43 protein-coding genes and 5 pseudogenes (2 of these 48 only partly in view) are annotated in these 57,671 nt (G+C 70.8%); 20 read left to right on the top strand and 28 right to left on the bottom strand.

What is annotated here, in order from left to right; genetic code table 11:
- A protein-coding gene (locus OG519_RS33860) for a hypothetical protein (RefSeq protein WP_405592298.1) crosses the window boundary here: on the bottom strand, positions 1-106 show its 5' portion. Its footprint begins 35 nt before the window's first position; 106 of the gene's 141 nt are visible here — the first part of the coding sequence; its start codon is at positions 104-106; its stop codon lies beyond the left edge, outside the window.
- A gap of 128 nt (positions 107-234) precedes the next feature.
- Between OG519_RS33860 and OG519_RS33855 the strand changes: the two genes are divergently transcribed.
- Positions 235-390 carry a hypothetical protein gene (locus OG519_RS33855; RefSeq protein WP_405592296.1) on the top strand — a complete coding sequence of 52 codons (156 nt, stop codon included), beginning with the start codon at positions 235-237 and terminating at the stop codon, positions 388-390.
- Between the two features lie 34 nt (positions 391-424).
- Here OG519_RS33855 and OG519_RS33850 read toward each other — a convergent pair whose 3' ends face one another.
- The 6 genes from OG519_RS33850 to OG519_RS33825 all read right to left on the bottom strand — a co-directional run bounded on the left by OG519_RS33850 (position 425) and on the right by OG519_RS33825 (position 4,107).
- Positions 425-913, bottom strand: a complete 489-nt coding sequence (locus tag OG519_RS33850; RefSeq protein WP_405592294.1) for a GNAT family N-acetyltransferase — start codon at positions 911-913, stop codon at positions 425-427.
- 156 nt (positions 914-1,069) lie between these two features.
- Positions 1,070-1,348 (bottom strand): hypothetical protein, encoded by a 279-nt coding sequence (locus OG519_RS33845; RefSeq protein WP_405592292.1) that lies wholly within the window; start codon positions 1,346-1,348, stop codon positions 1,070-1,072.
- A 26-nt stretch (positions 1,349-1,374) separates the two neighbouring features.
- Positions 1,375-2,667 carry a hypothetical protein gene (locus tag OG519_RS33840; protein ID WP_405592290.1) on the bottom strand — a complete coding sequence of 431 codons (1,293 nt, stop codon included), beginning with the start codon at positions 2,665-2,667 and terminating at the stop codon, positions 1,375-1,377.
- 2 nt (positions 2,668-2,669) lie between these two features.
- The gene (locus OG519_RS33835) at positions 2,670-3,005 is read right to left on the bottom strand and encodes a helix-turn-helix domain-containing protein (protein WP_405592288.1); all 336 of its coding nucleotides are present in this window, start codon (positions 3,003-3,005) and stop codon (positions 2,670-2,672) included.
- On the bottom strand, positions 3,002-3,343 hold the full coding sequence (locus OG519_RS33830; protein ID WP_405592286.1) for a tyrosine-type recombinase/integrase: 342 nt from the start codon (positions 3,341-3,343) through the stop codon (positions 3,002-3,004). The genes OG519_RS33835 and OG519_RS33830 overlap by 4 nt, the downstream gene beginning before the upstream one ends.
- On the bottom strand, positions 3,250-4,107 hold the full coding sequence (locus OG519_RS33825) for a site-specific integrase (protein WP_405592285.1): 858 nt from the start codon (positions 4,105-4,107) through the stop codon (positions 3,250-3,252). The genes OG519_RS33830 and OG519_RS33825 overlap by 94 nt, the downstream gene beginning before the upstream one ends.
- 295 nt (positions 4,108-4,402) lie before the next feature.
- Between OG519_RS33825 and OG519_RS33820 the strand changes: the two genes are divergently transcribed.
- Positions 4,403-4,777, top strand: coding sequence for a hypothetical protein (locus OG519_RS33820; protein ID WP_405592283.1), 375 nt, complete (start codon positions 4,403-4,405; stop codon positions 4,775-4,777).
- Between the two features lie 36 nt (positions 4,778-4,813).
- On the opposite strand, the gene OG519_RS33815 is transcribed toward OG519_RS33820, so the two are convergent.
- Positions 4,814-6,271: an NF041680 family putative transposase gene (locus tag OG519_RS33815; RefSeq protein WP_405592281.1), complete on the bottom strand. Its 1,458-nt coding sequence runs from the start codon at positions 6,269-6,271 to the stop codon at positions 4,814-4,816.
- A 928-nt stretch (positions 6,272-7,199) separates the two neighbouring features.
- Between OG519_RS33815 and OG519_RS33810 the strand changes: the two genes are divergently transcribed.
- From OG519_RS33810 to OG519_RS33800, 3 genes are all read left to right on the top strand, one after another.
- On the top strand, positions 7,200-7,802 hold the full coding sequence (locus OG519_RS33810; RefSeq protein WP_405592279.1) for a helix-turn-helix domain-containing protein: 603 nt from the start codon (positions 7,200-7,202) through the stop codon (positions 7,800-7,802).
- Positions 7,803-8,514: 712 nt separating this feature from the next.
- Positions 8,515-9,045: a hypothetical protein gene (locus tag OG519_RS33805; RefSeq protein ID WP_405592277.1), complete on the top strand. Its 531-nt coding sequence runs from the start codon at positions 8,515-8,517 to the stop codon at positions 9,043-9,045.
- Positions 9,046-9,230: 185 nt separating this feature from the next.
- Positions 9,231-10,250, top strand: a complete 1,020-nt coding sequence (locus OG519_RS33800) for a transcriptional regulator (RefSeq protein ID WP_405592275.1) — start codon at positions 9,231-9,233, stop codon at positions 10,248-10,250.
- Positions 10,251-10,685: 435 nt separating this feature from the next.
- On the opposite strand, the gene OG519_RS33795 is transcribed toward OG519_RS33800, so the two are convergent.
- Positions 10,686-12,269, bottom strand: coding sequence for an IS1182 family transposase (locus OG519_RS33795; RefSeq protein WP_405593185.1), 1,584 nt, complete (start codon positions 12,267-12,269; stop codon positions 10,686-10,688).
- Between the two features lie 159 nt (positions 12,270-12,428).
- Between OG519_RS33795 and OG519_RS33790 the strand changes: the two genes are divergently transcribed.
- The 4 genes and pseudogenes from OG519_RS33790 (at position 12,429) to OG519_RS33775 (ending at position 17,230) form a co-directional block, all read left to right on the top strand.
- Positions 12,429-12,944 (top strand): class I SAM-dependent methyltransferase, encoded by a 516-nt coding sequence (locus OG519_RS33790; RefSeq protein ID WP_405592273.1) that lies wholly within the window; start codon positions 12,429-12,431, stop codon positions 12,942-12,944.
- Positions 12,945-13,069: 125 nt separating this feature from the next.
- Positions 13,070-13,936 (top strand): annotated as a pseudogene (locus OG519_RS33785) (transposase); the annotation flags it as partial.
- A 196-nt stretch (positions 13,937-14,132) separates the two neighbouring features.
- Positions 14,133-15,563 carry a transposase gene (locus OG519_RS33780; RefSeq protein ID WP_405592271.1) on the top strand — a complete coding sequence of 477 codons (1,431 nt, stop codon included), beginning with the start codon at positions 14,133-14,135 and terminating at the stop codon, positions 15,561-15,563.
- 611 nt (positions 15,564-16,174) lie between these two features.
- Entirely contained in the window at positions 16,175-17,230 is a 1,056-nt protein-coding gene (locus tag OG519_RS33775) for a TerC family protein (protein WP_405592269.1), read from the top strand.
- A gap of 416 nt (positions 17,231-17,646) precedes the next feature.
- On the opposite strand, the pseudogene OG519_RS33770 reads toward OG519_RS33775, so the two are convergent.
- The 7 genes and pseudogenes from OG519_RS33770 to OG519_RS33740 form a co-directional block, all read right to left on the bottom strand.
- A pseudogene (locus OG519_RS33770) lies at positions 17,647-18,015 on the bottom strand (DUF4394 domain-containing protein); the annotation flags it as partial.
- Between the two features lie 410 nt (positions 18,016-18,425).
- On the bottom strand, positions 18,426-18,722 hold the full coding sequence (locus tag OG519_RS33765) for a hypothetical protein (protein WP_405592267.1): 297 nt from the start codon (positions 18,720-18,722) through the stop codon (positions 18,426-18,428).
- Positions 18,719-18,910, bottom strand: a complete 192-nt coding sequence (locus OG519_RS33760) for a toxin-antitoxin system HicB family antitoxin (RefSeq protein WP_405592265.1) — start codon at positions 18,908-18,910, stop codon at positions 18,719-18,721. Before OG519_RS33760 ends, OG519_RS33765 begins: the two co-directional genes overlap by 4 nt.
- Before the next feature lie 270 nt (positions 18,911-19,180).
- Positions 19,181-19,486 carry a DUF6042 family protein gene (locus tag OG519_RS33755; RefSeq protein ID WP_405592263.1) on the bottom strand — a complete coding sequence of 102 codons (306 nt, stop codon included), beginning with the start codon at positions 19,484-19,486 and terminating at the stop codon, positions 19,181-19,183.
- 37 nt (positions 19,487-19,523) lie between these two features.
- Positions 19,524-19,733, bottom strand: a pseudogene (locus OG519_RS33750) (integrase core domain-containing protein); the annotation flags it as partial.
- A 16-nt stretch (positions 19,734-19,749) separates the two neighbouring features.
- Positions 19,750-20,820, bottom strand: a complete 1,071-nt coding sequence (locus OG519_RS33745; RefSeq protein WP_405592261.1) for an IS110 family transposase — start codon at positions 20,818-20,820, stop codon at positions 19,750-19,752.
- 258 nt (positions 20,821-21,078) lie between these two features.
- A pseudogene (locus tag OG519_RS33740) lies at positions 21,079-22,073 on the bottom strand (IS3 family transposase); the annotation flags it as partial.
- A 508-nt stretch (positions 22,074-22,581) separates the two neighbouring features.
- Between OG519_RS33740 and OG519_RS33735 the strand changes: the two are divergent.
- The 3 genes from OG519_RS33735 to OG519_RS33725 all read left to right on the top strand — a co-directional run bounded on the left by OG519_RS33735 (position 22,582) and on the right by OG519_RS33725 (position 29,102).
- Positions 22,582-24,756 carry a cellulose binding domain-containing protein gene (locus OG519_RS33735; RefSeq protein WP_405592259.1) on the top strand — a complete coding sequence of 725 codons (2,175 nt, stop codon included), beginning with the start codon at positions 22,582-22,584 and terminating at the stop codon, positions 24,754-24,756.
- 111 nt (positions 24,757-24,867) lie between these two features.
- Positions 24,868-27,480, top strand: coding sequence for a glycoside hydrolase family 9 protein (locus tag OG519_RS33730; protein ID WP_405592257.1), 2,613 nt, complete (start codon positions 24,868-24,870; stop codon positions 27,478-27,480).
- 236 nt (positions 27,481-27,716) lie between these two features.
- Positions 27,717-29,102, top strand: a complete 1,386-nt coding sequence (locus tag OG519_RS33725) for a cellulose binding domain-containing protein (RefSeq protein WP_405592255.1) — start codon at positions 27,717-27,719, stop codon at positions 29,100-29,102.
- Between the two features lie 258 nt (positions 29,103-29,360).
- Here the strand turns inward: OG519_RS33725 and OG519_RS33720 are convergent.
- From OG519_RS33720 to OG519_RS33710, 3 genes and pseudogenes are all read right to left on the bottom strand, one after another.
- Positions 29,361-29,537 (bottom strand): annotated as a pseudogene (locus OG519_RS33720) (cellulose-binding protein); the annotation flags it as partial.
- Positions 29,538-29,893: 356 nt separating this feature from the next.
- Positions 29,894-31,279, bottom strand: a complete 1,386-nt coding sequence (locus OG519_RS33715; protein ID WP_405592253.1) for an MFS transporter — start codon at positions 31,277-31,279, stop codon at positions 29,894-29,896.
- The gene (locus OG519_RS33710) at positions 31,198-31,773 is read right to left on the bottom strand and encodes a helix-turn-helix domain-containing protein (RefSeq protein ID WP_405592251.1); all 576 of its coding nucleotides are present in this window, start codon (positions 31,771-31,773) and stop codon (positions 31,198-31,200) included. Before OG519_RS33710 ends, OG519_RS33715 begins: the two co-directional genes overlap by 82 nt.
- Before the next feature lie 338 nt (positions 31,774-32,111).
- Between OG519_RS33710 and OG519_RS33705 the strand changes: the two genes are divergently transcribed.
- On the top strand, positions 32,112-33,200 hold the full coding sequence (locus tag OG519_RS33705) for a hypothetical protein (RefSeq protein ID WP_405592249.1): 1,089 nt from the start codon (positions 32,112-32,114) through the stop codon (positions 33,198-33,200).
- 343 nt (positions 33,201-33,543) lie between these two features.
- On the opposite strand, the gene tpg is transcribed toward OG519_RS33705, so the two are convergent.
- Both tpg and tap read right to left on the bottom strand, forming a co-directional pair.
- The gene (tpg, locus tag OG519_RS33700) at positions 33,544-34,101 is read right to left on the bottom strand and encodes a telomere-protecting terminal protein Tpg (RefSeq protein ID WP_405592247.1); all 558 of its coding nucleotides are present in this window, start codon (positions 34,099-34,101) and stop codon (positions 33,544-33,546) included.
- A 9-nt stretch (positions 34,102-34,110) separates the two neighbouring features.
- A complete protein-coding gene (gene tap / locus OG519_RS33695) occupies positions 34,111-36,369 on the bottom strand; it encodes a telomere-associated protein Tap (RefSeq protein WP_405592245.1) in 2,259 nt (752 codons plus the stop codon).
- Positions 36,370-36,765: 396 nt separating this feature from the next.
- Between tap and OG519_RS33690 the strand changes: the two genes are divergently transcribed.
- A complete protein-coding gene (locus tag OG519_RS33690; protein ID WP_405592243.1) occupies positions 36,766-37,110 on the top strand; it encodes a cupin domain-containing protein in 345 nt (114 codons plus the stop codon).
- On the opposite strand, the gene OG519_RS33685 is transcribed toward OG519_RS33690, so the two are convergent.
- Positions 37,020-37,550, bottom strand: coding sequence for a hypothetical protein (locus OG519_RS33685; protein WP_405592241.1), 531 nt, complete (start codon positions 37,548-37,550; stop codon positions 37,020-37,022). The two genes, OG519_RS33690 and OG519_RS33685, sit on opposite strands and share 91 nt — an antisense overlap.
- A 213-nt stretch (positions 37,551-37,763) precedes the next feature.
- Between OG519_RS33685 and OG519_RS33680 the strand changes: the two genes are divergently transcribed.
- Complete coding sequence (locus OG519_RS33680; RefSeq protein ID WP_405592239.1) at positions 37,764-38,912, top strand: hypothetical protein; 1,149 nt, start codon at positions 37,764-37,766, stop codon at positions 38,910-38,912.
- 69 nt (positions 38,913-38,981) lie between these two features.
- On the opposite strand, the gene OG519_RS33675 is transcribed toward OG519_RS33680, so the two are convergent.
- Complete coding sequence (locus OG519_RS33675; protein WP_405592237.1) at positions 38,982-39,812, bottom strand: hypothetical protein; 831 nt, start codon at positions 39,810-39,812, stop codon at positions 38,982-38,984.
- 477 nt (positions 39,813-40,289) lie between these two features.
- Between OG519_RS33675 and OG519_RS33670 the strand changes: the two genes are divergently transcribed.
- The 4 genes from OG519_RS33670 to OG519_RS33655 all read left to right on the top strand — a co-directional run bounded on the left by OG519_RS33670 (position 40,290) and on the right by OG519_RS33655 (position 43,523).
- Positions 40,290-40,556, top strand: a complete 267-nt coding sequence (locus OG519_RS33670) for a DUF6400 family protein (protein ID WP_405593183.1) — start codon at positions 40,290-40,292, stop codon at positions 40,554-40,556.
- The gene (locus OG519_RS33665) at positions 40,540-40,785 is read left to right on the top strand and encodes a hypothetical protein (RefSeq protein ID WP_405592235.1); all 246 of its coding nucleotides are present in this window, start codon (positions 40,540-40,542) and stop codon (positions 40,783-40,785) included. Before OG519_RS33670 ends, OG519_RS33665 begins: the two co-directional genes overlap by 17 nt.
- Positions 40,704-41,546, top strand: a complete 843-nt coding sequence (locus OG519_RS33660) for an IPT/TIG domain-containing protein (RefSeq protein ID WP_405592233.1) — start codon at positions 40,704-40,706, stop codon at positions 41,544-41,546. The genes OG519_RS33665 and OG519_RS33660 overlap by 82 nt, the downstream gene beginning before the upstream one ends.
- Before the next feature lie 1,125 nt (positions 41,547-42,671).
- On the top strand, positions 42,672-43,523 hold the full coding sequence (locus OG519_RS33655) for an IPT/TIG domain-containing protein (protein ID WP_405592231.1): 852 nt from the start codon (positions 42,672-42,674) through the stop codon (positions 43,521-43,523).
- 470 nt (positions 43,524-43,993) lie between these two features.
- Here OG519_RS33655 and OG519_RS33650 read toward each other — a convergent pair whose 3' ends face one another.
- The 5 genes from OG519_RS33650 to OG519_RS33630 form a co-directional block, all read right to left on the bottom strand.
- Positions 43,994-44,347, bottom strand: a complete 354-nt coding sequence (locus OG519_RS33650; RefSeq protein WP_405592229.1) for a VOC family protein — start codon at positions 44,345-44,347, stop codon at positions 43,994-43,996.
- Positions 44,348-44,504: 157 nt separating this feature from the next.
- Entirely contained in the window at positions 44,505-51,620 is a 7,116-nt protein-coding gene (locus tag OG519_RS33645) for an SDR family NAD(P)-dependent oxidoreductase (protein WP_405593181.1), read from the bottom strand.
- A gap of 288 nt (positions 51,621-51,908) precedes the next feature.
- A complete protein-coding gene (locus OG519_RS33640) occupies positions 51,909-53,216 on the bottom strand; it encodes a beta-ketoacyl synthase N-terminal-like domain-containing protein (protein WP_405592227.1) in 1,308 nt (435 codons plus the stop codon).
- A gap of 135 nt (positions 53,217-53,351) precedes the next feature.
- Positions 53,352-53,561 (bottom strand): DUF5988 family protein, encoded by a 210-nt coding sequence (locus tag OG519_RS33635; protein ID WP_405592225.1) that lies wholly within the window; start codon positions 53,559-53,561, stop codon positions 53,352-53,354.
- A gap of 979 nt (positions 53,562-54,540) precedes the next feature.
- Positions 54,541-55,041 carry an ATP-binding protein gene (locus tag OG519_RS33630; protein WP_405577247.1) on the bottom strand — a complete coding sequence of 167 codons (501 nt, stop codon included), beginning with the start codon at positions 55,039-55,041 and terminating at the stop codon, positions 54,541-54,543.
- Between the two features lie 1,824 nt (positions 55,042-56,865).
- On the opposite strand from OG519_RS33630, the gene OG519_RS33625 reads away from it, so the two are divergent.
- A protein-coding gene (locus OG519_RS33625; RefSeq protein WP_405592223.1) for a S8 family peptidase crosses the window boundary here: on the top strand, positions 56,866-57,671 show its start. Its footprint extends 1,822 nt past the window's final position; the window shows 806 of its 2,628 coding nt (coding positions 1-806); it begins with the start codon at positions 56,866-56,868; the stop codon falls past the right edge of the window.

Raw genomic sequence — 57,671 nt, 5'->3', positions numbered from 1 at the left:
GCAGCAGAGTCAGCGCGTCGTCGTTGTCGGCGTCGGTGAACGCGTGGACCGCCCCCAGGACCGAGATCCCGATCCGCTTCGCCGTGGCCAGGTCGCCGCCGGCCAAGGCCGCCTGCTCAGGAAAGTGAGGCGGGCCTGCGGGTCGGCATTGAGCTCCGCAAGGCGCCGGCCCATGCCGTCGCCACCAGTCCCGGCGGTGATGCCGAAAGCGGCGAGCAGGATCCGCTGGAGCGTGTGCTTCCCGTACGCGGCCAGCAGCTCCGGCAGCGGCCGCTCCCCCGCGCCGCCCGCCAGCACAGCCAGCGCGGCGTCGTCGTTCCCGACGACGGCCTCAAGCGCGGCCAGGGCTCACAGATGCTCGTCATCGGCCAGCTCGATGTCGATTGCTGAGGCAGTCCCACCCGGCTCCGAGGTTCAGAGGCATTCAGAGCGGGCGGTACATGACGTGCAGCCCGACATAGCCGGCTGTGGGATGCCGGAAGCCCTCCGGCAATGTGCCCAGTACCTCGAAGCCGAGCGACCGGTAGAGCTTCACCGCATGGACGTTCGTCTCTACAACCGCGTTGAACTGCATCGCGCGGTAGCCCGCTGCACGCGCCCAGTCCACTGTGTACTCGCACAGCGCGCGCCCCACGCCCTGCCCCGCGTGCACCGGGTCCACCATGTAACTGGCGCTCGCGATATGCGACCCCTTGCCCATGTGGTTGCGATTCATCTTTGCGGTCCCCACGACCGCCCCTGAGTCGTCCACTGCGACGACCGTACGGTTCGGAGCCGACAGTACCCACCAGTCGCGACCTTGGTCTTCATCAAGATCCGTCGGATAGGTGAAGGTCTCACCTGCGGCGACGATCGTATGAAAGAAGGGCCAGATCGCGGGCCAATCCTCCGTGCTGGCTTCCCTGATCAACATGCGGACAGGATGCCGTACGCCTGCGATACCCCCAACGCCTTTTCCACCCGAAGCACACCCGAGATGCCGAGGCTGCCTGCCATACTGATGGCATCGCGTATTGAGCCGTCGTGAGTTGGCCGGGTTCAGGCGGTGTTGGCGGGCTTGGTGAGCCAGTCAGTTGCTCGTGAGATCGACCCAGATCCAGGGCGCGTGGGCCCATCGGCGTACTTCGCCGACAACCAGCTCGATGGTGGTTCCCACCGCCGGGAGACTGTGGGCCAGTTCGCGTACTCCCGGCTCTCTGCCGCGACGGATGACGTCCAGCGACGCGCCGACCGGCTCGTATCCATTGATCGTCGCGATGAAGCCCCAGGGCTGGTGGCTGGTGATCGTTGCTTGGACGAGTTCGCCAGTGTGGAGTTCGCTGAGCGGCCGTTCGAGTTCATCGGGCATGGGGGTGTTCCCTTCTGTTGGTGGCATCACTTCGTCTGTCGGTCGGGTTGGCGTCGGTGGGAGGCGTAGGTTGCCCAGCGGGCTCCGGCCTGGATGGCGTGGTCCTCGGCGCATTCGGCTGTGTAGCCCAGCGCCTGGGCGGCGACGGCGGGCGGCATCTCCTGGACCAGGGCTCGGATCGCGGCGAGCCGGGTGCCGAGCAGGTGGATGCCGTTTTTGGCCAGCTGGTTCATCAGGTAAGTGGAGTGAATGTGCTGCCCAGGGCGGTTACCGGGGAAGAGCCACGGACTCACCCGGTTGGCTGTGATGTTGCGAGGGCCGCGGTTCTCGGCGTGATCGCGGAGTACTTGTCCGAAGGGCTCGGGGACCGGGACCGGGCCGTGGGGTCCGAGGGTGATGCGGACTTCGTCGCTGCTGAGGTCGAGGTCGTCCATGGTGAGCGCGGCGATGCGGGTCAGGGGCTGGGCGAACAGTGCCAGGAGGAGGGCTGCCGCGCGGTCGCGGAGGAACGTGTTGGCGTGAGGGTCGAGGAGGCCGCGCAGGAGCTGTAGCCGCTGTTCCTGGGTGATGGTGTCGCGTGGCGTGCGCTGGTGATACGGAAGCCGCAGGTGGCGGGCCATGCTGCCGTTCTTGCCGGCCCAGACGATGAACGCTCGGCTGTCTTGGCGGCTGCTGTTCCCGGTGGTGATCCAGGCGTCGAGCTGGGCCTGGGTGCACGTAGGTGGGGTGGCGCCGTGCTCGCGCAGCCAGGCCAGGAAGATGCATGCTGAGTTGATCTCGCGTCGGTGGCGGGCGGTCAGCCCCGGGGCGAGCGGTTCGCGGGCCGCGCGTTGACGGAGTTGGCGCAGGCTGTGCCAGGTGGCGAAGCGCCGGACGAGTTGCAGGTCCTCGTCCAGTTGGATGGTGTCGAGGGTGCGGCGGAGCCAGTTCTCGAAGAGGACGAGGTAGCGGTCCCGGTGTTCGAGAATCGGGTGCTGGACGAGCAGGTCGCGCAGGTGCATGACGGACTGCGGCGACGGGTGGTCATCGAAGGTCTCGTGCTTGAGGGGGAGTCGGCCGGTGGCCAGACCGGCCAGCAGCGGGGCGATGTGCCGGTTGCCGGCCAGCCAGACAAGCCCGGTGCCGGGGTTGGGCTGGGTGCAGACGGCTCGGTGCAGGGGCAACAACGAGGGGGCGACCTGGCCGGTGCCGTCGTCTAGGAGCTCGGTGATCCGTTCGGTGAGGTGGCAGCCGGGGCAGATCACACCGTCGGGGCGGTGTGCCCACCAGCAGTGCTGTTCACCCAGGTGTCGACAGCGGGGGCATATCCGTTCCGTCATGGTCAGTCGGTTCGGCGGACGCGGGCGCGCTTGGGGCGGATCGTGCTGTTCAGCTTGATGCCAGCGGGGCCGGCGTTGACCGCCTTGGGCGCCGCGACGGCCTCGACGCGGAAGGCGCACAGGTCCTCGACGGTGCATTCCAACGCATGGGTCAGGGCTCCGAGGACGGTCAGGGAGATCCGGTCCGGACGGGTGCTTACGAGGCGGTAGATCTGCGAGGCGGACAGGGTGATGCCGCGTTCGGTCAGGAGCGGGATCAGGTCGGAGATGTTGTGCAGGCCGCGGGCGGCCATGATCTCGCGAAGCCGCCAGGAGTAGGTGATCGTCTGTCGGGTCACTTGGTCTCCCTGAGCGGGGCCGTGATGCGGTCCAGCGCGGTACGGACGGTGCGGGCCCGGTAGTCGGGCGAGACGTGCGCGTAGAGCGAGGTGGTGGAGGCGTGCTCGTGGCCGACCTGTTGCTGGACGAAGAGTTCGTCGTAGCCGACCTCGATGAGGTGGCTGACGTAGCTCCGTCGAAGGGAGTGGAAATCGAGCCCCTCGTCCAGGGCGAGGTCCTTGCGGCAGCGGGTGAAGATCGTGCTCACCGAGCTGGCGGACAGCCGGGCGCCACGCTCGGAGGGCCAGAGGGAGGTGTTGCCGTCGGCGGCGAGGGCGGGGGGAGCTCCTCGGTCCATTGCCGAAGGGAGTCCACGGCCCAGTCGAAGAGCGGAGCCGTAAGTACCGAGCGGCGCTTGGGCGGTGAGCCCCGCATCGCCTTGCCGAAGCGCACTCGGACGATGCCGTAGTGGCCGAACTCGGGGGCCTTGGGGTTGCTCGCCAGGTCGCAGAGTTCCAGGCGGGCGACCTCGTTTCGGCGCAGGCCCCAGGCGTACGCCGTCTTGAGCAGCACGGAGTCGCGGAAGGCGCTGGTCCAGCCCTTTCGACCGGAGGACTGCGCGGCCTCGGCCCGGTCATCCGCGTAGTCGAACACGGCCTGAAGTTCGTCGTGGGTGAGCGCTCGTCTTCCCGGGCGTCCCATGGCCTCTTGGACATGGCGGCCGGTGTTCCATTCGGTGCAGATCTGTATGGGGTGGGTGCCGAAGCGCTTCTCGCATTCGGCCGGCCAACCATAGTGAGGATCGGTCAGGTAGCTGCAGAACTGCCGCAGTGTGGTCTGGTAGCCGAGCAGCGTGGAGTGGCTGACGTTCTTCACCGCTCGCGCGTCGGTGAAGAACTCGTCGGCATCTGCCGCCGCCCAGGCCCACGGCCCGGCGTCGGCGAAGTGCCGGAACCGGCGGACGAGGCGCTCGCGGGACTCCACGGTGCCGAAGCTGAGGTTCCGGGCGAGCTGCTGGTTCCTCCACCCGTCGAGCATCGCCTGGAACACCTGCTCTTCCGGGTGCAGCAGCGGGACGTCCTGCACCAGATGAAGTCCGGCAGCACCCTCGGAAACCCGCACATCCACTCCTCGCACGCCATGCGAAAGATTCGCACTTTATGCGAATCGCAGGCGACTGTACAGGTCAGCAGCCCGCAGTGCGATCTCCGGGCCTCGCCTGAGCTTGTCTTTTATGGTCAGAAATCGAACACGGCGTCGCTCGTGGTTGCTGGTGACGGCCTCAACTGTGCCGGGGCGCTGGCATCATGTAGTTGTGCCTGCGCCTCGTGATCCTGCTCCTGCCCGGTACGTATGCATCGGCGTCGAGCGGGACTTGGATCGCTTCCTCGGAGAGTACGGGCTGACTGTGTCGGCCTTGCAGGACAAGATCGCAACTCGCGTGCCTGTCGGCGTCGGTGGCCTGCCCGGGCCCGTGGAGTATCTCGTCCACGAATCGGTTCTTCGGTCGGACGAGGAGTTCCCGTGCGCCGGGGACGCCGAGGCGTTGCAGTTCTGTCGTGCTGTCGCCCACCAGTTGTCGACGGAATTCGGCATCACCCCAGGTGAGGCGGCCGCGCGCATCGTTCGTCACTGGTGTGAGCCCGGGGACGACGGGCGGACTCCGCGGACGTGGATCGTGGGCTCGGACATCGCCTATCACGAGGACCCCGACTTCTGGGCGAAGCACATTTACTACGGCACTCACTGGTGGCCGCCCGGCGACACACCCGCGCCACTTCCATCGCCGTGAGGTTGTGCAAACAGCTTCTGACCATAAAAGACAAGCTCAGCTTGACGTTAACCCTCGGCGGGCTTGGTGTTCCTTGATCGACTCGGCGCGTTTGACGGTCTTGCCGACGTCGTGGTGCTTGGCGCGGTGCTTGTTCTTCGAGCCGGGAGGCCGTCCGGGCCCTGGCCGGGACGGTTTTGGTGCGGCCGCCGGACGGGCTGCCGTCGCGCGGACGTTGCGAAACCCCCGCCGCACCCAGGCGGGGGTGAGCTGGCGAGGCTCGGCGGGCCGTTCCCAGGGGCGACGCAGGTCCTCGGTGAGCGGGCGGGCCAGGCGGAGCTGGGTGTGGGCGGCGATGATCAGCCAGGTCCACAGGTCGGCGGTGTCCGCGTGCCGGATCTTTGGGGCGGTCCAGCCGAGGGTCTGTTTCATGAGTCGGAAGGTGTGTTCGAGATCGAACCTGCGGAGGAATGCCTGCCACCAGCGGTCCACGTCCGCCGGTGCGGCGGCGGTGGAGGAGATCCAGAGCCAGACCGGTTTGGGGTCGCGGTCGCCTGGCAGGCGCTCGACTTTCAGCCGCATCAACGTGCCGTGCAGGACGGGTAGTTCCTCCTTTGCCAGGTCCAGCCAGGGACCGCGGTGGGTGAGCCGGGGGTGTATCCGGTCCCAGGCCATCGCTTCGGCTTTGCCGTAGCGGGTGGTGTCGGTGACGGTGGTGACGTCGGGTTCGTGCCAGCTGTCGGGCCGTGCCAGGGACAGGACACCGCCGTGCTTGCGGGGCCGGCCGCCCTTCGGGCCGCAGTGGGCGGGCCCGGCGTCGCGGAGCATCACGCGGTCCGCGCGCAGGCGTCCGACCAGGACGACGGGCAGGTCCGCGAGCGCATGGGAGAGGAAGGCGACGTCGTAGCCGGAGTCCATGACGACCCAGATCTCCGGGTCGCCCTCGCGCCACTGCCCGGTGTGCATCAACCGGGCCACGACATCGCGGAGTTGGGTTGCGGTGACCGCCGTCGCGTCGTCAGCCTGCCCCAGGCGGAGAGCGTCCAGCAGCGCGGTCCAGGAGGTCCGGCCAGTCTCCAGGGCCGCGACGAAGGAGTACGGCCAGCCGGGCACGAACTGGTCCTTGCTGCGGTTCCCACGCCCGTAGACATGGCAGAACAACCGGTCGTCGCTGGTGGGGGCGTCAGGCCGCAGCCAGTTGCTGACGTCGACGGCCAGCACGATCCGCCCGCCGGCCGCCCGCGGCAGCGGCAGGCCGGCCAGGGCGCGGCGCAGGCGGGCAGGCTTGCACCAGCCCCGGTCCAACGCGGCGTACAGGGCGCCGTGTCCACGCCGATGCTCGGCAGCCAGGCACAGCTCGACCAGCGTCCTCACCGGCCCGTCCGTACATAGCACCGCGTCCGTGAGCTCGAAGAGCGCATCCGCGCGGGCGTACAAGGACTCGTAGAACTCGACCCGAAAGCGGGACAGGACACCCAACGCATCACCGGCGGACCCGGCGACAGGCAGACTCATACACAGCGGCCGTTCTCCCGTGCTTCGTTACTCGACATCTCGAAGCGTGGAGAACGGCCGTCCCCGTTGTCCCGTGAAGAACCGCAGATCAGCAGGTCGGGTGACGTGCGAGGTTAAACGCCAAGCTGAGACCCTGTCACCACGTCTACGACGTCGACTGACCGCCTTGAAGTAGTAGACAAAATGCCTGATCAGACAGTGGATGGACCCCGCAGTCGGCACTTCGACAGGCAGTCGGCACTACAACGTCGCGGGTTCGCATGTTTCACGATTCGCGATGCTCTCGGAACGACAACAGCGACTAAGGGCACCCATCAGCCGGCGTCGACCCGGCATCACCAGGACGACGGCAAGCCGCCCCGCATCTGGTCCCGGATCCGGGGCCGGCTGCGGCAGCTGCTGGACAGCCGCCGTCGTCGCCTGCGCGCCCTCGCCCGTACGGCGGGCCACGGCATCGTCCGCGGCTCCGCCGGCGCGGTGGGCGCGAGCGGAACCGGGTGGATCATCTGGTGGATCCAGCAGCGCTGACCCGCCGCACCCGCTGATCCCACATCCGCCGACCTGATGGACCCGGTCCGAGCCGGGATCACCAGCGGCTCACCCCGTACGACGGTCACCACACGCGGGCCGTCGTACGGGGTCCGGGGCGAGGGCCGGACGCCGGAGGTCGTATAACGCTCCGGTACGGCGGCGGCGCCGACGCGCAACACCGGCGAGCGCAACCCGATCCCCGGGACGTCCGCGCCACCCATCCCTCACTCTCAACGCCCGTAGGGGGCGGTGACCTGGGCAGACTCCGGGATGCTGGTACAGCCAGCGTAGGAGATGTCTCACGTGCAGGCGCAACGGTTTACGCACCAGATGGTCACAGGACATATCGCAGCAACTCTCCTGCGGGCAGCACCTCGTGAGCATAGGCTCCGGCTCCATGGCCGCCGACAGCATGGTTCAGCTCATCTCCTTTCTCGCCGCGCAGCAGCCGTACGAGATCGTGGGCACGCCGGAGAGCGAGTGGGTCGGCTTCAAGAGCGTCCCGCCCGAGGGGCCGTACAACTTGGGCACCGACATGGGCAAGTTCGAGCTCGCCAAGGACGTCGTCGCGTTCTCGAACGCGGGCGGGGGCCTGATCGTGTGCGGCTTCAAGGCGACGAAGAAGAAGCATGAGCTCTTCGAGGTGGCGGAGAAGGTGACGCCCTTCGACAGGAAGCTGGTCGACAGCACGAATTACAAGGACGTCATCACGGAGTACGTACGCCCGCTGCTCAAGGTGAAGTTCTTCTGGTACGACCACCCCGAGGGCGACCCGGAGGCGTCCGGGCACTACTTCGTGATCGAGGTGCCGCCACTGCCCGAGGCCGACCGGTGGGCGATGGTCACCCGGGGCATCACCGAGAACGGACAGTTCATCAAGAACAGCTGGACGGTCCCGATCCGCAACGGCGACAGTACGGCCTTTCTCCCGCAGGACGAGGTGTACCGGCTCCTGAACGACGGCCTGGGCCGGCAGCGGTGGCGGGCGCAGCTACGTTGAGCCGACGCCCGCCTATCAGAAGGGGGTGGTGACCGGCGGTCGCGGGACCCCGGACGTCAGTTTCGACGCGGACCCGTCGACCGGCGTCGCGGTCTACGACAGCGTGGGGCCCTACGGCAAGTCCGGCTGGTTCCAGGTCGGCGGCACCAGCCTCGGCGCACCCACCTGGGCGGCGATCCTCGCCTCGGCCGACCAACTGCGCGCCACCGCAGGCAAGGCCCGGCTCACCTCGGCGAACGGCTCGGCGGAGCAGGCCGTCTACGCAGTCGCCGGCCACCTGGGTGACATCGTCTCGGGCCCAGGGCGACGGTCCGTGCCCGGCCATCTGCGCGCCGGGCGCCGGCTGCGACTTCGTGACCGGCCTCGGCAGCCCCCGCACCGGGGTGGACGCGGCCCTGGTGGCCACTGGCTGATCCCCCATCGGTACCCCCGAGCGGCGGAGCGGCGGCCGGGGCGGAGTGTCACTCCGCCCCGGCCGCGCCATACCACCCATCCCCTCTCCTGCCGCCGCGCCGGGAATCATGATCTTCGCCCCACTACGTCAATGGTGGCGGTTTTTCGTCCCGCAATCCTCTCTGAAATGGCTCTGACCTTGTGTTTTCGGCTACCGCTGAAGGCGCTGGCCCTCTTTTGCGTGCGCCCTCACGCTGATGGGGACAGACGACGCGGCGGCCGCCGGCCGTCGCAGCACCCGATGCCACACAGGAGAGACATGAACATCAGAAGGTTTGCCGCGACCCTGTTCGCCGCAGCCGCGTTGCTGGCCGGCTCGACCGCCGTGGCGTCCGCCGCGACACCGCAGCCCGGCTTCCGTGCGGAGGCCCGTGCGATCGGCATGTCCACAACGCAGGCATCGAGCCTGCAGCAGCGGGTCGACGCGGTCCTCGCCGGACAACCGGGGGGCCGCCAGGTGTCCGCGACAAAGGTCGAGTACGACGGCCTCACCGTTACCCTCGACCCGGGCTACTCGGCCGCGTCCAGCGCGAAATCCGTCGTCAGCCCCTTCCTCACCTGCGCCTACGGACACCTGTGCATGACCGTCCGGGGCACCAACTTCGACTTCTACAAGTGCCAGCTGTGGTACGTCAACAACTGGTACGGAACCAGTCTCTTCATCAACAACCAGACGACGGGCACGGTTGCCAGGTTCTACGGCCAGGCCGGCAACCAGATCTGGACGTCGACGGCCTACGAGTCGAGGAACGCGGACTGGGCCCCCGTCTGGTCGCTCCGTCCCTGCTGAGCCGAGACGCTGCCCACGGAGCCGCCCCCGGACCCACCGGGGGCGGCTCCGCCGCGAAATCCGGACGGCCCGCGACCGGAAGACGACCGACGGCACTCTTGCGATCGACGGTGGTTTCCCCAATGCTCCCAGAGTGGAAGTCCGTTCAGGATGTCTGACCTCCCTGGCGCGGCTGATGCGGGGGCGTGGTGCTGCGAATTCACTTCACTGACCGGGATCTCGCCCGGACCCGGGTGGCTACCTCCCCCGAGCCATTGTGGGAAGTGGTGCTGGCCCTCCATGTGCTCACCGGCCCGCGGCACCGGCTGCCCCTTCCGCTGACGGCCTGGCGCAACCGGGTCCGGGCCCAGGTCCGGGACACCGGGATCGGCGGCGCGTTACGGATGCTGCAGACCCTCGCTCCGGCGGAGGCCGAGTACTTCCCCGACTTCCTCACCCCCGCCGAGTCGGAAGACGGACTGACCGCCGGTCTTGAGGCACTACGCGCGACCCCGCGCCCGTACCTGCGCCGAGACATCGCGGAGCTGGCCCGCACCCGGCACCTGCCCCGTTGGGCCGGGCGGCTGGCCGAGGGCGAACGGGGGCAGACCGCTGAACTGGCCGACGCGGTCAGACTGCTGCACCGCACCGTGGTCGAGCCGGGGTGGGGCGAGGTGGCCGTGGCCATCGAGGCCGACCGGGCGGTGCGCGCCCAGGCCATCCGGGACGGCGGGGTGATCGGCCTGCTGGAGTCGTTGCGCCCGATGCTGTGCTGGGACGACCCGGTGCTTGAGGCCCGCTACCCCGCGCCCATGGACGTCCACCTGCGGGGGCGCGGCATCCGCCTTATCCCGTCGTATTTCTGTTCGAGGATGCCCGTGGTGCTCGTCGACCCGCAACTGCCGCCGGTCGTGGTCTACCCCGTCGACCACTCGCGGGGCTGGGCGCCGGCCGCCACCCGGGCCTGCCGTCCGCAGGCGCTCGCCGACCTGCTCGGCCCGACCAGGGCCCGGGTGCTGGCCGGTCTGACCCACAGTGCCACCACCGGCGCGCTGGCCAGGATGCTGTCGATCTCACCGGCCAGCGCCAGCATGCACATCAGCAGACTGCGGACCGCCGGCCTGGCGCGGACGGTATCGGCCAACGGCCGCGTGCTGCATACTCTCACCCCGCTCGGCGACGCGGTGCTGCACGGCGATCTGCCGCTCACCGCACCGCCGGGATGACGCCCGCGCGTTCCCCACGGGCTGGCGGAAGCCAGCCGTCCGGGTGCGTTCGGTGAGCACCGGGGGGTAGCGCGGCCCTGCCCCGGCTGGTGTCCGGCGACGACTCCAGATGATCAAGATCTGGCCCTGTAGTACTACCTCAATCGCTCCCAGGACCGGCCCCCAGTCCTCCGCGAAGATGTAGTGCGCGATGCTCGGGTAGCGGGCCGGGAGGGTGCAGTGATCCCAGCGGTCGTGCATTCGCCATAGCTGGTGCTCAGGCGGCACCGTGCCGCGGAGATAGATGACCGCAGCGGTTCGCCAACGGATCTGACTGCGCGGGTCACTGTCAAAATCGAGATCAGGGCCATCGCGGAGATGGTTCTGCAGAGCGCCTACCTGCTCCTCACTGAGCTCCATGCCTAAGCTTGACTCTGTCGGTGATCTTGGACGCGGTCAGGTGCCGAGGGTGCGCCAGGACTTCGGCCGGGGGATTCCCTGCTGGTCCAGGAAGGTCTGGAAGGCTGTTGGCGGTCTCCCTGGAGGGGCGTCCTCGATGACTGACCAGCGGCTGAGTCGTTCGATGTTCACGGCGATGGCCGTGAGGACGTGTTGCAGGTGGGCTTTGGGCTGTCCTCGGTAGCGGCAGTGGCGCATTGCGTGTCCGTGGGCAAGCTCGTTGATGGTGCCCTCGACTCCGGAGCGGACCGCGTAGCGGGTCTTCCAGTCGGGTGTCTGTTGTTCGGCCCGGACGCGGAGTTGCAGGTCGCGGAGTTCTCGCGGGGGAAAGCCCACGTTTCGGGCGCTGTCGGCGGTGGTGGTGCATTGTGTGCGGGCCGGGCAGGGGCGGCACTGGCTCTTGGTGAACCGGGCCACGATCAGGGGTGCGGCGGTGGGCGAGGAGGTCGGGTAGGGGCTGTGCCATCCCGCGCTGACCTGGCCCTGGGGGCAGGTGACCTGGCGGCGGTCGGAGTCGATGTGGAAGTCGTCCCGGTCGAAGCCTTCGCCTTTCCTGTGCTGGCGGGTGGGGTTGCCCGGTAGCGGGCCGCTGACGGTGATCTGGTGTTCGCGGGCGGCGCGTTCCAGGTGGACCGGGGAGGTGTGGCCGCCGTCGACCAGGTGCTCGCCGGGCAGGAGCCCGCGACGGGCCAGGCGGGTGTGGATGCCGGGCAGGGCCTGGCCGTCGTTGGTGGCGGCCGAGGTGGTGGCCACATCCGTGATCACGTTGGTGCTGTCGGGGTCACACGTCTCGGTGACGTGCGCGGCGAACCCTTTCCAGCGGATGATGTGGCCGTGACGGACGTAGCGCGCCGTGGTGTCGTAAAGGGAGACGATCGCGCAGGAGGAGGGCGGCAGGCCGCCGTCGTCAGCGGTGCGCCAGCGCAGGCGGCCCGCCTCGTCGCGGTAGTAGTTCTGCATCACGATCTGCCTCAGCGCGTCGGCCTGCGGGCCGGGTCGGCAGCCCGATCCAGACCGGTGAAGGCGTTCCAGCAGCCGGCAGGCGTCCTCGCCCGCGGCGAGGATCCTGGTCTTGGGCCGGGTGGGGTTCTTCCCCAACCGGACCGGGCCGCCGTAGCGGCGCCCCCACTCCTCGCCAACCAGGCCGATCAGCAGGTGCGAGGCAGTGCGGGCTACTTCTTCCAGCGCGGCGCGGACGGCCTCGGTGACCAGTTCCAGCCGGGTGAGGTCGCGCACCGCGGCCAGGACGTGGGTGGAGTCGGTGCGCTGCGTGGTGCGCTCGCGCACCAGTCCGGCCTCCTTCAGTCGGGTGAGTGCCAGATCGAGAAGACGGTCGGCACGGTCGCCCCTGATGAGACGCTCTCGGAAGTCGGCCAGCACACCGTGGTGGAAGCCGGGATCGTCCAGCTCCATGGCCAGCGCGTACTTGAAGTCGATCCGGCAGCGGACCGCCTCAGCGGCTTGCCGGTCCGACAGACCGAGCAGGCACTGCAGCACACACACGGTGGTCAGCTGGGCGGGCGAAAGACCGGGACGGCCGTCGCGCGGGTACCACCCGGCGAAGTCCTCGTCGTGCCACAGCCCGCCGGTCCCTTACCCACATCGCCGTCGTACCAACCGGATTGCTCGCCCGCGCGACCTGCGCGGTCAGAGAAGGAACCAGCTCACCGGAACGGGAACGGAGCGACAACGGACACCTCGACAACGACATCGGTCTACGAAACAACCCGACCATGCCCCATGGTCACGCTGGCGCACCGGGAACAGCAAGATCACCGACAGAGTCATCTTCACCGTCTGGGACTGCCCGTGTTCGGAGTCGATCTATCTCCGCAGATAATTGCGGAGGCCCGGCGAAGGCACCCGGGATTGCGATTCGAGGTGGGGTCCATGATGGCCCTCGACCTACCGGACGGTACTCTCCGCGGCATCGTGGCCTGGTATTCGATCATCCACGTCCCGCAAGAACTGCTGCCGCAGGTGTTCGGGGAGTTCCATCGGATGCTGGTTCCGGGTGGCTACGTGCAGCTTGCGTTCCAGGTCGGCGACGAGGTGTCGCACCGGGCGCAGTCGTTGGGGCACACGATCTCGCTCGACTTCCACCGGCGGCAGCCTGACCGCGTCACCGGGCTGCTGGCCCAGGCCGGGCTGGTCGAGCGCGCACGCCTGGTACGAGAACCCGATGAGGACGGCGATTTCCCAGAGAAGACGTGCCATGCCTTCCTGTTGGCCCGCAAACCGGCCGATGCCCTGTGATCGTGGGCGAAGCGTGGCCACTCGCAGAACTGACCGCGGGTTTTCCCGTTCCCCGGACAGCGCTGCGGCCTTGACGTGATCATGTGCGTTGCTGAGACGATCATGATCGACACAAGGCCGTGAGGATGAGTCTGCCCAACGTTGCCGCCTGCCCCTGCGTCGAGTCCCTGGCCGTATTGTCCGAGTTTCGGACCGGCTTCTATGCCTGTTTGACCGCCCGCGCGGATGCGTTGTTCGAGCTGACCGACGCGGTGCTGTGCACGGGCGGGCCGGTGCGGTCGCTGGTCGACCTCGCACTGGCTCCCGAACACCGTCGCGGACACGGAGCTCTTTACGATGGTCTCAACCGCGGCGGGCTCGATGTCGCCCGGCTGCGGCGGATTCTGGCAGGGCTGCCGCGGGCGGCCAGCGGCCGGTTGGTCCTTGCGGTCGACGTCTCGCCGTGGCTGCGGCCCGACGCCGCAACTGTCCCGGACCGCTCGTTCTGTCACACATACGGCCGCGGCAACGCAAAGCACCAGATGATGCCCGGCTGGCCGTACTCGGTCGACCGGCTCCACCCGAGGCTGACACGCCGGGCCGCCTGGCTCGACCACGACGGTCCGCTGCCGATCATCGAGGGCACCGTCATCCGCCTGGCCGTCGAACACCTGCCGTCCGGCGGGGTGAACAAGCCGGTCTGGCTGTGGTGGTCGAGCACCGGCGCCACCGAAGCCGACGTCGACCGCTGCTGGCAGGCGTTCCTGCGGCGCTTCGACATCGAGCCCACCTTCCGCATGCTCAAGCAGACCCTCGGCTGGACCCGGCCCCGTCTCCGCGACTCGGCCGCCGCCGACCGCTGGACCTGGCTGATCATTGCCGCCCACACTCAGTTCCGACTCGCCCGCCCGCTCGCCACCGACCTGCGCCGGCCGTGGGAAAAGGCAGCCCCACCCCACAAACTCACCCCGGCCCGCGTCCGGCGCGGGTTTCGGCACCTCCGCACGACGGCAGGGAGGCTGTCGCACGGCTTGTCTCGTTGGGGAGTCAAGAGCGATTTTGTGTTCGGTTTCGGTCATCGCGAGGATGTCGGAGTCTGGGCTGGTGGGGCGGAACTTCCTGCTGTGCGACCGTGAACGTAATCTCGAGATGCCGAAGAGTATCCGGGAGTGGCTTCCGCCAGGGCACTTGTGCTGGAGAGTGCTTGAGGTGGTCGAGGAGCTCGAACTTTCGGCCTTCGAGGACGGCTATCGCGCCAACGGGCAGGGCGGTATCGCCTACCCGCCGGCCGCCCTGGTGGCGCTGATCTTCTACTGCTACAGCAAGGGCATACGCTCCTCGCGCGGCATCGAGCGGGCCTGCTGGGACGATCTCGGCTGCCGGATCATCACCGCGAACCGCGTAGTGGACCACTCCACCGTCGCGCGGTTCGTCCAACGTCACCGCGATGCGCTGAGCCAGCTGTTCGTGCAGGTGCTGGCCCTGTGCGGCCGTCATGGGCTGGTCGATCTGGCGGCGGTAGCGGTGGACGGCTCGCCCATGGACGCGAACGCCTCCCGCGACTCCAACAAGCAGTTGTTGCGCCTCGAAGCCGTCATCGCCCGTTGCGAGGGCGAGATCAACGCGCTGATGGACTGTGCTGGTGAGCACGCCTGCCGGGTCGAGACCGGCGACGCCCCGGACGCCGACGGCGAGCCACCGGGTGACGACTGGCCGAAGCTGTCGCGTCTGTGCAATGTGCTTGCCCGGGCTCGTTCGGCTCGGGACACGATCTACCAGCGGGCCCTGCCGTCCGCCAACGAGATCAAAATCAAGGCCGAGGCCGCCGAACGCATCGTGGCCCGGGCATGCAAGCGGCTCGCCGCGGAGACGGCAGCCCACCAGGAGAAACTGAGGAAGTACCAGGCCAGGACCGAAGCCGATCGGGCGGCGGGGCGCCGAGCAGCCAACGGCCGGCCACCCGTGCCCATGGAGCACAAGACGGTCCTGCTCCGGCAGCGGGTCCGACTCACAAAGGCACTCGCTCACCTGGAACGGGCCCGCAGCCCCGAGCCGGCGCCCTCTCCGAGCGCCGTTGCCAGCCTGACCGATCCGGACTCGCGGCTACAGCTGGGCAAACACGGCGGCTACCTGCAGGGATACAACTTGCAGATCGTGTGCGCCCGCCGCCAGATCCTGCTGGCCGTCGACCTGCACGACAACCCGTCGGACCGCACGGCACTGATCCCGATGGTCAGCAAGACGCAGGAGAACCAGCGCGCGGCACGACTGCCGGGCGACATCGGGCTCTGGCTCGCGGACAGCGGATACGCCAGCGCCTCCCCGTTCGAGCAACTCGCCGACCTGCCCCTGCTGGTCTCGGTCACCAGCGAGGCCGACCAGGGGGGCTTCCCCGCGAAGCGCCAGACCACCCCGGCAGCCCAACAGGCCATGGCCGACCGCCTGGCGACCCCGACCGGCCGTGCTCAGTACCGCCAGCGCAGCTCTCTCGTCGAACCTGGCTTCGCGCAGCTCTTCCAGCGGTTCGGCCGGCACCTCAACTACCGAGGCCGTCGAGCGGTTGACACCGAGATCAAGCTCCTCGGCACCGTCCACAACCTCAGCAAACTCCTCGCCGGCACCGAAAAATCGCGCTCTTGACTCCCCAACGAGACAAGCCGTGCGACAGCCTCCAGGCTCACCAGTCGGTACACCGAAACCCACCACACCCGGCCCCGGACGCCCACCCGGCTCGAAGAACCGCCGCCCCTCACCCCGCCACGACGTGGGACGCGTCCTCATCATCGGCGAGGCGTATCAGCGACCGGCCCACAACAAGGTCGGCACCAAACCCCGACGAATTTGCCCGGCGGCCGCTGTCGGCGGGCAGCCGTTCGGCGCGGCGTTGTAGGTCGGCGGTGGCCGCGCGGGCGCAGGCGGTCAGCTGGAGCGCGATCTGCTCGTAGTGGCGCTCCTGGAGGGTGTCCGGGCCGTTCCACGCCAGGACGGCCTTGACGGACGTTGCTGCTGATGCCGTGCATCGCCGCCACTCCGGTCGTAGGAGGGAGCTCTGCCTCCGCTTTGTCCCGACAGCGCCTCAAGGTGCCCACTCACACATGCGCGGAGCGAGAGCCCTCTCACCAGCCTCACCGGTGCTCAGTACCAAATTGGGGTGTCCCTCGCGCGGCACGGGCGACAAATCAGCCCAAAGTGATGAAATATCCTAGAAGTATGCATTACTCTCCCCTATCCCCTCGCGTGAGGTGTCTCCCGTGCAGGATGTGCCGTTCTGGCTGTGGGCGGTCTTCGCGGTCACCGTGGTCGTGGCACTGGCCGTGGACTTGCTGGCCCACCGAGAGGAGCACGTCATCGGCTTCCGGGAAGCCGCCGCGTGGAGCGGGGTGTGGGTGGGCCTCGCGTGTATCTTCGGCGCGGTCGTCTTCCTGGTGCTGGGGACAACGCCGGGGGTGGAGTACACCACCGCGTGGCTGCTGGAGAAGAGCCTGTCGGTCGACAACCTGTTCGTCTTCGCGCTGATCTTCGCCTACTTCAAGGTGCCGCGCTCCTACCAGCACCGCGTGCTGTTCTTCGGCGTGATGGGCGCGCTGGTCTTCCGGGGCCTCTTCCTGGCCGCCGGTGTGGCGGTGGTCAGCCGGTTCACCGCGGTGCTGTTCGTTTTCGCGGCCATCCTCTTTTACAGCACCTACAAGATCCTCAAGGGGGAAGAGGACAGCTTCGACCCGGGCAAGAGCATCGCGGTGCGGCTGCTGCGGAAGTTTGTGCCGGTCCGGGACGAGTACGCCGGGATGAAGTTCTTCGTCATGGAGGCCGGCAAACGGGTCGCCACCCCGCTGCTCGCGGTCGTCGCCGCGATCGAGGCAGCCGACCTGGTCTTCGCCGTGGACAGCGTCCCTGCCGTACTCGCGGTCAGCGACGACGCCTTCATCGTCTACACCAGCAACGCCTTCGCCATCCTCGGCCTGCGGGCCCTGTACTTCCTGCTCGCCGGCCTGCTGGACCGGTTCCACTACCTCGGCAAGGGCCTCGCGCTGATCCTGTCGTTCATCGGCGTGAAGCTGATCCTCCAAGCCTCCCACAAGATGTTCAGCACAAGCATCCCGGAGATCCCGTCACCGCTGAGCCTGGCGGTCATCGTCGTCGTGCTGGCGGCGTCCGTCGGGCTGAGCATCCGATACCCCCAGCCGACCACCCCCGAAGGAACCACCCCGAACGAGCGGGACGGGAGCACCACCGCTCCTCACCCGGCCGACGAACAGCCCCCGAAACATGAAGGCCGGAAAGCAGGCCGTCCACCACAAGGCCACTGACCGGCGCTTCCTCCTACATACGTGCGCCCCTCCGCACGATCGACCTCCGGCCGGAGGGGCCTCGGGGGCTGGGGAGGGGTCCCGGGTGCTCCCGGGACCCCTCCCCAGGCGCACGGCCGCCCCGCTCAGACCGCTTCAGATCCGCGCAGCCCTGCGGGAGTTCCAGCGCAGCCGCCGCGCCCACCGGCGGCCGAACGCCCGCCGGTAGCCCGCACGCCGCGCGAGTTCCATCGCGCCCGGATTGCCCAGTTCCCCGCCCCGATGGTGGGGCCGGCTTGGCGCTGAACGCGTCGGCCGGATTCCGGGTCAGGATCCTTCGTGTGGCGTGGCAGTCCCGGCAGCGTTGGGGCCTACTGCTTGACGAAGGCGGCCATCGCGCCACCTCCGGTGTGCATGCCGCCGTGCGGCTGGGTGTAGTCCTGGTTCACGGGGAGGGCTACATCGAAGACCTGTCGGCCGGCGGGGAAGTCGCCGACGCGGTCGGCTTTGCCGTTGAGGATGTTGACGCGGTAGAACCCGTAGGTGCCGCTGGTCTGCAGCGCCGCGTAGCCCTGGTTGGTCCCCGCACTGGGCGCGTAGTAGATGTCGAAGCCGGCTGACGGGCCGACGTTGACGCCGGTGGGCGCGAGTGTTCCGGCGTTGGCCGGGGACTGCAGCGATACGCGGTCGTTGGCGGTGTCGATGTCGATGTCGAACAGGGTCGTCGCAGTCGCGGTGTTCAGGTCGTTGTTGGTGTAGGCGGCGCCGGTGATGCCGAGCGCGGTGGTCGCCGGAGCGCAGTCGTTCGCGGCCCCCTGGAACCCGCAGACCGCCCCGCGGGCACGTGCACCGCGTGCGTGCCATCCAGATCCTCGCCGAAGCCGACCGCGCCAAGCGGATCCGGAACACTGCCAGGACCAGCCTAAACCACGGCAGCGAGAGCTGAAATCGGCCACCCACAACTCTTGACTATTACTCGCTCCTGTCAGCCCTGGCCGCCGCGACCCGGACATCGCCTCGTGCTACCGCAGTGTCGCAGCAGCACACGGCGCGAGATGCCCCTTGACGACCACGAGTTGCGTTCCTGTGTCACCGGCGAGATTCGGCGACTGCACGAACTGTGGCACTACCGGTAAGCGCCGCCCGCCACACCGTATGCCGCACCTGGCGAGAACATCCACCCTCCGGCGAACAGCACCCGGGTTGGGTTCGGCCTCTACAGATCGAGTACGGCGCGCAGCGCCTGGTCGACGCGTTCCATGACGGCCGCGGCGACCGGCCCGAGGGGCTTGGCGTCCTCGAAGCGGGCGACGCGTAGTTGCTGGAGGTTGACGGCGACCGCGGTGCAGGGCAGCGGATCGCCGATGACCACAGACATCGCCGTGTCGGGGTAGCGGCCCGAGGGGTGCAGCACGATCACCAGGACGGCTCCGTACGTGGTCTCCAGACCGTCCAGCGACACCACCAGGACGTCGCGTCCGTCGGCGAGGGTCCAGATCTCCCCACGCCTCACAGAGTGTCGCCCTCGCCCGCCAGGTCATTGCCGAGGCCGAGCGCCGCGAGCTTCTGGCCGGCATCCAGCACGGCCTGGCGGCGCGCGGCGCGCACGATGTAGGCGTTCAGACTCATGCCAGCCGCCTCGGCACTGGCACGGATCGACGGGTCCAGCTCATCAGGAATGCGGAGCGTCATCACAGACATGCCACCATAGTAAGCCACCATTAGCCGGTTGCGCTATCCGCCACCACCCAGCGTCGGAGTTGGCCTTACCTTCCCCGACCATGAACCGACCCCCTCAGGACCCCATCAGAAGGGCTGACAACGAGTCCGGCGCCGCCGCGCCACCGCCCCTGTCGGCCCAGCTCCCAGAAGTGCACATTTGCGCAATGTGCTGTGCATGACGGCGGAGAGAGAGCACTGCCTACTCGCTTCCGTGACGCCGCGGTAGTGCGCAGTGGCTTCGGCGGTTGTCTACGAAGGGGCGTCCGCGTCATCGGGCAGGGTGACCGACAGGCGTCCCTCTTCGGTGAAGCCGTGGATCCCGATGCGGGTGGCGTCCCAGTCGCAGCGCAGGCGGAAGACCCTGTGAGGGGCGACTGTGGCGATGTCGACGTTGACGCTGAAGTCCTTGTCGTGCAAGAGCAGTTGTACGGCCCGTCGGGCGTCGTGGGCGTGCCCGTCGATGGCGCGGGCCAGATGATCGAGGCTTGTGGTGATCTCTTCGTGGCGTTCGTCCGACGGGTCGAACTGAGCTTGTTCCGCTTTGACGGACACCATTGGTGTGAGGTGACCCCCGGAGTGTGGACACAGGAGTTCATGCTGCGAGTGAGAGTTTAGCTGTCTTGTGGTGCTGCTGTTCGAACTCTGCCGGGGAGAGGTAGCCCAGCGCGCTGTGGCGCCGTCGGGCGTTGTAGTAGGTGAGCCACTGGAAGATCTCCAGCCTTGCCTGTCTCATCGTCATGAACAGTCTCCCGTACGTCGTTTCTCGCTTCAGTCCCTGCCAGAAACTCTCGACCAGGGCGTTGACGCTCCTATAGTTGTCAACTGGCCACGAGGGCCGGTCGTGGTGCGGGTCGAAGCAGGTGGTAGACCTCGCGGATGACGTAGCGCTTGAGGCAGCGGATGATCTCTCGCTTCGTCTTGCCCTCGGCGGTGCGGCGCGCGACGTAGTTGATCGTGGGCTGGTGGAACCGCATCCGGACGATGACAGTTCTGTAGATCGCGGCGTTCAGCTGCCGGTGCCCGCCATGGTTGATGCGATGCCTGCCGCTGGTCATGCCGGAGCCAGTGGGTACCGGAGCGATCCCTGCGAGTTTGGCGAGGGCGGCCTCGGACTTGATCCGCTCGGGGTTGTCGCCGGCGACCACGAGGATCTCCGCAGCGGTGTCCACGCCGATGCCGAACGGCTCAAGCAACTGCGGGGCGACCCGCTGGACCAGGGCGCCGATCATCTTCGTTAGTTGCTTCGCCTCGGCGTCCAGGTACTGCCACCGCTTGGCGAGTGTCCGCAGGGTGTGGCGCAGCGCGTCCTCGGGATCTTCCAGGTGACGAGGGCGCAGGGCTGCCAGCTGCCGCGCCAGGGTGATCTGTGTCTTTCCGGCGGTCTCCTGACGCAAGGCGTCCGGGGCGTGGACGAGCATCGCTTTCATCGTGACCATCGCCGCGGCGCGCTGTTCAACGGCCTGGTCGTGAGCGATCTTGAGCTGGCGGATCATCTCGGCTTCGCCGTCGGCGCTCTTAGGCGTGGCGGTGGCGAACCCGGCCAGCACCGCGCGGGCGGCGTTCTCGGCGTCCAGGGTGTCGGACTTGCCGTTCATGCGCCGCAGCCGCCGGTCCGGGCGGCCGGCCTCGACCACCTTGTGGCCAGCTCTGCGCAGGAATGAGGTGAGCGTGGCGCCGTAGGAGCCGGTGCCCTCGATCCCGAACGCCAGGACGGTGCCGAACGAGGCAGCCCGGTCCGCCAGTTGCTGGAAGCCGCCGGTGTCGGTGGGAATCGTCAGAGTGGCCAGGATTCCGCCGATGGCGTCCATCACGGCTGCGACGTGCACGTGCTTGTGTGTGTCGACGCCGATCACGACGTGTCCGGACCTGGGCTGCTCGCTGTTGTGCACGGTGTTCCTTCCGGTCGGTAGCGTGGTGTTCACGCTGTCGCCGGTCGGACGGACAGGACTGTCACGGGGACGCTTTGGCGAGTCGGCTCCAGGCTCCTATCAGGTCACGTCCGTCCGGCGGCAGCGCTTGCTGCGTGCCCGGCCGGGCGGTCGACAGATCAACGCCAGGACACCCGTGGGGTCAGTCATAAGCAAGGGTCAGACCGTCTCGGCCGGGGCTACCCGATCCTTGCGGGATCCGGTGCGAGAAGACTGACAGTCATAGCTCGAGCCGACCTTGCCCATGCTCCTGCGGACGCCGTGCCGGTGGCAGACCTGGGCGAACGCGGCCGATGTGTACTGGGATCCGCGGTCCGCGTGGAAGATCACCCCGGTGACGTCGCCGCCGCGGGCGTCGACGGCGGCCTGGAGTGCGTCGATGACGAGTTCGGCGCGCATGTGTGAGGCCATCGAGTAGCCGAGCACCCGCCGCGAGCGGATATCGATGACGCAGGCGAGGTAGAGCCACGCGGCTCCGACCTGTACGTATGTGATGTCGCCGCACCACTTCTCGTCCAGGGCACCAGCGGTGAAGTCCCGCTGCACCAGGTCCGGCGCCGGTGGCGAGAGCCGGTCCGGGACCGTGGTGCGCTTCTTCTTCCGCAGGTGGCGGCCGACGATGCCGTGCTTGCGCATCAGCCTGGCGACCCGCTTGCGGTTCACCGTGTGGCCGAACCCGCGCAGCTCGGCGTGGACTCGCAGGGCGCCGTAGGTCTCGCGGTGTTCGGTGTAGATCTCGCGGATCTCGTCGACCAGGGCGTCCTCCTGCGCCTGACGCCCGGCCCGCGCGTCGGCGCCGGCGATCCACCGGTAGTAGCCCGAGCGGGAGACTTCCAGCACCCGGCATATCCGCTTGACGCCGAAGATCCCGGCATGGCCGGAGATGAAGTCCCAAGCGGCGGTCTTCACTTCATCTCCCGGGCAAAAAAAGCCGCTGCCCGGCGCAGGATCTCCCGCTCCAGCTGCCATTCCTTCTCGTTCTTCAGCAGCCGGGCGTTCTCCGCCCGCAGCCGGGCCAGCTCACCCTCCGCGTCGCCGGACGCGCCAGCGGCGGCCGACGGTGCGTCCGCATCGCGCACCCAGGTCCGCAGCGACTCCGGGTTGACGTTCAGATCGTCCGCGACGTCCTTGAACGTCCGCCTGCCGGCCGAGGCCCGCCACAACGCGATCGCGTCGGACCGGAACTCCGCACTGTACTTCGAGGGCCGTGCCACAGAGATCTACACCTTCCAGGATCAACAAGATCCATTGTCAGGTGTGTCCACGCCGCGGGGGCCATCTCAATACGGCACCTGCCCCACCAGGACGACACCGTCGAAGTCTTCGACGCCGCCACCGGCCGCCATCTCGGCTCAGCGTTCCTGGCCGCCGGCCGGCATCGGCCTCACAGCCGAGACCACCACCGCAGCGCAGAACCCGGTACCCGCAACTGTGGCCGAGGGGCTGTGGAAAGCGGCAGTCGACCCCGGCGGCGCGGCTGGCATGTCCAGCGCGCGGCGTTCGTCATCCTGACGGCGGCGGGCCGGCTCGTCGGCGCCACGGGGTGAGCCCCAGCCCGGTCACGCGGCCGAGCCGACCGCGCACCCGCCGCCGCGGGCGCACGTTGTGCGGACCATTGACACTGCCGCCGACCGCCCGCATTGTGGGAGCGCTCCCACTGAGCGCCGGTCCAGCGCGTCCACGGACACCCCCCACGTCCCGCCTCCCGGAGGTGAGAGCGCCGTGCGTCTCTTCCCGTCCCCCCGCCCATCCCTGGCACCCCGTCACCAGCGTGACCACCGCTCCCCGCTGAGCCAGCGGTCCTCGCCGAGCCGCTCCCCGCGACGGCGCCGACGCCTCCTGGCCGCCGCCTCGGCCGCCGCGGTCCTGGGCGCCCTGCTGGTCGGTGGCACGTCCGCGCGGGCCGCGGGGCCGTCCCCCAGCCCGGCCGCCGCCGGCGCCGCCGATGTCGATGTGACGGTCAACGCCAACGAGGGCCTGGGCACGATCCCGGGTACGGCGTACGGCCTGAACAGCGCGGTATGGGACGCGCAGATGAACGTTCCCCAGGTGCAGGACCTGCTCAAGGCCGCCGATATCGGCATGCTGCGTTATCCCGGCGGCTCCTACGGCGACATCTACCACTGGCAGACCAACTCCGCGCCGGGCGGCTACGTCGCGCCCGGCACCGACTTCGACGCGTTCATGGGCACGGTGCGCACGATCGGGGCCCAGCCGATCCTCATCGCCAACTACGGCTCGGGCACGCCGCAGGAGGCCGCGGACTGGGTGCGGTACGCCAACATCACCAAGGGGTACGGGGCGAAGTACTGGGAGGTGGGCAACGAGCTCTACGGCAACGGGCACTACGGCTCCGGCTGGGAGCACGACGACCACCCGGACACCTCACCCGCCGCGTACGCGGCCAGCGTGCTCCAGTACGTGTCGGCGATGAAGGCGGTGGACCCGTCGGTCAAGGTCGGCGCCGTCCTCACCATGCCGGGCAACTGGCCGGACGGGGTGATGGCGGGCGCCGAGACCGCCGACTGGAACCACACCGTGATCCCGCTGATCGCGGGCAGGGCCGACTTCGTGATCGTGCACTGGTACCCGACCAGCCAGGACACCGCGCACATGCTCGCCACCCCCAACCAGCTCAGCGGCGAACTCGCCCAGCTCCACGACGAGTTGGCCGCGGCCGGCGCCGGTGACACCCCGGTCGCCCTCACCGAGGTCAACGGCGGCACCGGCGTGGACACCCAGCCCAACGCCCTCTTCGGCGCCGACGCCTACCTCACCGCCCTGCAGAACGGGGTGTTCACCGTCGACTGGTGGGACACCCACAACGGCGCCCAGCAGATCTCCACCTCGCCCGACGGCGCCACCGACTACGGCGACTGGGGCATCCTCTCCAGCGCCGGCTGTGTCGGCTCGGTGTGCGAACCGCCGCTGAACACGCCGTTCCCGGCGTACCACGCGATCAGGATGCTGAGCCAGCTCGGCCGCCCCGGCGACGTGCTGGCCGGCTCGGGCAGCAGCAGCGCCACGGTGGCCGTCCACGCCGTGCACCGCGCGAACGGTGATCTGAGCGTCCTGCTGATCAACAAGGACCCCGCCGCCGCGCGGACCGTCACACTGCACTACGCCGGCTTCACCCCCGACACCTCGGCGCCGATGACCGTGGCCACCTACCGCGACCAGGCCGACGCGATCACCACCGCCACCCCGGCGTACAGCGCGGACCAGACCCTGCCGCCCTACTCGCTGACCACCCTCACCCTGCACCCCAAGGCCGCAACGGGATCGGCCCTGTCCGCGCCCGGCGCCCCGAAGGTGACCGCGGCCGGCGACACCACCGCCACCGTGAGCTGGACCCCGTCCACCGGGGGCCCGGCCACCCGCTACGAGGTCTACCGGCAGGCCGGCACCACCAGCGAACTGCTCACCGACACCACCGGCACCTCCGCCACCGTCCACAACCTCACCCCCGGCTCCACCTCCACCTGGAACGTGCTGGCCCGCGACGCCAACGGCCGGCTGTCAGCGCCCTCCGACCCGGTCACCGTACGCACCGGCACACCCGGCAACTCCACCTGCCAGGTCGCCTACCGGACCACCGCCGGCTGGGGCAACGGCTTCAACGCCTCCGTGACAGTCACCAACACCGGCCCGAACCCCATCACCGGCTGGACCCTCGCCTTCACCTTCCCCAGCGCCGGCGAAACCGTCAGCGGCTTCTGGAACTCGACCATCGTGCAACACGACCAGCAGGTCGTGGCCACCCCGGTCGACTGGAACACCACCCTCGCCGCAGGCGGCGGCAACTCAGCATCCATCGGATTCACCGGTGCCAACGACGGCGCCGCACCGCCGCCGACCGCCTTCACCCTCAACGGCACCGTCTGCACCACCACCTGACCGAGCCGGCCCCAGCCGGCCACCCCGGCCTCGGCGGCACGACGTGCGTCCGACGCAGGTGCCGCGCGGGCCCCTCCCCCACCGTGTCCACCGCCGTCCCAGGAGGACGCCATGCCCAGACTCCGCACCTTCCTCTCCAGGGCCGCCGTCGTGCTGAGCGCCCTGCTGCCCCTGTCGCTCACGGCGCTCTCCAGCGCGCCACCCGTACACGCCGCCGCGGCCGCGTCCTCGTACAACTACGCCGAGGCGCTCCAGGACTCGATGCTCTTCTACGAGTCCCAGCGCTCGGGCAAACTGCCCGCCGACAACCGGGTCGGTTGGCGGGGCGACTCCGACCTCACCGACGGCGCCGACGCCGGACTCGACCTGACCGGCGGTTACCACGACGCCGGCGACGAGGTGAAGTTCGCCTTCCCGATGGCGTTCTCCATGACCATGCTCGGCTGGGGCGGCCTGGACGAGTCGGCCGGCTACGCCAAGAGCGCTCAGAACGCGTACCTGTTGCGCAACCTGCGCTGGGGCGACGACTGGCTGCTCAAGGCGCACCCCTCGCCCAGCGTGCTCTACGGCCAGGTCGGCGACGGCGGCAGCGACCACGCGTTCTGGGGGCCGCCCGAGGTGAACCCGTCGCCGCGCCCCTCCTTCAAGATCGACGCCTCCTGCCCCGGCTCCGATCTCGCGGGAGAGGCCGCCGCCGCGCTCGCCTCCTCGTCCATGGTCTTCAAGGGGAGCGACCCGTCCTACGCCGCGACCCTGTTGGTGAACGCCAAGCAGCTCTACAGCTTCGCGGACACCTACCGTGGGACCTACGACAAGTGCATCACCGCCGCCCAGGGCTACTACAACTCGTGGAGCGGCTACTGGGACGAGCTGGTCTGGGGGGCGATCTGGCTGTACCGGGCCACCGGCGACAGCACGTACCTCGCCAAGGCGGAGACGTACTACGCCCAACTGCCCAAGATGCAGCAGACCACCACCCCCGAGTACACCTGGACGCTCGCCTGGGACGACAAGTCCTACGGCGACTACGTGCTGCTCGCCGAACTGACCGGCAAGCAGACCTACATCGACGACGCCGAGCGCTGGCTGGACTGGTGGACCACCGGGGTCAACGGCAAGAAGGTCACCTACTCGCCCGGCGGTGAGGCGTTCCTCGACACCTGGGGCTCGCTGCGGTACTCCGCCAACACCGCCTTCGTCGCCCTTCAGTTCGGCGGCTGGCTCAGCGCCCGCGGCACGGACGCCGCCAGGGCGCAGGCATACCACGCCTTCGGCGTCCGGCAGATCGACTACGCGCTCGGCGACAACCCGGCCCACGAGAGCTACGAAATCGGATTCACCAACTCCGGTACGAACAGCGCCTGGCCGCGGAACCCGCACAGCAGGGCCGCCCACGGCTCCTGGTCGCAGTCGATGACCGAGCCCGCCGCCACCCGCCACCTGGACTACGGCCTGCTGGTCGGTGGCCCCGGCTCCGCGGACGACGGATTCTCCGACGACCGGTCCAACTACGGCGAGACCGAGGGCGCTCTCGACTACAACGCCGGCTTCTCCAGCGCTCTGGCGGCCCTCGCCGCCGATTACGGCGGGACCCCGCTCGCCAACTTCCCGCCCAAGGAAACCCCGGACGGCCCCGAGGAGTTCATCCAGGCCGCGGTGAACGCGGCGGGCACGAACTTCTACGAGATCAAGGCGCAGGTGGTCAACAAGTCTGGCTGGCCGGCCCGCCACCTCACGCACGGCAGCTTCCGCTACTACTTCACCCTCGACGCGGGCACCAGCCCGTCCCAGGTGACGCTCACCTCGGCGTACAACCAGTGCTCCGCACCCAGCGGGCCGACCCAGTACGCCGGCGCCGTCTACTACGTGACGGTGAGCTGCGCCGGCCAGGACATCGCCCCGGCCGGGCAGTCCGCCTTCCACCGCGAGGTGCAGTTCCGGCTGGGCTTCCCCGGCCCGCACGATCCGACCGGGGACTGGTCCTACCAGGGCGTCTCCACCACCCCCGGCTCCACCCCGGTCACCGTGCACGACATCGTGCTCCTCGACGGTGCCACCGTCGTGTGGGGGGACGCACCCACCACCTCCGGCACCCCGACGTCCACGCCGCCGTCCGCGCCCGGCACCCCGGTCGTGTCCGCTGTCACCGCCACCTCGGCCACCCTCAGCTGGCCTGCCGCCACCGCCGGCAGCCGGCCGCTGGCCGGATACCAGGTCTTCGCCGACAGCGGGTCCGGCCCGGTCGCCGCCGGAGCCGGCCCGGTCGCCGGAACCTCGACGACGATCACCGGACTCACCGCGGCGACCACCTACGCCTTCACCGTGAAGGCGCTCGACGACACGGGTGTCTCCTCGGCGGCGTCCCCGTCGGCGACCGCCACGACGAAGTCCGCGGCGACCGGCTCGGGCTGCGCGGTCGCCTACACCACCACCAGCGACTGGGGCGCGGGCTTCCAGGGAGATGTCAAGATCACCAACAGGGGCTCGGCCGCGATCAGCGGCTGGACCCTCGCCTGGACCTTCGGTGGCGACCAGCGGATCGGCAACGCCTGGGGCGCCTCCGTGACGCAGAGCGGCCAGAATGTCACGCTGCACGACGCCGGATACGACGCCGCGCTCCCGGCCGGAGCCACGGTCGACATCGGGTTCACCGCGACGTACAGCGGCCTCAACACGGCACCGCAGCAGTTCACCCTCAACGGGACGGTGTGCGGGGCCGCCTGACCGACCGCCGGCCGGAGATACGTCCGGCGACCCGCCACCCGGGCGGGCCGGGACCCCTGCGGTCCCGGCCCGCCCGCGGTCACGCGGCCCGCCGCGACAACCGGGCCGGCCGCCGCCGCGGCCGTACCACCGAGGCCGTGCCATGGCTGCTGCCGCCCTCGACAGAGGGAAGGCCCGGAGGCATCATGGGAGCGCTCCCATAGCACGGAAGCCCCCCACACTCTCCGGAGACCACCATGCGTTCCCTCTCCCTGCCCAGCGGTCCGCGCAGGTCCCGCAGCCCGGTCGGCCACCGCCCCGACACCGGCCGCGGCGTGCGGCGGCCGGCCGCCGTCCTCGCCGCCCTGCTCGGCGCCGCCGTGCTCTGCGCCGCGGCCCTGCTCGCCGCGCCCGCGGCGACCTCCGCCGCCCAGGCCGACACGGTCGGCAACGCGACCCACTTCGACGGACTCGGCCAGCCCTACGGCGGCTGCGGCGTCCCGCAGTCCGAACTCGGCACGTCGGACTTCGTCGCCCTGAACGTCTTCAACACCCCTGGCGACTACGGCAGTTACCCCCGCCCGGTGCCGGCTGACCAGGCCGCGCGGATGGGCGCCTGGGAGAACGGCCGCAACTGCGGCCGCTGGGTCAAGGTGTCGATCGGCGACTACTGCACCGGGATCAACGACGGCGCCGCCGGCCAGCCGTTCTGCCGCAACGGCTCGTGGACGGCGGACGCGTACAACGGCGCCACCCTGACCATGCTCGTCGCCGACAGTTGCGCCGACACCAACGCCTGGTGCCGCGACGACCCCGGTCACCTCGACCTCTCCACCTCCTCGCTCGGCCGCTTCGCCCGGGGCGGAGTGCCCGTCACCGGCCTCGCCGACCACTGGAACAACCGCCACGTGTCCTGGAGTTACGTGCCCGCGCCCGGCTACACCGGGGACATCCGGATCGGCTTCCTCCAGGGGGCGCAGCGCTGGTGGCCGGCGATCTCCGTGGCGCACCTGCCCAATGGCGTGCACGGCGTGGAATATCTGGCCGACGGCGGCTGGCACAGCGCCCAGATGGACAGCGACATGGGCCAGGCGTTCATCCTGGCGCCGACGGCCTCGGGCGGCACCGACTACACTATTCGGGTCAAGGACGCCTCCGACGCGTACCTCTTCAACGGCCGCACCTACCACTTCTCGCTGCCGGCATCCTGCGCGGGCACCTGCTCGGGGGCCTTCACCGCCGTCACGTACACGACGCAGGACGGCACGACGCCCCCCACAACGCCGCCGACCACACCTCCCACGACGCCGACCACACCTCCGACGACGCCTCCCGCGTCCGGCTGCCAGGCGGCGCTCAGCGTCACCAGCCAGTGGAACGGAGGCTTCCAGGCCGAGGTGAAGGTGCTCAACCCCAGCGGCGGCAAGGCGATCAGCGGATGGTCGGTGGGGCTCCCGCTGCCGACCGGAGTGACCCTCGCCCAGGTGTGGAACGCGGTCGTCGACACCGGTGGATCGCCACTGACGCTGCGCAACGCCTCGTACAACGGTTCGCTGGCACCGGCGGCGTCGACGACCTTCGGGATGACACTCAACGGCACTGCCGCCGGTCTCCCCGGCCTCACCTGCGCGGCCACGACGTAGCCGCCGTCCGGCACGGCGTACCAACGCGCCGCCCGACCCGTCGGTCGGGGGCCGGTCGAAGGACCGGCCGGCAACACGGTGGAGAGGCGGCGCCGATGCCGGTGGGGCGCGGCGCCGATGCCGGTGACCGGAGCGCGGGCGAACCGGGCCCCGGCCACCGGTGTCTGACGGTCCGTCAATCGCGGTGCGCACTGACCGGTCGCGCGCCGCCCGGTGTCCGGCCGCTACCGGTCGGACACCGGGCCGACCCCGGCCGGTTCAGCAGCCGATCGGCGAGGAGCCGGCGGCGACGTCGTCGAACCAGAGCGTGTCGTCGCCGGTCGCGTAGCTCTCCCAGCCCAGCCGGAGCGCCGTCGGCCGGGGCGGCGTGGTGCGGGCGAGCCACTGCTGGTCGACGTCCTGCCGCGGCGCCGAGGTGTCGACGGCGAACCGGACGCCAAACTGTATGATTCGTCGAGGTTCGGCGTGCTCGCGCGCCGAACCTAAAGCACATCGGATCGCATGGACAGGACTGATGACCAATCAGGCCTGGTTCCCGATTTTCATTGGTTGGCCCACGGAGTCCGTCCAAACGGCTGGAAGTCCGTCGGCGCCGACCCGCTGTCGCGCAAAGGGAATACCTGGATCGGGTGGCCGAAATCATTGCCGGCGGACCGCCGGAGGGTTCCGGGCCGGACCTCACCAGTGCGAACCGCGGCGGCGGCTGCTCGACGGCCGACGGTGTGGCGACGCCGGCGAGTGGAAACCGGAAGATCCACCGCCGGCGAGCGGGGAGCCGGATCCGGACGCCACTACCGCGGTTCGGACACCGGGGCCGGCGTGACGGCTACCGCCACCGCGGGTTCCGGTCGGGTGGACATCTCGCGCCACGGACCGCCCAGCAAAGGGGTGAGAGTGACCAGGAGGTAACAGACGCCGATCACCACGAGGGTCGCGGTCAGACCGACATGGGCGACGGCGAGACCTGCGCCGAGTGATCCCAGCGGCATGGCGAGCCATGCCCCGGCGCCGATCACACCATAGACCCGTGCGCGCATGCCGGCCGGCACCCGTTCCAGCTTGAGGGCGCCGATGGTGGGATTGACGGCCCCGGCGGCGAAGCCCGAGATGACGAAGAGGGGAACCAGTGCGGCCAGCGGCAAGCGAACTGCCAGCGCGAGAAAGGGCGGCGCCCCGACGAGTGCGAACGCGGTGACGAACGTCGCCCGCCGGGGGAGCCGGTGGCCCACCACGCTGAAGACCAGCGATCCGGCGAGGGCGCCACCACCGGTCGCGCCGACCAGCACGCCGAAGGCCGTCGCTCCCCCGAGGTGCCGGTCGGCCGCCACGGGGAGCAGCACCGTGCTCTTCGCGGCATCGAAGAGGTTGGTGACCAGGAGCAGGGCGACCACCGCGCGCAACAGCGGATCGCCGACCAGCACCCGAAGTCCGTCCCGGAACTGTGACCAGTAACCCGCGCCGGCCGCAGGCGCGCCGGGCCAGGCGTCGGTATGCGGGCGCAGGAGCCGGGGGACGAGCACACGGACCAGCAACCCGGAGGTCAGGAAGGTCGCCGAGTCGACGATCAGCACGTTCAGCGCCCCGAGGAGGGTGGCGAGCAGGCCCGCCACCGGCGCGCCCACCAGCCGGGCGGTGCGCTCGCTCGCCTCAAAGAGACCCACCGCGCGTTCCAAGGGCATGTGGGCGACGGCGGCGGCTTCGGGCAGCAGTGCGGACCGGGCGGTCTGACCAGGTGTGTCGAGCAGCCCCGAACAGAAGACGAGCAGCATCAGCGACCAGAACGGCAGGCCTACCGCGTGTTCCAACAGTGGCACGCTGCCGATCGTGACGCCGGACACCAGATCTGCGGTCATGCTGGCCTTGCGGTATCCGACCCGGTCCACCAGGACGCCGCCGAGCGCGCCGCCGATGATCACCGGGGCGGTGGCGCACGCACCGGCGATACCGGTCGCCGTCGCCGAGCCGGTGCGTGCCAGGACGTAGAGCGGCAGTGCGATGAGCGTGAGCATATTGCCGGTCAGCGAGGTGGTGTGGGCTGCTATGAGGCCGATCAGAGGGCCGCGCCGCCGCCGGCTCACCTGGTTGGCGGCATCCGCTACTGCGGTCTGCGGAAAGCGTGGTACATCAGGACGACCGGTTGCGTCCCCGGGGTGTCGCGGTTGCCGCGCTCCTCCCATCGGGCGGCCACTTCCTCCAGTTCTCCCTTCAGCTCGCCGAGTTGTTCGGGGGTCAGATGGAGTGTCGCGTCGCTGCTGACGGCGTTGTTCGCCCATCTCTTCCCCAGTGAGGACTCGCTGTCCAGATAGCGCTCCAGCAGATCGAGATAGCGCTGGATGATGGCGTGGCGCAGGGCCTGCGATGCCTCCGCGCGCTGTGGGTCGTCGGCACCGTCGGCGGGGCCCAACACGGTCCGTGGATGCGCGGCTTTCCACCACCGCTCCCGCCGGTCCCGCGCGAGTTCGGGAACCTCTTCCACCAGATGGTGTGTGGCCAATTGGCCGAGGTGATAGCTGACACCCCCGACGGGCTCCCCGAGTATGTCGCTGAGCAGGCCCACCGTCTGTGGGCCCCGGATGCGGAGCTCTGCGAGCAGCCGAAGCCGTGTCGGGTGCGCCAGGGCGCGCATCGACTTGGGATCGGTGGGTTGATGGCCTTCAGCGGAGGTGTCCATGCCGCCAACGTATATATACAAGACTTCTTGTGCAAGAGTTCTTGTTTATTGAAGAGCCCAACGGCGGCGGTGTGTGTGGTCCGCGTGTCGTCGTGCGGTACGTCGGGCCCCCGTGGGCACGCGGAGACGACCCGATAGGCTTACGCACCTGGCGAGTGCTTCTTTGCCCGCGACTGACTGGACCCTGGACACGTCCCATCGTTGCAGGTCAGCAGCGCTTCCCCAGTTATTTGATCAAGACTCGGCCAAGCCTCTGGTCCGGGAGCTGCTCTGCCCGTCGCTGCCACTTCACCAACCCGACGGTTGTCGGGCCCGACACGAACCCGGAGACGGACGCCTTGAGACCCGCTCACACCCGTTGCGTCATAACCGCCCTGCTGGCGACCGTACTTGGCGCACTGTCACTGACCGCCGCCGCGCAAACGGCGTCAGCCGACGACATCCTCGGCGCCACCAGCACCGACGGCGACATGACCGGCGACGGCCACGCCGACCTGGTGGTGGTCGGTGCACAAGCCGGACTCCCCTCGGGCCTCTGGCTGGCCCAGGGCCTGGCCGGCGACCAGATCGACACGGCCGCCACCGACATCGGCGCGCAGGGCACCGGTGTCGGCTCAGTCGGGTCGCCGGCCGACTGGAACGGCACTCAGGCCGTCACCGGCCATTTCCACACAGGAAGCGGCTTCAACGACGTCCTGGACTACGACCCCGCCACCGGCGTCGGCACGATCTTGTACGGAAACGGCACAAGCGCGGCTTTGCCGACCACCAGCGGCAACGAGGTCAACGTCCCTTCGCCCGTCTTCCAGGAAAGCCTGTCCGGGCAGACCGCCACCTCCGTCGCCAACGGTGGCAGCCTCTACAACACCGTCAACGGCAATCCCGTCACCGGCTTCCCGGACCTGCTCCTGGTCCTCGGCGGGAACCTCCTCGACGAGGCCGCCATGCCCACCCCCGGCGCGTTCACCGGAGCCGACGCGGCCCTGCCGCTGTCCGGCACCAACCCCGCCGGCACCGGCGACTGGACCGGCTGGACCCTCACCAGCACACTGACCGGCGGTCTGCCCGCGCTGTTCGCCCGCGACACCACCGGCGGCAGCCTCTACTACTACAGCCCCGCCGATCTGGAGAACCTCGCCATGGGCGGCGCCGCCAACCCGCTGCAGCTCGCCCCGAACGGCTGGTCCGCCACCACGGCGCCCGTCGTCCAGGCCGCCGACATCAACGGCGACGGCGCCCCTGACCTGTGGAGCGTCAACGCCGACGGCACCGTCACGGCATACCTGCTCGACGGCACCACACTCACCGCCCAGAACCAGCAACAGCTGACCCCCGCCGCCCAGACCAGCCCCTGCACCGGTGTCGGCACCGGAGGCCACCACAACGGCCACCGGATCCCGCACCACAAGCCCCCTGCCCAGAGTTAGGGAGTGTTTGAGGCGTTCCGCCGGGAAGGCGCCCGGGGTGGCAGCTACAGCACGGCATCCGCTCGCCGTGGGTGGAGGCGGCCCAGGGCTCGGGCAGTACGTCCACTCCGTCCACGGGGCACTCGTGTGTGTCCTGGTGTTTCTCCTTCTCCTGCTGGCGATGTATCTCTACGCCCTCCACCGTCGGCGCGGGCGATGAACCGTCCGCCCGGCGGCCGGGCGTAGCGAGACCGAGCCACAGCACCGGATACGGCGGAATGGCGACGGCAGCCGCCCCGCAGCACGGTCGAGCGCGGCGCCCGGGTCCGGGAGTCCGGGGCTGCGCGCTGGTCTGAGACGCCTGCTACAGGTCGAATTCCAGGTGCTCGATGTCCGTGAAGCGGACCTCCTCAAGGCTCCCCGCGCGGCGGCCGCCGTCCTGGAAGTACACCTCTTTGAGTGCGTCGGCGGCGATCTGCCGGAGCTGCTGGTCGCCGGCCCCGGCCTCCTGGGCCTCGAAGAGGCGGGCGGCGTACTGGGGTGGCAGGGCGACGGTCAGGTGCCGGACGCGGTCCTGGTCCGTCGAACCGATCGGCGCGGTGTAACCGAGCCGGGCCCGGGTGTCGATGACGATGCCGCCCGAGACCGCCGCCCTCGCCCTGGCCCTGGCCCGGATCTGCGGCTGCCACCGCTTCTTGACCTCGGTCTCCAGCCGGGCGGCGAGGTCCGCGCGGGGCTTCTTGATCTGGTCCTTCACGTACCGCTCGACGGTGCGCTGGGAGATCCGCAGCATCCGCGCGACCGCCCTGGTCCCCCCCAACTGCCTGACCAGGTACCGCATCCGCGCGCCGGCCGACTTCGGCACCGGGCGGGTGAACGCCCTCTGCACCGCGGCGTCCAGGCCGTCCCCGAACATGCTCATCGCCCCGACCTACTCTCCGTTGTCGACATCGGTGACGGTACCGTCCTTGATGTACCGGGCGAGGTTGAGCTCCGGGGCCCCGAACCGCTCCCGCACCTCCTCGCCCCACCAGATCGGCTGGGTGCCTTCGTGCTTGACCAGCCCCGGGTTCACCCCGAGCCGGAAACCGCCGGGCAGCGGCTTGCCGTCGCGGTACGGCAGGAAGTCCAGCGGCGATGCGCCGTCGACCGCGTAAACGACGCAGTCAGACAGGACCGCCACCGGATACTGCCCGGTGAACGCCGCGTGCCGGACCAGCTTGCGGTGCAGGTTGACCCGGGTCTTGGAAATGACCGCCGCGCGGATGTCGGGACGCCAGGTCGGCCGGGACAGCGCCCGCCACGGCTCGCCGGGCCGCCAGCCCTCGCCCCGCGGCCGCTCGCGCAGCTTCCCAAGACCGCCCTTCACCGTCGCCTTGACCGCCGACACCACGATCGCCAACTCGGCGTCTCGGCCGCGGTAGCCGTCCATCGCCGCCAGGAAGTCCGCCGGGGCCAGGTCCGCGGCCACGCCGAGGTCGGCCATCGTGGCCAGGTAGGCGTCGCGCAGCCGGTTGTACCAGGCGTCCAGGTAACGACCGCTGTCGTACCGTACCCACGCCTGCTCCGGACGCACCTCGTAGCCCAACTCGACCGCGTAGGCGACGGTGGGCGTGGCGTACCAGGCCGGTCCGTCCGGGCGGTCGCCCTTCGGCGTGAACGGGCTGGGCAGCAGGGCGCCGTCGAGCTCCACCCATTCCTTGCCGGCCTTCACTCTCGACAGGTCGACATGGGAGAGGTCGACCAGCCACGAGCCGGGCAGCTTCGGGTCGAACGCCGGATCGCTGACGTGCGTCGGCGCGCCGAGGCCGACGATCAGGCCGTTCGCGCCGGCGGCGAACGCCATGTTGACGTCCAGGCCCACCAGGTGGCTGCGCGTGCACTCGCTGTCGGTCAGCGGCCGCGCCCAGTCGTACGCCTCCTCGAACAGCTTCTCCGCGGGGCCCCGGACGTGGAAGCGCGGCATGTCCTTGACCAGCGGGTGCCCGTCCGGGGCCTCGCACGGCGCCGGGTCGACCGGATCCTTCCCCAGCGAACCCGGATTGTGCTCCGAGACCCGCTTCCCCGTCACGTCGGCCGCCGAAGCACGGGTCGGCGGGTGCAGCGCGGTCATCAGCTCCAGGCCGGTCACCGCGGTGGAACCGCGCGGCGTCATCACCCGGGACGCGTACACACCCAGCACCCGCGCCAGTTCCGCCGGCGGGAGCTGTCCGGCGGGGCCCCAGTGCCGGGTGTCCAGGGCCTGCCAGGACGGAACGCACAACTGCACGCAGGCTCGTTCCGAACCGGTCGCGGGACGGTAGATCCGCGCCCACGGACCGAACCCCCGTTTCGTCAGCTTCCATTCCGCGCGGGCCAGTTGCCTGATGACCTTGTGGCCCTCCGGGAGCCGTCCGGCCAGCCGCTCCTCGTGCGTGAGGGCGACGGGCAGGCCGTAGCGCTCCAACGCGGCCTCGGTGAGCACCAGCAGCGGGTCGGCGTCCTTGCCCGGTCCGGACAGCTTCGGCTGGCCCAGCCGCGCCTTCGACAGGGTCCAGTCCACCAGCGCCGGGATCGACGTGGCGGGTACGTCCAGGATCAGGCCGCCGATGCAGTACGCGACCACCCGCCCGTCGGTATCGACGTCGACGACCGCGAGCGGGCCGTTCTCAAACCGCGGCTCCACACCGCCCGCCGGGGGGACGGCCTCGGCCGCCTTTCGCGCGCCCGGACGCCGCGGAGTTGGCGACGGTCCGGCGGTGCGCGGCGGGCGCGGCGGGCGCGGCGCGGCCACCGGGGCGGGGCTGTTGGCGGGGCCGGTCCGGGCGGTCCCGGACGCGGTAGCGGCCTCAGCACCGGGCGCCGGATCCGGGGACGGAGGCGGCGCTTGCGCCGGGGCCGGCACGCCGGGGAACGCGGCCGGGGGCGTTGGCGGCGCAACGTCCTGGACGGGCGCGGGCGCGGCGGCCGGAGCCGGGTAGAGCTCCGCGAGCCGCCCCAGCAGCCGGGCGTAAGCGTCCCGCTCCGGCGGCCGCGGCTCGGTCTTGCCGGACTCCCAGCCGCTGACCGTGGCCCGCCGCACCTTCAGCGCGGTGGCCACCTCGTCGATCGTCAGACCGTGTGCGGCGCGAAGCCGTTTGCGCTCCGTTGGCGGCGGCAGCGGAGAGCGGGACGCGACCAGCGCGTCGACCGCGTCGAACAACCCGGACATGGGACACCTCCGGCTCCACACCCTATCCAAGCGAACGTACGCATCACGTACGTTCGCCGTACGAACGGCGTACCGAGGGTGTTTGAGGGGGCGCCGTACTCGGGAGCCCGGGGAGGTGACCGTCCCGTACGCAGGATGCGACGCGGCTGGAGGGCGGCTTCACCGAGGCCCGAGGGGCCCGGCGGGAGCGGGGCGCCGCGGGCTGCCTTCGCGGCTGAGCGCTCCGGCGGGAGTGGCCGAGGGGTCCGGTTCCCGGGCCGGGGAGGGGAGTCGGGCTACCGGCGCCGCTGGCATTTGCGGCCACCGCCTCATCGGGCGAGGATCCACCGGACACGTACCGGCCGCCCGGCGCAGCCCCCGCGCCCGCGCGACCGGTGGACGAAAGGCGGTGTGCGGGTGAAGGACGAGCACGAGTTCCTCGACGTCGGGGAGCTGCCGTGGACACCGGCAGCGGGTTCGCCGGGGGTCAGCGAGCGGGTGCTCGCGGCCGGACCGGACGCGGCGGTGGAAGTCACCCGGCTGGCCCGGTGGGCGCCGGGCCTGGACACCTCCGCGGCCGGGGTGATCCGGCACACGTATTACGAGGAGGTGTATCTCCTGGAGGGTGAGCTGGAGGATCTGACCCTGGGCCGCACCTTCACACCCGGCCACTACGCCTCGCGGCCGCCGGGCATGCCGCACGGCCCGTACCGGACCGGCCCCGGCTGCGTGATGCTGGAGATCCGCACACCGGCGCCCTGACCGTCCCGGTGGGGCTCCGCGGGTTGCCGGGCGCCGGAGTCGTCGTCGGCGTTGAAGACGAGGAGGTAGCGGTCCGGCCAGGCGGCGACGTCGCTCTCGTGCCGCGACAGGGTCTCAACGGCCTTGAGGTGCCGGCCTTCGCTTTCGGACGCCGTTACGAGGTCCCGCATGATCGTCATCTCGCCCGGGTGGTGGCGCAGCGCTTCGCGCCAGGCCGGTATCGCGAGGTCGGGCAGGCCGCCTTCGACGCAGGCGTATCCGAAGTCGTAGGGTGCCCGCCCCGTTTCAAGGCCCGCGGTCAGCGCCTCGGCCGGTTTTCGGAGGTCGTCGAAGATGGCCGCGGCGGTCCGTCCGAGCACGGGCGCCACGTCGCCCGGCGGCTGGTTCACGGCGGTGGCTCGCGGTTGGCGGAGCGCGGCGGGGATGGCGCCGTCGTCCACGAGGCCCCGTGCCTTCCGCGGTTCGGCGGAGTTCGGGGGGCGGTTTCCGCGCGAGAACAGGTCGGCGGTCTTCTCGCGTCACCTGCAGGTTGCTCAACGCGATTGCCTGACGGGGCGGGCGCGTTGGGGGTCGGCGGCGGCGCATGACGCGGATCAGGGAACCCCGCGGGGTGTCCGGTCCGTCCTTTCCTGTGGCGCGGAGGGGTGGTCGGAGTGGGCGGAAACGTACGGTCCTTGTGGCGGAGCTACTGGCCGCTGGCGGTGCTGCCGCTGGCGGCCGGTCTGCTGGACTGGCTGCTGTGGCTGGACGGGCAGGCGTGGAGCTGGGCGGACTGGGCGTCGAACTTCGGGCTGGGGGCGGTCACCACGATGGTGGTGGGCATGCTGCTGGCGCGGCGGCAGGGTGAGGTCCAGGAGGCGCTGGCGGAGCTGGAGCTGACCGAGAAGGTGGCGATCTTGACCGCCGCGGTCCCGCTGCTTCGGGCGGACAGCCTGCCGGGGCCGACGTACCGGTCCCTGTACGACTGCCGGGCCGGTATGGCGCTGGTGCCGCTGGCCAGGGAGGCGATGCAGGAGGAGTACCTGCGGACGGTGGTGAAGGTGCTGGCGGCGGCACGGGCGGGGCTGGGGTCGTCGCTCAGGTCGTACACGCGGTGGACGGACGAGGACTGGGCCGATCTCGCCCATGTGGTCGAGCAGTTGCGGGAGACCGCGGTGCGCAATGCGGGCAGGTCGGCGACGCTGGCCGGGTTCTGGTCACGGGAGATCGACGGCGGGACCCGGGAGTTACGGGGGGTGGCGAGCGGGGGGCTGCCCTTCGAGCTTTTCCGCAGGCACTTCACCACGGGACCGGACCGGATCCGTACGTCGCTGAGCTGGGACCTGCTGGCCGGGCTCGACGCCCGCGGCGACGGCAGTGTGCGGCTGGAGAAGATCAGTACGCAGGTGCCGCCGTACGAACCCGGCGTCCTGGCGGGCTACTTCGCGCCCTGGTACGGCGACGGACAGGACGAGGTCGGCCACGACCATCCGGGCGCGGTTCCGTTGCGCCATACGGAGATCGCCGCGGCCGGCGCCGTGCTCGCCCCCAGCCGCCTGGCCCGTATCGAGTCGCTGCGCGACCAGTACGCGGGCCGGATGGGCGGCGCGGAGATCTCGCTGCTGCTGGCCACCTACGCGCTCGGCGGCAACCGTTTCCTCGTCCTCGACGGCAACCACCGCCTGAACGCGCTGGCCCGGTTGATCGCGCAGGGGTGCCCTGTCACGCTCACCGAGTTCCGGCTGACCGCGCCGGTGGACCCGGTGCTGCTGCCGGATCTCGCACACTTCGGGGACGGCGCGGGGGCCGTGCCCGAGGGATAAGGGGCCAGGCGGCGGGGCCGTGCCGACGCCGGTCGGTGGGAAAACCTTGCGCCGAGGGACGGATTCGGCTCACGTGGCCTTCCAGGTGAAGGAGAAGACCACGGTCGAGCCCTTGCAGAGGCCGGGCGAGAGCATTCCCGCCCGCAGGGTGTCGGTCTTGGTGTCGTAGTCGATTCCTTCGGCCTCGTAGGCCCCCGAGCACTTGCTGACTTTCGGCAGTGTGAACAGATCGGTGACGGCCGCGTCGATCTTCCTGCCGTCCAGGGTGTGCGGCAGGTCGAGTCGCAGCAGATCGCCCTGGTCGGCGGTGCACAGCAGGCGCTGGGCGGAGAAGAAGTCGCATCCCTGGATGTTGTCGACGACGTGGTCCAAGGTGACCTGCCCGGCCTGCGGGAGATTCGCGCCCGGTGAGGTCGACGTGTTCAGCAGCGGTGCGGGGAACACCTGAAGCCGCTTCTGGGCGCCGAACTCGCCGGCGACGATCCACTGGCCGTCGGGGGAGACGGTCACGAAGGAGTTGTTGAACAGCTCTCCCCGGTCAAGGGCGTGGCGGAACTCCAGGCGTTTGCCGCCGGCGGTGGTGACCAGGAACATCTTGCCGGAACCTTTCCGCTCGTACGCGTCGAAGGTGCTGCCCCGCGCGATGTCGAGATCGCCGACGTGCTGGAAACCCTGGCCGCGGACGGCCAGCGGTATGCTGCCGGGCCCGCGGTGCACCAGCGCGCCGTCCGCCGTGCTGGCGATCCCCTCCGCGCCGGTCAGCGAGCTCACCGTCGTCCTGCCGGCCGGTGTCCACGTGCCGTCGGGGGTTGGGCCCTTGGCCGCCGAGCAACCGGACGCGAGGGCCGCTACCAGAGCGGCGCAGGCGGTGGTGGCGATCAGCGAGAAGCGAATCCGCATCGTAGTCCTTGGTGGTGATGGGCCGTCATGTCCTTCACCTCACAGCCACGCACTGGGGCTCCGGTTGGTTCAGCGCCGTTTCCGGACCGGGCGAGTCCGCCGCTCCGCGCCAGGTACAGCTCAAGATCGCTGTCGCCCAGCGGGAAACTTTGGCGTGACGGAGTCCGTCCGGCCGCTACGCGCTCGCCGACGCCCGGCTGGCTGGCTGGCTGGCTGGCTGGCTGGCCCAGGGGGCATGGGGCCCGCCGGGGCGTTCCGCGGGGACGGGGGTGAACCGCGTCACAGTGCAGGGGAGGGGTCGGGGGCCCCGGCCGGGATGGGGGGACGGCAACGGACCCGCCCCCAGGGCCGATCCGGGCCGCGCCGATGGTGGCACCGCGGGGGTGGCCGGTTAGGGCGAGGTTAGGTCACCCTTCCCTGGCGAGGCGGTGCCTGGTACAGATGGTGGGATTCCACCGGCACACCGGAAGTCTCGCCATGAACCAGGACAACACCACCGGCCCCACCCCCGCCGACTCCGCCGACTTCACGATCGACCTGACCTTCGAGGAAGCCCGGCGCCGGGCCGAGGTCGTGGCCGCGCTCGGGCCCGACTGGGACCCGGCGGCCGCCCTGCGGGGCGAGGACGAGGCGTACGCCCTGCTCTACTCGGGCCTGGACGCCGACCAGCGGCGTACCTACGACATGCTGGTGGCCGCCGGTGTCCTGCCCGGAGAGGAACCGGGCCGTGCCGCTACCCATTGACCCCCAGGCGGACCCCGCCCGCCGCGCCTGGGTGCCCTGCCCCGTGTGCGACGACGCCCGCCACTGCGCGGCCTGCGCCGACACCCGAAACTGCGAGGAGCACTGGCGCTACCTGCTCTCGAACGCCGGGCCGGTCATCCACCTCCAGTGTCCGCGCTGCACCCACCTCTGGTCGCTGAACACCCGCCCCGGCGCCGCCCGCCCCGGCGGCACGGCGCCCCGCGTCTGAGCCGGCCGGCCCAAGGACGCCACCCGGGCGCGGTCCCGCCCGCGGGGCCGCCGCTCAGCCCGACCGCCGGTGTCACGGTCACCACCCCCGGCGGCAGCGCGGAACCCGCCAACTTCTACTACCTCACCCCGCCGGTGGCCGCCACGGCGGCCCCCACCTCGGGACCGCTGGCCGGCGGCACGCCGGTGACCGTCACCGGCACCGTCTTGCAGGGCGCCACCTCCGTGACCTCCGTCGGCACCCCCGGGATCATCACCACCAACACCGCCTCCACGATCGCCGTCACCACCCCGGCGGGCGCCGCCACGGGGCCCGCCCTCATCATCGTCACCACCCCCGGCGGGGTCACCGACAACCTCACCATCACCTACACCGCCGCGCCGACCATCACCAGTGTTCTGCCCGTCACCGGCACGACTGCCGGAGGCAAGGTCGTCGCCATCACCGGCACCAACCTCGACACCGTGACCCGCGTCATCTTCGGCGCCAACACCGCGCCCTTCCTCGCCGCCCTGACCAGCACCCAACTCGCCGTGGTCACACCCCCGGCGCCCTGGGCCTGGTCAACGTCACCGTCACCAACCCCGTCGCGAGCGCCACCGCTCTCCTGGCGTACACCTATCTGCTGTGAGCGCGCGGGCCCGCGCGGAGCGAGTCCGTCCGGGGCGCTACGTCGCCCCGCGGCCGGTCGGGCCGCGGGGCTGAGGCGCGGGAGGCACCGGCCGGGACCGGGTGGGTGCGGCCGAGGTGATCCGGGTTGACGCCCGGTCGGCACGTCGCGGGTGTTCTCCCACGCGGTGCCCTGGTGCGCCATGCGGGCGCGCGGCTTCCCCGCCGCGCAGCACCGCTTCTTCGGCCGCACCGCGCTGGTCGGCACCGAAGCGGCCAGGGGGCTGGAGATCGACGAGCCCGCCGCGCTCGTACGCGCCCGCGCTCTCGCCCCGGCCCCGTACTCTCCGACCGGTCCACGACCGCGCCCACGCGTCGCCACCGCCGCCAACCGACCAGGTGTCGACCAGCAACTCGGGGTCACACCCCCGGAGGAGACAGGTGTCCCCAGGCCAGCGCACATACAGGGGCGCGATGGCAGACACGCTGGGACATACCTGTGCGCCCGTACGTTGGTGACACCCGGCGAGGGTCGGCTGTGCACGCCCGGCCCGCGGCACGTGCGCGCGCGGCTTTGGACCACGGCAGTGGGCCGGCTCGGCACCGCGTGGACGAGGGCCGCCCCGCCGTTGAGTGTGGCGACGGGTGTGCGCGTGCGCCGGCTCGGATCGGCGGGCGTCGTAGGGCGGTCACGTCGGGCCGCTGGGTGGTGCTGATCCCGTCCCCCTGGGTGCGGGGTGCCCGTCTGACGGGTGCCGGGTTACGGCGGCTGGTAACGGGGCACCTGCGGACACCTGGTCGATGCTGGGACGGCGGACGTCCGCAGGCCGACCCCCGGAGGGCCCTGCTCCACCAAACGGGTGATCGGGCGTCAGTTCTCTTGTGGGCCCGTTCACTCCCGTGGATGCCTGAAGACACACGAACCGGTGGGCCGCCCATTCCTTGTCCGGGGAAGCTCGGCAGTCGGCCCACCCGTTCCCATCCTCCCCCGCAGAGAGGGGTGGACGGTCAGGCCGCTGCACTGCGGCGAGCGCCCCGGGGTGGAGGAAACGGCCGGCCGGCGTGTGCTCCGGCACCAGCCGGTCAGGCAGCGCCCCGCGGGCCGTACGGACCGCGCCGCACCCGGGCCGAGCGGCCCTCACGCACCGCGAGCCGGCGGGATCTCCCGCCGCGGCGAAATGCGGCACTCCCGCGCCCGGCAGCACGGGCCGCGCCGGATGAGGGCCCGACCAGGACCGCCGCCGGTGATCACCATCGAACTCCCTGGAGGACCCGTCATGTCCATCCCCATCCCCCCGATCAGCATCCCCGGACTGCCCGGACTACCCGGTCTGCCGGGGCTCTCGGGGCCGCCGCTGCTCTTCGCGGCGACGCCCCCCTTCGGACCCACCGCGGGCGGCAACGTCGTCCTGCTCGTGGGGCTGAACCTGGGTCACGCCACCAGCGTCACCTTCGGCGGCACCCCGGGCACCGTCATCTTCTCCGACCCGATCGGCCTGAGCGCGGTGGTGCTCGCACCGGCACACGCCGCGGGCACCGTACCGGTGGTCGTCATCACCCCGGCCGGCACGAGCAACGCGGTGAACTACACCTACGTGGCCAGCGCGCCGACCACTCCCACCGCGACCGCGATCGCCCCGGCCACCGGGCCGGTCATCGGCGGGACCGCCTTCACCATCACCGGCACCGACCTGACCGGCGCGGTCGTGCTGTTCAACGGGGTTCCGGCCCTCGGGGTGACCGTCAACGCCGGCGGCACGTCGCTGACCGGCACCACGCCGCCCGGACTGCCGGGCAACGCCACGGTCACCGTCACCACCACCGGCGGCTCCGCCACCGTCCCCGGCGGGTTCACCTACACCGCCATCACCCCCGGCCTGCCCGTCGTCGCGGCGCTCGTGCCTCCCACGGGACTCGCCGCCGGCGGAACGCCCGTCGTGATCATCGGAAGCAACCTCACCGGGGCCACCGTCACCATCGGCGGTGCCCCGGTCACCGGCGTGACCGTCGACCCGACCGGCACCGTGCTGATCGGTACCACCCCGGCGGGCGTCGCCGGCGTCGCCGCGGTCGTCGTCACCAACGCGGCGGGCAGCACCACCGTCCCCGGCGGGTACCTCTACATCTGACCCCGCCCAACCGGGTGTTCTGCGGACCGGCCCCCCGGCCGCACCCCGGGGGCCAGACCCCGCCGATGAACCCTTCGCACGCCGGCCCCCCGGAGCCTCGCTCCGGGGGGCCGGCGCTTTCCGCTGCGCGGGACACCCGGGCGAGCAGTCCGGCGCCGCCCCAGCCGACCCGCCCGACCCGCCTCCGGCCGGGTCCCGGCTCCCGGCCTACCCATCTCGCCCCGGGGCCGGTGCTTTCGTGTGGGCGCCCAGCCGCACTACGTCGGTCGGCTGACTTGCGGGGGTGCCCCGCGATCGATCGTGGGGTGTGCCGGCCCGGGCGTTCGGCCGGGGTTTTCAGCAGGCGGTCCGGCGGGCGGTGTGGACGAGGTCCGTGCTCGCTCGGTGCTGGTCGGGCCGGCTGGGCCTGGGCGGCGCATCGCGGTCTGGTCGTGCGTCCGGCCGGGCCGAGTAGCTCCGGGAAGCCGCGGTCAGGCGGGCTGCCACAGCTCGACGCGGTTGCCCTCGGGATCGGTGACCCAGCCGAATCGGCCGACACCCGCCATGTCCTGCGTTTCTTCGGCCACGTCCGCTCCCTTGGCGCGCAATTGCGCGAGCATCGCGTCCAGATCGCCGACCCGGAAGTTGAGCATGGTCTGCTGGCTGCCGGACCCGAAGTAGTCGGTATCGGACGCGAACGTCGCGAACACCGTCGGCCCGGCTCCCTGACGCCACAGCCCGTGCTCGTCCGTGTCCAGGCCCAGGCAGTCGCGATACCAGGCATTCAAGGCCGCCGGGTCAGCGGCCCGCAGGAAGTAGCCGCCAATGCCGAGTACATGTTCCATGCCGCCATCCTGCCAGGGTGGTGATCGGGCGGGGCCGGTTACGGGCGGCCCGGGCCGTACCACCGAGGCGCGAGGAAAGGCCCCGGGGGGCCGCCATGGCGCTGGCGGCCCCCCGGGGGCTCTTTGCGGTTCCCGGCCCGGTGGGGCGGGGACCGTCTCAGGTGGTGGAGGAGGGAGGCTGGTCGGTGCCGCCCTGGAGGGGGAGGCCCATGTGGTCGGCGAGGCCGTCGGCCAGTGCCGCGACCGTCGGGTGCTGCCAGACGAAATTGCTCGCCAGCCGTACCCCCAGATCGGATTCCAGACGCACCCGCAGTTCGGCGGAGAGCAGCGAGTCGAAACCCAGGGCCTTCAGCGGGGTCTGCGGGTCGAGGACGGTACCGCCCAGTCGGAGGACCGCCCGGATGTGGTCGGCGAGGTAGGTCTCCAGAGCGGTGCGCCGCGCGAACCCCGGGCCCAGCGCGGTGAGGACACCGCGGATACCCCTGTCCTCGCCCGCGGCCGCTTCCGGCTCCACCACGCCCACCACCGCGGCGGCCGCAACGGGCTCGGCGGCCGGGTCCTGCCGGGGTTCGGTGCCCGGCGCCGGCGCGGGGGCGACGGCGCTGAAGAACGGCGACCGCAGGCTCCCGGCCGGAATCCACGTGCCCGGATCGCCCGGGAGCACCCCCGTACGGACCCGCCCGTGCGCCAGCAGCCGCTGGAGCGCCAGCAGGCCGCCGCCGGTCGGGATCGTCTCGTAGCCGCGGTCGGCGAACCCGGTCGCCACCCCTGTCTGCCCCCACGGGCCCCAGTTGACGGCCAGGGTCGGCAGGCCCTGGCCGGTCCGCCACTCCGCGAAGGCGTCCAGCCACGCGTTGGCCGCGGCGTACACGCCCTGTCCCGGATTGCCCAGCAGCGAGGCCATCGAGGAGTACACCGCGAACCAGTCCAGGCTGTGCCCGGCCGTGGCGCGGTGCAGATTCCACGCCCCCCGGACCTTGGGCGCCCACACCCGCCGCAACTGGAAGTCGCGGACCTCGGTGATCGCGGCGTCCTCCAGGACCATCGCGCAGTGCACCGCCCCCCGCAGCACCGCCCCGTCCCCGGTGGCCGCCGCCACCAACTGGGCGGCCGTGCCCGGCTTGGCGATGTCGCCCAGCACCACCGAGACCCGCCCGCCCGCGGCGGACAGCTCCCTGATCGCCTGCGCCGCCGCGAGTGAGGGCGGCGTACGGCCGTTGAGGACGATACGGCCCGCGCCCTGCTCGGCCAGCCACCCGGCCGTCGCCAGGCCCAGACCGCCCAGACCGCCGGTGACGATGTAGGCGCCGCCGGCCCGCACCACCGGTGCCTGCTCCGGTACGACCCCGGCCGCCGGTCCGTCGTCCGGGACGGTCAGGACCAGTTTCCCGATGTGCCGGGCCCGGGCCATCAGCCGGAACGCCTCCGCCGCCCGCTCCAGCGGATAGGCCGTGCAGTGCAGCGGCTTCAGCCGGCCGCCGGCGAATTCGTCGAGCACTTCGCGCAGCACCGCCGCGAACACCTGCGGGCGGGCCCGTTGCAACTCGATCAGATCGACCGCGCTCAGCGTGATGTTGTGACGGAACGGGCCGAGGCCCAGGGGTGCGTCCGCGTGGATGTCCCGCACCCCCAGCTCCACGAACCGGCCGAAGGGCCGCAGCGTCTCCAGACCCGCCCGGATCGCCGCGCCGGCCAGCGAGTTCAGGACCACGTCGACACCCTCGCCGCCGGTCGCCTCCCGCGTCTGGGCGGCGAAGTCGAGCGACCGCGAATCCATCACCGGGCTGATACCGATCCCGCGCAGCCAGGCCCGTTTCTCCTCGGTGCCCGCGGTGGCCAGCACCCGGGCGCCCAGCAGCCGCGCGACGGCGACCGCCGCCATACCCGTACCGCCGCTGGCCGAGTGGATCAGCACCCTTTCCCCCGCGCCGAGTCGCGCGACGTGCCGCAGCGCGTACCAGGCGGTCAGGAAAGCCACCGGCAGTCCCGCCGCGGCCACCGGGCCGAGCCCCGCGGGGACCCGGGCGACCGCGGTCACCGGGACCGTCACGAACGACCCGAACGCGCCGCCCTCCAGATGAGCGGCCACCACCGCGTCCCCCACCGCGAACTCCGTGTCCGGCCCCACCGCCGTGACGACACCCGCGCACTCGAAGCCGATCCGGTAGCGGACGTCGCCCTCCCCCGGCAGCATCCCCAACGCGGTCAGCACGTCACGGAAGTTGACGCCCGCGGCCTGGACCCGTACCTCGACCTCGCCCCGCCCCGGTGCCCGCCGGGCCACCGCGGCCAACTCCAGGCTGTCCAGATCCCCCAGCGTCCCCGCCCGCAGCCGGAACCCGTCCGTCCCGTACCGCACCACCTGCCCCGGGACGGCGACCGGGGCGGGGCGGGATCCTTCCAGCGGCGCGCGCTGAAGCCGCGCGACACGGCGGACACCGCCGCGCAACGCCACCTCGTCCTCCGCACCCCCGGCCATCAGTTCCCCCGCCGCTTCCCGCAGCCCAGCGCGGGTCACCCCGGCGTCGACCAGGACCGGCCGCAAGCGCGGCTGCTCGCAGGCCACCACCCGGACCACACCGCGCAGAGCGCTCTGTCCCAGGCCCGCGTGCTCCCCCGCCTCGACCGCCACCGCACTCCGCGTGACCGCGTACAGGCGCGGCGGATCGCCGCACCCCGCCGCCGCCCGTGCGATGCCCAGAATCCGCCGGGCCCGCTGCTCGGCCACCGCCACCAGGCCGTCAGCGCTTCCGGCGCCCGCACCAACACCCCTCGGGCCGACGGCACTTGTGCCGCTGCCGTCGGTGTCGGTGCCGTCTTCGGCCTCGCCGTCGGTGCCGTCGGTGTCGGGTCCGCAGACCATGACCACGGACTGCGGGGGGAGGGGGGTGGTCGCCAGATACGTACTCAGGGAGTCGCTGAAGGATTCGACGAGTTCCGAACCGAGCGGGATGTCCCAGACCTCGGCGCGCGCGCCGGCGTCGCGCAGCGCGTCGGCGAGGGTGCCGGCGTCGCCGCCGCCTTCGCCGATGACGAGCCAGTTGCCGCCGCCGGCCGGCGGGTTCGCGGGGCGGTCGGCCCGGTGCCAGGCGGTCTCCAGGAACCAGCCGTCGACCGTGGCGGCCTGTTCGGCGTCGCTGGGACGGCGGTAGGCGAACCGCACGCCGTCCATCGTCATCACGACCGTGCCCGCCTCGTCCAGCACCCGGATGTGGCCGGTGATGCTGTCCGCGGTGGTCTCGGTGACCCGGGCGTGGCAGTACACCGCGTCGGCCGGATCGCCCAGGACCCGTACCGTCCCGATCCGTACCGGCAGGATCAGCCCGGTGCCGCCGTCCAGGGTGGTGCCCGCGATGAGGGTCTGCAGGCAGCAGTCGACCAGGACCGGGTGGACCCGCAGCGTCTGCTCGCCGGCCCGCGCCCGCTCCGTTGTCCGCGCCCGTTCCGCTTCCGGTTCGGGGATGCTCAGCCGCGCCCAGAAACTGTCACGGCCGGACGAGGTGCGCAAAGCGGTGATCCCGGTGAACGCGGGGCCGTGTTCCAGGCCCCGGGCCCGCAGCCCCGCGTAGACCGCGGCCGGCTCGAGGACGGCCGGATGCCGGCGCGCCAGGGAACCGACCGAGGCGGTACGGGCGCGCGGCGGCCCGCTCTGCGGCAGCCGCAGCACGGCCGAGGCGTACGCCGTCCACGCACCGCCATCGCCGCCGCCATCGCCGCTGTCGCGTGCGGAGATCTCACACACGGCGTGGTCCGGCGCGGTCATCGTGACCGTGGTGCTCAGCTCGGTGTCGCCGTCCAGGCGCAGCATCTCGTCGAAACGGACATCGGTGATCTCCAGATGTGCCGGGTCGCATCCGAACACCGCGCAGCCGGTGGTCAGCGCCAGTGCGTAGTGCGCCGCACCGGGCACCACCATTGCGCCGCGGACCCGGTGATCGGCCGCCCACGGCGGGCTCGCCTCCCCGACCATCGCGTGGAAACTGTGCCGCAGCAGCACACCGGGCACTTCGATATGACGACCCGGCAACACACCGGGCAGGCGGGGTGACACACCCGCCGGGACGGGCAGCGCGTCCGGCGCGGCCGGGGGGATCCCAGGCATGATCGCCGGGGTCCCCGTCGCGGCGGCCGGCGCCCCGGGCGCGGCGGCCGGCTCCCCCGTTGGGGCGGGCCGTGCACCCGGCACGGCGGGCAGAACCGCGGCCCTGGTGGACGGCGCCCCGGTCGACGCGGGCGACACACCCGGGCTCGACGACAGGGCCCCCGGCTCGGCGGACGGCGCCCCTGACCGGCCGGACCGGGTCCCCGGCTCGGCAACCCCCGCCGGGGGCGGCTGCTCTTCCGCCGGGTCGGGCCGCCCCCCGGTGGGGGCGGTCGGGATGAGGTCCACCCAGTGCCGGGCCCGGTCGAACGTGGTCGTGGGAGCGTCCACCAGTCGGCCCGCCCCGTACAGCGGTGACCAGTCCACCGGCACACCCGCGCAGTACAGCGCGGCCAGATGGGTGCGGAACGTCGCGACCTGCGGCTCCTCGCGGCGCAGGGTGGGCAGCACGACCGGACGGGCGACCAGTCCGGCAAGGCCGCGTTCCACCGCGCGGGTGACCACCGGCTGCGGGGAGATCTCGACGTACAGCCCGTGCCGGTCGGCGGCCGCGGCCGCGACGGCCGCGGCGAACCGCACCGGCCGGCGCAGGTTCGCGCACCAGTACCCGGCGTCCAACTCCCCGGGGGCGAGCGGATTCTCGCTCACCGTGGAGTAGAACGGCACCACCGGCGTCATCGGCGACAGATCCGCGAGCGCTGCCCGCAGGTCGTCGAGCAGCGGGTCGACCTGCGGGCTGTGCGAGGCGACGTCGACCGCGACGGGCAGCGCGGTGATCCCGCGCGCGTTCCAGACCCCGATCAGCCGGGCCACCTCGGCGGGGTCGCCGGAGATCACCGTCGAACCGGGCGCGGCCACCACCGCCACCGACACGCCCCGCGAACCGGTCACCGCCATCTCCCGCTCCACCGCGGCCCGGTCCAACTCGACCGACGCCATCGCGCCGGCCCCCGCGATCCCGGCCAGCAACAATGAGCGGCGGCAGATCACCCGGACCCCGTCGGTCAGCGACAGCGCCCCGGCCGCCACGGCCGCCGCCGCCTCGCCCATCGAGTGCCCGATCACCGCGGCCGGCTCGACCCCGTACGAGCGCCACAGCGCGGCCAGCGCGGTCTGCACCGCGAACAGGGCCGGCTGCACCCGCGCGCACCCGGTCACCTCGTCGCCGGAGCGGATCACGTCCAGTACGGAGAAGCCCGCCTCGCCGCGGATCAGCGCGTCGGCCTCCTCCAGGGCCGCGGTGAACGCCCGCTCCTCGTCCAGCAGTTCCCGCCCCATGCCCGCCCATTGCGAACCCTGCCCGGAGAACACCCACACGGGCCGGCGTACCGCCGTCACACTCACCGCGCCCGCGACCACCCCCGGATGCGCCCGGCCGGTGGCGAAGGCGTTCAGCGCCGCGACGACCTCATCTCGTCCGGCCCCCACCACACCGAGCCGGCCCCGCCCCGGATCCCGCCGCACCGCCAGGGTGTGCGCGACATCCCGTATCGCCACGTCCGCGCCCTCTTCCTCCAGCCACCGCGCCAACCGCCCCGCGGCCAGCGGCAGAACAGCGACCGACCCGGCCCCCACCACGACGACATCCGGCGAACCCCTGGCGCCGGAATCCCTCGGGCCCGAACCGGCCGGACCAGCGGGGCCCGCGGGCGACACCGGCACGGGGGAACGGTGCGCATCCGGCACTGGCGGGTACGGACCGGCCGGCGATTCGGCCGCGCGGTCGGGGGCCGGACCGGTCGGCGTCCCGGGCGCGATCGGGTCCGCGCCTGTCGCTGCCGCCGGGGCCGCCGTCGCGGGTAGGGCCGCCGTCGCCGGTGGGGCGGGGGCCGGCCGCGGCGGGCGGCGGTCCGGGTCCGGGGACGCCGCTTCCAGTAGGACATGCGCGTTGGTGCCCGAGAACCCGAACGAGGACACTGCGGCCAGCCGCGCCGTGGCCGCCGGCCACGGAGTCAGCACGGTCGGAATGTAGAAACGGGTCGGCTCGGCGTCGATCGCCGGGTTCCAGCGGGCGAAGTTCAGATTGGGCGGGATGAGCCCCTGCCGCAGACTCAGCACCGTCTTGACCAGACCGGTGATCCCGGCGGCCGGCTCCAGATGCCCCAGGTTCGTCTTCACCGAGCCGAGCGCGCATCGCACCCGCCCCGCCCCGTACACCCGCGACAGGCTCGCGAACTCCACCGGATCGCCCAGCGGCGTCCCTGTCCCGTGCGCCTCGATCAGCGCGACCTCACCCGGATCCACCCCCGCCCGCGTCAGCGTCCGCTCGAACAGGGCCTGCTGCGCGGCCGCCGAGGGAGCCGCCAGCCCGTCCGAACGCCCGTCCTGGTTCACGCCCGACCCCCGGACCACCGCCAGCACCCGGTCGCCGTCCCGCCGTGCGTCCGCCAGCCGCTTCAGCACCGCGACCGCGCAGCCCTCCCCGCGCACGAAACCGTCCGCCGCCGCGTCGAAGGTGTGGCAGCGCCCCGACTGCGACAGCATGCCCATCCGCGCGAACGAGTCAGCCGTCCGCGGCCGCAGCATCAGGGCGACCCCGCCGGCCAGCGCCGTATCGCACTCACCGTCCAGCAGCGCCCGGCAGGCCAGATGGAATGCCACCAGCGATGACGAACACGCGGTATCCACCGCCATGCACGGGCCACGCAGTCCCAGCAGATACGACACCCGCCCCGCCGCGACGCTGTGCCCGTTGGTCAGGATCGATCCCTCCAACTCCAGCGGCTGGCCCGCCAGCCGGTCCATGTAGTCGTTGTAGCTCAGCCCCGCGAACACACCGGTCTGCGAACCCGCCAACCCGCCCGGCCTGATCCCCGCGTGCTCCAGCGCCTCCCACACCACCTCGAGCAACAACCGGTGCTGCGGATCGAGTACGTCCGCCTCACGTCCCGACACCCCGAAGAAATCGGCGTCGAACCCCGTGACATCCCGCAGATAACCCCCCGGCCGCAACGCTCCGCCGGCGCCGGACGCGGCACCGGCGCCAGTTGCCCGGCGGTCGCCCTCCCACAACGCCACGCGCTCCGCCGGCGCCGGCCCGACGCCCTCACACCCGTCCACCAGGAACCGCCACAACGCTCCCGGTGACTCCACGTCCCCCGGCAACCGGCACCCCACACCTACCACCGCGACACGTCCCGACACGCCATCCGAACCGCCCGAACCACCCACGACACTCACCCCACCGATTGCCAAACGCCATAAGAAGCAGAAAACTCCGGAAAAGTGAACAGACCCCCGGTGCCGCGACCGCGGAAACGGGGCGGCTCCGTGAGACGAGACCCGAAGACACGGGGACCAGCCGGAGAAAGCGGGTCCCGGCGCGGGTCGACGGGTCGTCGAAATCAGCGGGCCGAAAGGGAAGGGAGTCCGTTAGAGAGGGGGCCGAAAGGACCGGGGACCCGGCCGACCCGGGAGGGCGGCGGCCCGCCCACCCGCGCGGCCTCGGCAGTCCGCCGGTCACTCGCCCGGGCTGCCCAGCAAAATCGCGCTCTTCACCCCGCCCACCTGATAGTTGAAACTCAGCGCGTAGTCGAAGTCCAACAGCCGCGTATGCACACCCGGCACCGGATCGAAGGTGAGATTCCCGGCCGGCTGCTCACAGTTCGCCGTCGGGCACACCTCTCCCCGCTCCATCATGAGCAGGGTCAGCGCCACTCCCAATGCCCCGGCCGGCGCCCCGTTATGGCCGAAACACCCCTCCTGCGACGTCATCAGCAGGTCCCGTGCCCCAGCCCCGTACAGCTCGCCGATGGCGTTCGACTCGAAAGCCGTCACCACCACGTTCCCGTCACTGCCTCCGTGCACGTACCGCACGTCGGCGATATCCAGATCCCCCAGGACCCGCCGTACCGCGGACACCAGCTCCGCACCCGTCTCGTCGCTGGCCAGCGGATTCGCCAGCCCGTCGCGCGTCGTCGCCTGCCCCAGCACCCTGCCGTAGACATGAGCACCCCGCCGCGCGGCATGCTCGCGGCTCTCCAGAGCCACCGTCACCGACCCCTCGCCGTGATTGATGCAGTCCGCACGCCGGTCGTACGGCCGCATCAGCGCGTCGAACGACGGCAGCAGCGCCGGCATGTCATCCGACCGCAACGCCTCATACGTCCCCTGCGCGCCCCGCAGCAGTCGCTGGATGTTCCCGATCAGCACCGTGCTGAACACATCCACCCCCGTCACCAACGCCACGTCCACCTCGGCTGCCGCGATCATCCGCCGCGCGTTCCCGATCTGCACCGCGGATGACGCGCACCCGCACGACACCGTGAAGTTCGGCCCCCGCGACCGCAACAACGCGCCCTGCACCAACGCCACGTCCGATGGCGTCACCGCCTGCTCCGCCGCGACGAACAGCTCCAACGCCTCCGAGGCCGACACCACTTCGGGATCGGCTCGCAGCACCGCCAGATAACTCGCCACGTTGGCGTCGATTCCCCCGCGCCCGACCAGCACCGCCGCGTCGCCCAACTCCCCGGCGCGGACGTCCAGATCGGCGTCGTCACACGCCTCCATCAGCGAGACCAGACCGAACCGGTGCGCGTCCGTGTAATGACGCGAAAAGAAGGGCGCCACATCTGGAACACGCTCACCGAAGACGCCGTCCGGCAGACTCACCGAACCGTAGAACGAATTCGACCGCGACAAGCTCGACACCCCCCGCGACGCCACCCCCCACAAGTCGTCCGCCGAGAACACCGGCCTGCCCAATCCCGGCAGACAACACCCGATCCCCGTCACCACCGTGTCCCGACCACTCATACCGGTCATCACCGCACACCCCCACACGCCACCGAAAGCACGGATCCCACTGACATCAAAGACATCCCGGACACCTCATCCACACCAACTACCGGGCCGCACCACATAGCGACCGACCGAACCAGCCAAGGGGGCGGGCGAGCGCTATTCGGCGACGTAGGTGCGATACGACCACCGGTACACCGGCAGCATCCGCCCGCCGAACTCGGCACGGCAATGCGCGTACTCGAAATGCTCGTACCGATTCCCGAACAGAATGCTCACCCGGCTCTCTTCCTCCAACGACCTCACCTCCCAGGTCGAAGGAGTCCCCTCCGGACCCCCAACAAACAACACACACACCCGACCTTCCATCACCTCTCCCGACCCACCATCGACGACCACACACCCCCGGCCCCCCAACGACCAGCCACCGCACTCCCGCGCCACCCCGCACAACCACAGGACAACGCAGGCAAACACGCCGCACAGCCACACACCCACCACACCCCAACCCACGAACCCGCACATCGGACCGACCCGGAACCCGAAACCTGGAACCACCCCGACCCACGAGAAGCGGGACCGGCGGTTCAATCCGGGCAACGGTGCGCACGAGTCGACGGACCGGACCACCACCGGCAGGCCGGAGACGAGACCGGAGGGCCCGAACTCACCGCGCGGTGGCGAAGAGACGGGACTGACGGATCCTCCCGGGCAACACCGGGAGAGAACCAGGACCGGGCCGGCCGTACCGAGACGGAACAGAAGGAAGCGATTCACCGGGCGAAGCCAACGGGCGGGACGGGCCGTCCTCACCCACCGGCCCCGCCGCGGGAAACACCCAACAGGCCGGAGGCCGACAACACGACCCCGCACCTCTTACGGCCAGCCGCCACTGCACACCGACAACACGTCTACCAGCGGGACGGGCCACCCACCGGCTCGATGCGATGGTTATCCCACACAAATCCCCACGCCCGCAATACTCCACCGCACAACCACCCCAATGGCCCAACACCCCATCTTCGCCGTCGCTCGCACCTGGATCGACCAGCGTCCTGACCTGCAATCCGAGTCGAAACCCCCGCGCGCGGCGAGACCGGATCGGCACCGGACGGCGCACGAGCCGACGCGTCCTGGGCCGGACGAGTGGTGAAACCCCACCACCGTTGTCACGGCCGGAGCACCCGGGTACATATGGTGCTCCGCGGCAGCGCGGCGATGAGCTCAGGCGGGCGGCGTGGCCGCATACCGCACGGCGAACCGCTGCTACGGCGCCGCACTCCTCGAAGCGCGCCGGCTCGGTGAACCCGGCCGATCAACCACCGGGCCGGGGCCGGCCGGCGCCAAGTCACCCCGTCAGGGCTATGCGGGCCCAGACCGTGCGGCCGCCGTCCACCTCCAGCTCCGTGCCCAGACCCTTCACCGAGCGGGCCACCAGCGCCAGACCCCGACCGTAATCATCCGGATCACCACCGCGGTGCGGATGCCGGAACGGCAACACCCCACCCTCGTCCAGGATGTGCACCAGCATCTGATCACTCGTCCGCCGCAACCGACCCGTCATCCCCGCACTGTTGGTATGCACCACCACATTGGTCATCAGCTCCGAGACCACCAACAGCGCCGAGAACCGCGCCCCCTCATCCCCGATCCCCTCCAGATCCAGCCACAACCGCGTCAGATGACGCCCCACCGCGACCGACCGCTCAACCGCCGGCAGATGAAAGAAAGCCGGCCTCCCCCGCACCCACATATCCGCCAGCCCATACGCCGCCGGAACATGCGGCCACTGCTCGACCTCACGCGCCGACAACGTGATCTGCGCCCCAGGACGCCCCGTCATCAACATCCCTCAACCCCTCCTCCACCATCACCGAAGACACCTGGTCCACCCGGCTCGCACCGCGCGGCACACCCGACTCCCCTGTGCATGTGTCCATCTGTCACACCACACCCTTCGGACGGGTCCGGACGGGACAGGCCGCAACGGAGCGGGCCTCGTCCGGGCGGGCCGCGAGGGTGCGGGCCCGGACAGCGCGGGACCACGGGATCGTCGCGGCAGCCCAGGAGAAAATCGGATACCGGCCCGCCTCTGGGCCGCTCCGCACGCGGGGATCACATCACCCGCGGCGGTGCCGGATCGCACGCGAAAAGAACGTCGCACGGTGCCTCCCATGAGGGCACAGGGAAAGTCACGTCAGTCGGCGCCAAACGGCGACGCCGACTGACGGATCCAAACCCCTCCCGCAGGGGTGCCCATTGTGGCGAACCCGCCCGACACGTCCCAGGTGTCGATACCCGGGACACCACGTCGAATGAACCCGCCACTCCCCCGGAGAGGGTGGGCAGCCCACCGGTTTGGATACGCACAGTTATCCACCGCGGCCCGCGTACCCGCAACCCGCCCGAAGACGCGTCACCCTTTTGGACCACCCCGCGCCCCATAAAATCCGGCCCACCACCCTGCCCCACCACCCTTCACCCCGATCACCACTTTTCCACTCCCCCCGCGCGCCCATTGCGCTGCCCACGTTTTTCGCCTCGGCGGAAGATCCTTCGGCCGGGGGAAATCCCGGCGGGGATCCGCCGCGGCCGCGCGGCCGCGTGGGCAATGCGCCGCCGGGCAAAAATCGGCTCGGTACGGAAAAATGATTCTCTTTACGCGGCCCGTGCCCCGGACCCGACCCGGGAACGATCGGTCGGTGCGGCCTACCCGGTCCGGACAAGACGCCGGCTCCGTGTCGCCGCCGCGACCGACGGCCGGCGGGCCTCGGTCGGTTTTCGTCGTCGTGTCCGGGGCGGGAGTCCGGATCACGTCCTGAGCTGGAAAAATCACCACCGCTTCTCTCTCCGGCGCGCATGCCCGTTGCCGTCCGGCGAGATCCGCCGCGACCAATCCGCGGCCGGGCGTTCCGTTCCCCCGCGGCCCCACCGAGCGGCGACCACGGCCCCCCGCGCGGGGCGCTGCGGATATTCCGGTACTTCCACCGTCGAAGAGCCCCGGAACAACGGCAGCGCGCGGAACGGCATTGCCGCCATTCCGTCGTGGGCGACGCCGGGGAAGATTCGTCCCGGCGTCAACTCGCCGTGGTCCTTGATCGGTTACGGATCGACGCAGGGAAAATTCTCAAGGATTCTCCGCTCTCCCGGTATCCGACGGGTGGGTCGCTGCCGCCGTTGAGCGTGGCGGACGCGTTGTGCCGGCCAGCGGATCGGCCAACGCGCCGACTGCCTCTCCCGAGGGGAGAAACCTATGACGGCGAGCACGGCCGACGTGTGGTCGGGGGAGGCGCGTCCCGGCCGGAGCGTGCTCGGAAGCTGCCAGCGTTGCGGCGGCCGGTCCTGCGGCGGTCGGTCCGCCACGCGTCGGCGGGCGGAGCACCCTCCTCCCCTGAGCCCCCGTCAACAGCGACCCGAGGCAAGCCGATCCGCTGATTGCACAGTGCATCGACCTCTGAAAACGGCACAAGATCGCCGAAATCCCTACCCGCTTTTCAAAGGTCCGTTTAAGGACGGCTGTTTGCTGTTCCCACCGCCTTGACTTGGCGTGCACACTACATCCAGTGCTCCCCGAGCACTGTCGTACGGCTTTGCCTCTCCATACGGACCTTCTGTGGGAGTCGTCATTACCGACATACGTAATTCCCGTGCCCTACTCGCCACTCTGGCAACGGTGTTCAGCGCGGGCCTGTCGCTCGCCGTCATGGGCGGCGGTGCCTCCGCCGCCTCCCTCACTCCTTCGCCCCAGGCTCCCGCCCTGTACGGGGCGGACGCCGGCGGTTCGGTCATCGTGGTGCTGGCCGATCAGCACAGCGACCTCAAGCTGAAGGCGCAGGGCGCGGCCCGCACCTCGGCCACCCGCGACGACCAGCGGTCGATCGTGTCGGACATCAAGGCCAACGGCGGCACCGCGGTGCGCCAGTTGGTCAGTGTCAACGCCGTCGCCGCCCACCTGTCGGCCGCTGCGGTCGAGCAGCTCCGCGGCGACCGGGCCGTCAAGGAGATCCTCCCCGACGCGACGATCACCGTCGATCCCGCGGCGAGCGTGGCGCACACGAAGCCGGCGAAGCTCAATCCGGCGCTGTGCCCGGCCAATCCGAAGAAGCCCTTCACCGAGCCCGAGGCGCTGTCGGTGGTGCATGCCTCCTCGGACGACCCGAAGGACAAGGCCGAGGCGAACGACATCGCCACCGGCAAGGGGGTGATCGTCGCCAACGACGGCATCAACGACCTCGCGGGCAACCCGAACTTCATCCGCGAGGACGGCACGCCCGTCGTCCTGAACGCCCCCGACCCGACGGCGGACGAGAGCGACGGCGAGTACTACGGTGACGCCTCGTCGATCGCCGGCCAGGGCACGGTGGTGTACGACTACTCGCGGGAGTTGCCGTTCTCCGGCCTGCCCAAGGGCTGCACGTTCACCATCAAGGGTGTCGCCCCGGACGCCTCGCTGGTCGACACCTCGGTGATCGACACCCC

It is taken from the genome of Streptomyces sp. NBC_01190, from assembly GCF_045039895.1.
Lineage (GTDB): Bacteria > Actinomycetota > Actinomycetes > Streptomycetales > Streptomycetaceae > Actinacidiphila.
The sequence above is the reverse complement of the archived record's forward strand: the minus strand, read 5'-3'. Positions and strand labels throughout refer to the sequence as shown.

Bases quoted from the DNA above. Each gene is read 5' to 3' on its own strand.
- OG519_RS33710 (WP_405592251.1), bottom strand. From the start codon at position 31,773: ATGGACACCTCCGCTGAAGGCCATCAACCCACCGATCCCAAGTCGATG.
- OG519_RS33830 (WP_405592286.1), bottom strand. From the start codon at position 3,343: ATGGACCGAGGAGCTCCCCCCGCCCTCGCCGCCGACGGCAACACCTCC.
- OG519_RS33635 (WP_405592225.1), bottom strand. From the start codon at position 53,561: ATGGAAGGTCGGGTGTGTGTGTTGTTTGTTGGGGGTCCGGAGGGGACT.
- tap (WP_405592245.1), bottom strand. From the start codon at position 36,369: ATGTCCGGGTTGTTCGACGCGGTCGACGCGCTGGTCGCGTCCCGCTCT.
- OG519_RS33670 (WP_405593183.1), top strand. From the start codon at position 40,290: ATGAACCAGGACAACACCACCGGCCCCACCCCCGCCGACTCCGCCGAC.
- OG519_RS33715 (WP_405592253.1), bottom strand. From the start codon at position 31,279: ATGGGAGGAGCGCGGCAACCGCGACACCCCGGGGACGCAACCGGTCGT.
- OG519_RS33810 (WP_405592279.1), top strand. From the start codon at position 7,200: ATGGCCGCCGACAGCATGGTTCAGCTCATCTCCTTTCTCGCCGCGCAG.
- OG519_RS33640 (WP_405592227.1), bottom strand. From the start codon at position 53,216: ATGACCGGTATGAGTGGTCGGGACACGGTGGTGACGGGGATCGGGTGT.
- OG519_RS33725 (WP_405592255.1), top strand. From the start codon at position 27,717: ATGCGTTCCCTCTCCCTGCCCAGCGGTCCGCGCAGGTCCCGCAGCCCG.
- OG519_RS33650 (WP_405592229.1), bottom strand. From the start codon at position 44,347: ATGGAACATGTACTCGGCATTGGCGGCTACTTCCTGCGGGCCGCTGAC.
- OG519_RS33790 (WP_405592273.1), top strand. From the start codon at position 12,429: ATGGTCACGCTGGCGCACCGGGAACAGCAAGATCACCGACAGAGTCAT.
- OG519_RS33655 (WP_405592231.1), top strand. From the start codon at position 42,672: ATGTCCATCCCCATCCCCCCGATCAGCATCCCCGGACTGCCCGGACTA.
- OG519_RS33755 (WP_405592263.1), bottom strand. From the start codon at position 19,486: ATGGTGTCCGTCAAAGCGGAACAAGCTCAGTTCGACCCGTCGGACGAA.
- tpg (WP_405592247.1), bottom strand. From the start codon at position 34,101: ATGAGCATGTTCGGGGACGGCCTGGACGCCGCGGTGCAGAGGGCGTTC.
- OG519_RS33730 (WP_405592257.1), top strand. From the start codon at position 24,868: ATGCCCAGACTCCGCACCTTCCTCTCCAGGGCCGCCGTCGTGCTGAGC.
- OG519_RS33760 (WP_405592265.1), bottom strand. From the start codon at position 18,910: ATGTCTGTGATGACGCTCCGCATTCCTGATGAGCTGGACCCGTCGATC.
- OG519_RS33675 (WP_405592237.1), bottom strand. From the start codon at position 39,812: ATGCGGATTCGCTTCTCGCTGATCGCCACCACCGCCTGCGCCGCTCTG.
- OG519_RS33815 (WP_405592281.1), bottom strand. From the start codon at position 6,271: ATGAGTCTGCCTGTCGCCGGGTCCGCCGGTGATGCGTTGGGTGTCCTG.
- OG519_RS33845 (WP_405592292.1), bottom strand. From the start codon at position 1,348: ATGCCCGATGAACTCGAACGGCCGCTCAGCGAACTCCACACTGGCGAA.
- OG519_RS33630 (WP_405577247.1), bottom strand. From the start codon at position 55,041: ATGTTGATGACGGGGCGTCCTGGGGCGCAGATCACGTTGTCGGCGCGT.
- OG519_RS33850 (WP_405592294.1), bottom strand. From the start codon at position 913: ATGTTGATCAGGGAAGCCAGCACGGAGGATTGGCCCGCGATCTGGCCC.
- OG519_RS33805 (WP_405592277.1), top strand. From the start codon at position 8,515: ATGAACATCAGAAGGTTTGCCGCGACCCTGTTCGCCGCAGCCGCGTTG.
- OG519_RS33840 (WP_405592290.1), bottom strand. From the start codon at position 2,667: ATGACGGAACGGATATGCCCCCGCTGTCGACACCTGGGTGAACAGCAC.